The sequence below is a fragment of the Nocardioides sp. zg-DK7169 genome, assembly GCF_013155365.1.
Classification (GTDB): domain Bacteria; phylum Actinomycetota; class Actinomycetes; order Propionibacteriales; family Nocardioidaceae; genus Nocardioides.
In genome coordinates this window covers 1-54,624 of sequence record NZ_JABJRA010000008.1, presented here as the reverse complement: position 1 = coordinate 54,624, position 54,624 = coordinate 1, and the positions used below count along the sequence as shown (strand labels likewise).

The window sequence follows — 54,624 nt, the reverse complement described above, 5'->3', positions numbered from 1 at the left end:
CCCACGGCCGGTTCACCATCCCCACCCACCACGCAGCGATGCTGCGCGCTGCGCTCCTCGCCATCGCTGCTCCCAAGCACCAGCAGGCCGTCAACGGCGCCGGGGCCGTCGGCGCTGAGCGGCGGCCAGGTCCGGAGCGGATGGGGCAGGCGTTCTGCGAGTTCCTCGAGCGCTACCCCGCCGACCGGCTCCCCGACGCCGGCGGCGTCGCCGCCACGATCGTGGTCACGATGCCGCTGGAGTCCCTGCTCGGCGGGCTCCGCGCCGCCCACCTGCACACCGGCGAGACCATCTCCGCGTCGGAGGCCCGCCGCCTGGCGTGCCAGGCGGGAATCGTGCCGGCAGTCCTCGACGGCGAAGGCCGGCCGCTCGACGTCGGCCGCAAGCGCCGGTTCCACACCAAGACCCACCGGGTCGCCCTCGCGCTGCGCGACGGCGGCTGCACCGCCGAGGGCTGCGACTGGCCACCGGGCCTGTGCCACGCCCACCACGACGTCCCCTGGTCGCGCGGCGGAGGCACCAGCGTGGCCAGCGGCCGGCTCCTCTGCCCCCGCCACCACGCCCGCGCCCACGACCCCGCCTACGAGACCAAGCACCTCCCCGGCGGCAAGCTCACCTTCCACCGACGCTGCTAGACCGACCGGCCGTGCCTGACCGCGTGCGGCGGTCGTCCGCTGTCCTCACTGCCCTGCCGCCGCGGTGGGTCGAGGGATCGCGGGTGCGAGCGGTCCGGCATGTCCACGATGCGGTGGTATGACGCCCCGGCAACAACGCTGGGTCTGGTCGCCGAGCCTGGGATCGCCAGTACTGCGTGGATGCTCATCATCGGGGCCCGCGTGGTCGTGGCGCTGGCGTTGGCTGGCAGCCCAGTCGAAGCCGACGCGATCGAAGAGCCGGCGCGGGCTCGGCGGTGGTGACGGACCGGTGCGGACGCTGCCCAGGGCGAGGGGGAGAGCACCTGGGGAGGGAACGAAAAAGCCCCTGACCAACGTTTCCGCTGGTCAGGGGCTGTATCTGTACGCCATCAGGGACTCGAACCCCGAACCCGCTGATTAAGAGTCAGCTGCTCTGCCAATTGAGCTAATGGCGCCCGGTGAAGCGAGTAGAACACTACCAGCGGGTGGGCGTCGTGGGTAATCGGGAGGCCATGACCCGCGCCACACCGTGCTCAGCGGGTCTCCAGCACCGCCTGCGCGGCGTCGTGGCCCCCGAGGCCGGAGACCGCGCCGCCGCGTCGGGCGCCCGATCCGCACAGCAGCACCGGCTCCAGCTCGGTCTGCACGCCCCAGCGCTGGGCGGGGGTCTCCAGGCGCGCGCGGGACGGCGCCCAGGGCCAGTCGAGCGGGCCGTGGAAGATGTGCCCGCCCGGCATCGCGAGGTCGGCCTCGATCTCGTGGGGGACCTTGGCCTCGAGGCACAGGTCGCCGTTGCCGTCACGGGCGATGCAGGACTCGATGGGCTCGGCGAGGTGCTCGTCCAGCGAGGCGAGGGCGCGGGCGACCGCGGTCTCCTTGGCGCCTGGGTCGTCGGTGAAGAGGGTGCCCGGGGTGTGGAGGCCGAAGTAGGTCAGCGTCTGGGTGCCCGCGGGCGCGTCGTCGCCGAGGATCGAGGGGTCGCTCAGCGAGTGGCAGTACACCTCGCCCGGCAGCACCTCCGGGACCCGCCCGGCCGCCGCGTCGGCGTACGCCGCCTCGAGCCGGGAGTAGTCCTCCGAGAGGTGCAGGGTGCCGGCGAAGGCCACCGCCGGGTCGGCGCCGCTGCGCAGGCGCGGGAGCCGGTCGAGCAGCAGGTTCAGCTTCAGCTGCGAGCCCACGGGCTTGGTCGCCGCATCGGGCTCCTCGCCGAGCAGGATCCGCAGCACCCAGGGCGCCACGTTGGCCAGCACGTGCCGCGCGGCAACGGTACGCCGCGGGCCGCCGTCACCGTCCCAGGTGACCTCGGCGCCACCGTCGCCGCCGCGGATCGCGTGCACGCCGGCGGAGGTGATGATCTCCGCGCCGGCCTCGACCGCGGCCCGGGCCAGCGCGTCGGTGACCGCGCCCATCCCGCCCACGGGCACCCGCCACTCGCCGGTGCCGTTGCCGATCAGGTGGTAGAGGAAGCACCGGTTCTGCTCCAGCGAGTCCGCGCGCAGTGAGGCGAAGGTGCCGATCAGCGCGTCGGTGGCCACCACGCCGCGCACGGTGTCGTCGGCGAAGCGCGCCTCGATGGTCTCGCCGAGGGGTCGCTCGACCAGGTCGCGCCAGACGTTCGCCTCGACCTGCTCGCGCAGCGACCGCTCGGTGGGCAGCGGCTCCATGAGGGTGGGCGCCACCGCGGCGGCCAGGCCCTCGACGTCGGCGTAGAAGCGCTGCCACGCGGCGTACTCCTCCTCGCCGCCGGTGAGCGCGCGGAACGACTCGCGGGTCGCGGGTCCCTCCGGCCGCTCGACCAGCAGCCCGCCGTGCCGCCCGTCGCGCACCCAGGGGGTGTACGAGGCGGTGCTGCGCGAGGTCAGGGCGAGGTCGAGGCCGAGCTCGTCGACCAGCCGCGTGGGCATCAGCGAGACCAGGTAGGAGTAGCGCGAGAGGCGGGTGCTGCGCCCCGGGAACGCCTGCGCGGAGACCGCGGCGCCGCCGACGTGGTCGAGGCGCTCGAGCACCAGGACCGACAGTCCCGCGCGGGCCAGGTAGGCGGCCGAGACCAGGCCGTTGTGTCCGCCGCCGACGATCACGACGTCGTAGCGCTGCTGACGGGGAGGGTGCGCGTTGCTCACGCACAGCAACCTAGGCCACCGGCTCCCGGGCGGTCCTCCGCGCGGTCCGGGCGGGCTCCCCGGGCGCGCGGAAAACCCCGCGCGGGCCGGTGCCGGCGTGGTGGGATGTGCCCGGAACGAGACCGTCCGGGGAGGGGTGGAGGTGAAGGGGTCCGCGGGGGTCCGTGTCTCAGCGCTGCTGGTGCTGCTGGGCGTGCTGGGTTTCGCTGCCGTCGCGGCCGCCCCGGCAGACGGGCATGTGATCGGCATCTGGCCGACCGGTCTGGCCACCGTGCTGGTGCTCACCGCCGACCGCCGCTGGCGCACCCCGCTGCTGCTCGTGGTGCTCGCCTTCGCGATGACGACGATCTGGGCCGGCGGGCGTCCGCCCGACGTCGCGCTGGGCTTCTCCGCCGGCATCGCGCTCGAGACACTGGTGGCCGTGCGGATCCTCGGTGGCCGTGACCACCGGCCCATACGGATCGTTGGGGACGCAGACCTGGTCCGCTACCTGCTGGCCACGGGGGCGGCGGGACTGGTCGCCGGCGGCTCCGCGTTCCTGACCGCGGTGGTCACCGGGTGGGGGACCCCGTGGTTCGTCGGGCTGGCGATTGGCGTCGCGCACTGTGCCTCACAGCTGTGCGTGATCCCGATCTTCGCCCAGCTCCCGCTGCACGGCGCCGTGGCCCGTGCCCCGGAACGGGTGGTGCAGTGGCTGGTCGTGCTGGTGGTCGTGCCCGTCGTCTTCGTCCCCCGGGACTTCCCGAGCCTCACCTTCGTGGTGATCCCGCTGCTCGCCTAGGTGGCGCTGCGCAGCCACCCCCGCGAGGCGCTGGCGCAGATGTGCACGGTGCTGGGCTGCGCGATCTCGATGACCACCTTCGGGTTCGGTCCCTTCGCCGGCGCGCCCACGGCGTACGGCCTCGACCACGACGCCCGCGGGGTGCTGCTCGGTCTCTATGCCGCGACCTGCGCGCTGATCGTCGTCCCCCTCGTGCAGCGGGTGGGCGTCCACATCGCCACCTCGCGGTCCGCCCGCGTGGAGCGCGACCAGCTGCGCAACGTCGTGCGCAGCACCCCGGGCGTCGCCATCATCGGCACCGACCCCGAGTGCCGCGTGACGCTGTTCAACCCCGGCGCGGAGCGGTTGCTCGGCTACCGCGCCGAGGACCTGCTCGGGCGTTCGATGGGGGCCCTGTTCTCGGCCTCGTCGATCCGGCTCAAGGCCGAGGAGATGGGCGTGCCCGCCGACTTCGCCTCGGTCGGGACCGCGATCGCCGACCCGGCCGTCGGCCAGACCTGGCTGCGGCTGCGGCGCAGCGACGGCGAGGAGCGCGACCACATGCTCACGCTCTCGCGCATCACCGCCGACGACGGCACCACGCTCGGGTTCGTGAGCACCTCCGAGGACGTGACCGAGAGCCTGGTGGCCGAGAATGCGCTCAAGGAGGCCGTCGAGCGGCTGCGCGAGGTCGACGCGGTGAAGGACGCGTTCGTCTCGAGCGTCAGCCACGAGCTGCGCACCCCGATCACCAGCATCCAGGGCTACCTGGAGCTCCTCGAGGACGGGTCGTACGGCGACCTCGCGCCGGCCCAGCTCAACGCGGTGCGCCGGGTGGCCGGCAACAGCCAGCGCCTGCTCGGCCTGATCGACGACCTGCTCACCTTGTCGAAGATGCAGGAGGGTGCCTCGATCGTGGCGGTCGAGCGGGCCTTCGACCTGCGCCGGGCGGTGGAGACGGCGTACGCCCTGGTCACCCCGGTGCTCGAGCACCGCCACCTCTCGATGAGCCTGACGCTGCCGCCCGAGCCCGTGCCGTTCCTCGGCGACCGCGACATGGTGGAGCGACTGGTGGTCAACCTGGTCGGCAACGCCGTCAAGTTCACCCCCGACGAGGGGTCGGTCGACGTCGCCCTGGAGAACGACGGCGAGCAGACCCTGCTGCGGGTCTCCGACACCGGCATCGGGATCCCGCTGGGGGAGCAGCAGCACCTGTTCCAGCGCTTCTTCCGCTCCGAGCTGGCCCAGAAGCACGCCATCCAGGGCAGCGGGCTCGGGCTGTCGATCTCGCGGGCGGTGGTGGAGCGGCACGGCGGCACGATCGAGGTGGTCTCCGACACCGGCGCCGGCACGACGTTCCTGGTGCGGATGCCGGTCGTCGCCTGACCTCAGCGCGGGCCGCGGCTCTGGGCGGAGGAGCGCACGAGCGTGGCGACCACCGCGACGCTGAACACGATCAGGCCGCACACCATGCCACGGGCGACCTGCCCGAGGGCGTGCACGTCGCCGTACCCGACCGTGGCCATGGTGCTCAACGTGAAGTACAGCGCGTCCGTGCGGGTGCTGAGGCCCTCGAACTGCCGCGGCGCCAGCAGCTCGAGAAGGTAGAAGGCGAGCGAGAACGCCGCGACCAGCACCACGACCATCACGGTCAGGACGCCTGCGGTGCGCGCCTCGGAACCGGCCCGCACCCGGCGCAGCTCGAGCACCATCGCGGTCCCGACCAGCGCCAGGCCGGCGGCCGTCAGCAGGAGGCTCCCGGCGATGGCGGCGCCGGAGCTGTCCTCACCGAGCGGGACGGCGAAGTAGACCACCAGGACGCCGACCGAGGCCCACGCCGGGTGCCGCCACCGGTCCCGGTGGCCGGGCGCCGGCTCGCCGGGGGAGGAGTCCTCGGCCATGGTGACCTCCTCCTGCGGCGCCAGGACCCGCAGTGGCTGAGGGCGTGCGCGCGCCGTGCTCGCGTCGTCCCATCGTCGGACGCGGGCGGGAATGAGTCGAGCCCCCGACCTGTCCAGGTCGGGGGCTCGATCTCGTTGGGGTGAGTAACGGGACTTGAACCCGCGACATCTGCGACCACAACGCAGCGCTCTACCAGCTGAGCTATACCCACCATCAGCTCCGGCGAGGCCGGTAGCCGAGGACAAGTGTAGGGGAACTACTCGCCCGGTGTGGAATCGGGGGAGACGGTGGACGTCTCGGCGCCCGCGACGCCCGGCTGGGGGATGCCGGTGATCGACCCGCCGTGCTTCTCGGCCAGCTGCTTGGCGCTCTCGCTGTCGATGCCCGGGGAGGGCAGGAAGACGGCCTCGCGGTAGTAGCGCAGCTCCTCGATGCTCTCCTGGATGTCGGCCAGGGCGCGGTGGTTGCCCTGCTTGGCCGGGGCCTGGAAGTACGCGCGGGGGAACCAGCGGCGCGAGAGCTCCTTGATGGAGGAGACGTCGACGATGCGGTAGTGCAGGAACGACTCGAGCACGGGCAGGTCGCGGGCGAGGAACATCCGGTCGGTCGCCACCGTGTTGCCGGCGAGCGGGGGCCGGCTGCCGTCGGGGCAGTGCTCGCGGATGTAGGCGAGGGTGCGCTCCTCGGCCTCGGCGAGCGTCACGCCGTCGGCGAGCTCCTCGAGCAGCCCGGACTTCTCGTGCATGTCGCGCACGAAGTCGCCCATCTGGTCCAGCGCCTCCTGCGGGGGGCGGATCACGATGTCCACTCCCTCGCCGAGCACGTTGAGATCGAAGTCGGTCACCAGGGCCGCCACCTCGATCAGCGCGTCCGCGCCGGTGTCGAGGCCGGTCATCTCACAGTCGATCCACACGAGTCGGTCGTTCACGACGAGCCAGCCTAGGCCACACCACCCACCGGGCCCGCGCTCGCACGTGCGCCGGCGACGCCGGGCGACCCCGGTGCCCCGCCGCGGGAAGTTGGTCCCGTGGTTCGAGGGCCGAGGCCTCTCAGCAAGGACTCAGGGCGTCTGCCTACGGTGGTGCCGTGAGGGAGTGGGGCGGACTCGTCGTGCGCGTGGTGAGCGGTGCGGTGCTGCTCGTCGCCGGCGCCGTCAAGCTGCCCGACCCCGGCGCGAGCGTGCGCGCGGTGCGCGCCTACGACCTGCTGCCGGAGGCGGTGGTGCCCACCGTGGGCTACCTGCTGCCGGTCCTGGAGGTCGTGGTCGGCGCGCTGCTCGTCGTGGGGCTGCTGACCCGCGGTGCGGCTGCCGTGGCGGCGCTGCTCTACCTGGCGTTCGTGATCGGCATCGCGAGCGCCTGGGCGCGCGGGCTGACCATCGACTGCGGCTGCTTCGGCGGCGGCGGCCAGGATCCCGACGCGGCCTCGAAGTACCCCTGGGAGCTCGCGCGCGACGGCGTACTGCTGCTGGCCAGCCTGTGGCTTGTCCGGAGGCCGCGGACCCGGCTCGCGCTCGACAACCGGGTCTTCGCGCCGATCACCCTCACCACGATCCCCGTCGTCCAGCACAGAAATGAGAGCTGATGTCCAAGAAGAACACCTCGGGTGCCCCGCGTTCGCGGGCCGCAGCCGTCGTCGCCCAGCAGCAGGCGGAGGAGAGGCGCCGCCGTCTGTTCATGATCGGCGGTGTCGTCGTCGCGCTGCTCATGGTGATCGTGGCCGGGGTGCTGGTGCAGCAGGCGCGGGACACCTCCTCCGACGTCGACGCGCCCGTCGCGGGCGGCAGCTCGACCGGCGTCGAGGAGTTCGGACTGTCCTACGGCGACCCGTCGGCGCCGCACACCGTGGTCGTCTACGAGGACTTCCTGTGCCCCTACTGCGGGCTGCTCGAGAAGGCCACCCGTGACGACCTGGACCGGCTGGCCGAGGAGGGCAAGGTCTTCGTCGAGTACCGCCCGTTCAACCTGCTGAGCCGCATGGGCGACTACTCCGCGCGCGCCGCCAACGCCTTCCGCGTCGTGACGGAGGAGTCGGGCCCGGAGACCGCGAAGCGCTTCCACCAGATCCTCTTCGACAACCAGCCCGAGGAGGGCAAGGACTACCCCGACGACGACCAGCTGGTCGCCTGGGCGGTCGAGGCCGGCGCCGAGGAGGACGCGGTGCGTCCCGGCATCGAGGACCAGAGCCGGATGGACTGGGTCGAGGCCGCCACGAAGTCCGCCACCGACTCCGGGGTCCGCGGCACGCCGACGGTCCTGCTCGACGGTGAGGTCTTCCAGGCCAGCGGCAGCGTCGACGACCTGGCCGACGCGCTGGCCAAGGAGTTGGAGGGCTGAGCGCGCCGGCGCCACACTGCGTCGGATGAGCCCCCTGCGCGACTTCATCCGCGGCCTTCCGAAGGCGGAGCTGCACGTCCACCACGTCGGCTCCGCCTCGCCGCGCATCGTCAGTGAGCTGGCGGCGCGGCACCCGGGCACCGTGCCCAGCGATCTCGACGCGCTGCGGGAGTTCTTCGAGTTCCGCGACTTCGCGCACTTCATCGAGGTCTACCTGGCGGTGGTCGCCCTGGTGCGGACCCCGGAGGACATCCGCTACCTGACCTACGAGGTCGGTCGTGAGATGGCCGAGGCACAGGGGGTCCGCTACGCGGAGCTGACCTGCACGCCGTACACCTCGGTGCGCCCGCACGAGCCGGGCGTCGGGATGGCGATCGAGGCCTACACCGAGGCGATCGAGGACGCGCGGGTCTCGGTGGAGCGCGACTTCGGGCTGGTGCTGCGCTGGATCTACGACATCCCGGGGGAGTCCGGGCTGCCGGCCGCGGACGCCACGCTCGACTTCGCGCTGCGCCACCGTCCCGAGGCGCTCGTCGGCTTCGGGCTCGGCGGCCCGGAGATCGGCGTCCCGCGCCCGCAGTTCCAGCCGCACTTCGAGGCCGCCCGCGCCGCCGGGCTGCGCTCGGTGCCGCACGCGGGGGAGACCACCGGTCCGGAGACGGTGTGGGACGCCGTACGGCTGCTGGGGGCGGAGCGGATCGGGCACGGCACCTCCGCCGCGCAGGACCCCGCGCTGCTCGCGCACCTCGCCGAGCACGGGATCGCCCTCGAGGTCTGCCCGACCTCCAACGTCGCCACCCGCGCCGTCGCCTCGCTGGAGGAGCACCCGATCCGCGCCTTCCGGGACGCCGGTGTCGCGGTGACGGTGCACTCCGACGACCCGCCGATGTTCAACACCACGCTCAACCAGGAGTACGAGGTCGCCGCCTGCCTTCTCGACCTCGACGCCGCCGGGGTCGCCGACCTCGCCCGTGCGTCCGTGCACGCGTCGTTCGCCGAGGACGAGGTGCGCCGCCGGCTGCTCACGGAGATCGACGACTACGTCACGGGCGCCTGACGGGCCGTGTGGCGGGTGCGCATCGTGTAGTCCTTCTCCGGGCCGCGGCAGTCCCAGCGCACCGTCCACGCGGACCGGTCGGGGCCGACCTCGACCAGGCCGCGGTAGTCGTCGCGCCCGCACGGGTGGTGCACCTGCGCGCCGACCGACCACGGGTGGAAGTCGCGCCCGTCGCCGAACAGCACCCACCAGCCCTCCGCGCGGCGTACGACGGACAGGGTCCGGCTCACCGGCACCTCGCCCCCGGACCAGGTCATCGTCCCCGTCTCGCTCCACCGCACCCGGTCGTCGTCGACGCGGGTGAGCGTCGCGCTCCCGCGCACCGCCCGCTCCTCCCCGCCCCACCGGTCCTCGATCTCGCGGGTCAGGGTCCAGGTCCCGAGCAGGTCGAGCGGGGAGACGTCGCTGGTCACCCCGCCATTGTGCTCGGCCACTGGAACGTCGCGCGGTCGCGCCCGGTCGGTCGGTCGAGCCTGCCGCGCCTCGTTGGCTGCCAGAAGGGGGCCACGTCGCCGCGACGGCTCGCGCTGAACCGACTCGGGTCGCCTGGTTCAGACGCGCTGCGGCCGAACCCGAAGTCGTCGATCAGCTCGGCAGACGCTGGCCGGGACGGAGCTCGCCGGCGAGGATGCAGCGGCGCACGACGGCGGCCACCGCCTCGTAGGCAGGCACCTTCACCGAGTCAGTCATGGGGTCCCTTCATCTCGGGGAGAAGTCAACCACCCTGGCGGCCCCGGTGCGGCACAGCGCGCGGGCCGAGGCACTCACGCGGTCAGGTGGTGCACGTAGCACCACCGCCAGTCCTCGGCGGGCTCGGCCGACTGGATCACCGGGTGCTGGGTGTCGTGGAAGTGCTCGGTGGCGTGCCGGCGCGGCGAGGAGTCGCAGCATCCGACGTACCCGCACTCCAGGCAGCGGCGCAGCGAGACCCAGCGGGTGCCCTCGGCGACGCAGCTCGGGCACGCCGTCGCCGGCGGCTCGGCGACGGCCGGGCGACCGGTCAGGTCGTCGCAGAGCTCGCCGATCTGCCAGCGCCGCGCGGCGTACACGGCCGTCTCGTCGCGCTCCTGCTCGGCGTTGTCGAGCATCGACTCCTCGAGGTCGAGCATCGCGAGCACGTCGGCGACCACGTCGGCCGGGACCTGGCCGGCGCCGCGGATCTCGAGGATCCGACGGCGCTCGACGTCGAGCAGGTGGGTGCGGATCCGGTAGTAGAGCGCGGCCGGCGACTCCTGGCCGGCCTGGGTGCCAAGCCGCTCCCAGGCCGCGAAGTTGCGCTGGTCGAGGCCCTGGCGGATCAGGTCGACGACGCCGGCGGGATCGTCGTACTCCAGCGTCTCGAGCTCGTCGACGGCCGCCTTCGACGCCTGCTGGAGCAGGGTCGCGCGGGCGAGCGCGTCGTCGAGGGGGTCGGGGGAGGGGACACGGAGCCGGCGGGCGAACCACGGCAGCGAGAGGCCCTGCACGAGCAGGGTCCCCGCGACGACCGTGAACGCCGCCATCACCAGCACCTCGCGGTGCGGGGTGTCGGCGGGGATGACGAACGCCGCCGCGAGGGTGACGACCCCGCGCATGCCGGCCCATCCGAGCAGGAACATGAACGACCAGGGCGGCGCCTGGTGGCTGGGGTGGTCGTCGTGGGCGTGGACGTGGGGGAAGAGCACCCAGCGCGAGCCGAGGACCCAGACCAGCCGCAGCACGATGACCGCGGCGAGCGTCGCCAGGCACACCGCAACGATCCGGCCGGCGCCGACGCCGCTGTCGGCGAGGTCCTGCACCAGCCACTCGGCCTGGAGCCCGATCAGCAGGAAGACCGCGTTCTCGAGGACGAAGGCGATGGTGCGCCAGTTGACCCGCTCCGCGATCCGTGACTGGGCGGTCTGCAGGATCGGCGAGCGGTGGCCGAGCAGCAGGCCGGCCACGACGACCGCGACCACCCCGGAGGCGTGGATCTCCTCGGCGAGGACGTAGCTCGCGAACGGCACCACCAGCGACAGCGCCACGTCGACCACCGGCTCGGTGATCCGGCGCCGAAGCCACGCCGTGACCCAGTACGCCGCCAGACCCACCGCGACGCCGCCCGCGGCCGCGACGACGAAGTCGAGACCGACCGCCCACGGGTGGAGCGTGGCCGCCCCGATCGTGGCGATGGTCGTGCGCAGCAGCACCAGCGCGGTCGCGTCGTTGAACAGCGACTCGCCCTCGAGGACGGTGACGATCTTGCGCGGCAGGCCGATGTGGCGGCCGATCGCGGTCGCGGCCACGGCGTCAGGCGGCGCCACCACGGCGCCGAGGGCGAGCGCGACCGGCCAGGAGATCCCCGGGACGAGCGCATGCACCACCCAGCCCACCCCGGCCGCGGTGAAGATGACCAGCCCGACGGACTGCAGCACGATCGGCCGGCGGAAGGTGGTGAGGTCGACCAGCGAGGAGGACAGTGCAGCGGCGTACAGCAGCGGCGGCAGGAGCCCCAGCAGCACGACCTCGGGCTCGAGGTGCACCTGCGGCACGAACGGCAGGAACGACGCGGCGACACCCACGACGACCAGCAGCAGCGGCGCCGGGGCGCCGAGGCGCCGCGCGACGATGACGCCGCCGAGCACGCCCAGGGCCAGGGCGATGAGGAACACGGCGACGTCCATCGCTTCATTCTGCTGACCGTCGCGGACCGCGGCAGGGTCCTGCGACCCTGTCGCTGGTCGACCTCGGCGACCTCGGCGTTATGCCTGGCAGTCCGCCCGCAGCTTCTTGATGGCAGCCGGGTCGCCGGTGATCGTGTCGCCGCGCTTCGCGAAGAGCTCGTCCTCGTAGCTGGTGAACTCCATCGCCGGGTCGTCACAGGTCGCCCAGACGGCGGCGGCGTACGCCCCGCTCTCGTCCTCGCACCCCTCGTAGTCGTCGGGCAGCGTCGCGCCCTCCTCCCAGACCTGCGTGCAGGCGGGCGCCTCCTCGGCGACCCCGGTCTCGGGCGCGTTGGTGGCATAGCCGGGGCCGGACTCGGAGTTGGATTCCGGTTCGGTGCCGCACGCGGACATGGCGAGCAGCGCAGCGAGCGTGGCAGTCGTGGCAGCGAGTCGTCGTGTCATGCCTCGCATGCTAGGCGCGCGCACCACACGAGACCCGGTGGGCTTCTTCACCCGCAATGACCCGTGAAGAACGGGGTACCTGCCGGGTTGCACGAGCCCGACGTGGGACAGCGCAGGGCGCGCCCCACGCCTGTCACGTAGTTGCGGATGGCGCCCCCGGCAGGATTCGAACCTGCGACCGGCGGATTAGAAGGCCGCTGCTCTATCCAGCTGAGCTACGGAGGCGGGGGATCAGAACTACAGTCGGGAAAAACATGGGTACAACACCCGTGTAGTTCGACCGTTGTCCGATCCGACGTCAGTATGCCGTAGGGGAGGCGTCCGTGCGGTCTCGCGGTGTGGCTGTCACCGCAACGGCGCCAGGGGTTGCTTTCGTGCATCGGCAGTTCTGGACGTTGCAGGTGTGCCCGGATCCAAGCCCGGCGGCGACGGGGCGAACGCCACACTGGTTCCGCATTGCTGAGAGCGGTGGCGGCGTCGCTGGTCGACGTACCGCTCGTGCAGAAGCTGTTCGCGTCAGTTCTTCGAAGGGATGCCGAGGTCCCAGCCAACCGAGACTCGGTTGCTCCGCGCCCGGATCGCGGCGGTTAGACGCCCACAAGCGGCTACTAGAGACTTCCTTGCAGGATCGGTGTCTGGCCAGACTCGGTCCAGGTGTCCGGCGGAGGGCTCTCCTCGCGGCTGCCCACCGAGTGTTGGTGTGGCTCTCTTCCGGTCTGCAATCCGTCGGACACCGTGACGAGGCGTGGCTCGAAAGGGGACTGCCCAGCTCGTAGTAGCACTGCCCACCTCGCCGTCCCTACCGGTACGAGGATGAGCAGGAGCAGGTAATGACGAAGGTGTTCATCGGGGTCGATCCCCACAAGCTCTCGGCCACGATCGAGGTCGTCGACCGACACGAGAAGCTTCTCGGCACCGGCCGGTTCCGCACCGACCAGGCCGGCTACGCCGCGATGCGGACCTATACGAAGAACTGGCCCGAGCGGGTCTGGGCCGTCGAGGGAGCCAACGGGGCCGGTCGCCCCCTGGCTCAACGACTCCTCGAGGACGGCGAACATGTCGTGGACGTGCCGGCCAAGCTCGCCGCCCGGGTCCGGCTCTTCGATACCGGCCACAACCGCAAGACCGACGCCCGCGACGCCCACTCGATCGCGATCGTCGCGGTCCGCACCACCAGCCTGCGAGTCCTGCGTGCCGACGGTGAGCTCGAAGCTCTACGGATGCTCTGCGACCGCCGCGAGGAGCTCACCCGACTCCGGGTCCAGACCGTGAACCGGCTCCAACGCCTCCTCGCCGAGTTGGTGCCCGGACAGGCGAAGAAGGACCTCACCGCCCTGCAGGCCAAGGCAATCCTCGCCACCGTGCGCCCTCGCGACATCGCCGGGAAGACCCGCCGACGAATCGCTGCCGAGGAGCTCGCCGACCTGGTCGCGGTCGAGGCGAAGATGAAGAAGGCCACCGCCGAGCTCAAGATCCTGGTCAAAGCCCGCGGCTCCCGACTGATGAACCTGCACGGTGTCGGACCCGTCGTCGCCGCCCGGACCCTGGCCGACGTCGGCGACATCGCCCGGTTCGCCGACCGCAACCGGTTCGCGTCCTGGACCGGCACCGCGCCCCTGGATGCCTCCTCGGGCGAGCAGAACCGGCACCGGCTCTCACGAGCCGGGAACCGCCGAATGAACCACATGATCCACATCGCCGCGGTCAGCCAGATCCGACTCGACACCGAAGGACGCGCCTACTACCGGCGCAAGCTCGCCGCCGGCAAGACCAAGCTCGAAGCACTGCGCTGCCTCAAGCGCAGGATCTCGGATGCGATCTACCGCCAGATGCTCGCCGACGCCGACCGAGCCGCGTCCACCAGCGCAGCCGAGACCGTTGGCACGGGCCCGGGAGGGCACTGCGGGGCGACTCATGAATCCAGCGCGGTCGACCTGCCCCCGCACATCGACACTTCGGATCAGCCACTTCCCGGACCCGCGAAACCGACGCTACAACCGCATCAGCCCGCCCGGAAGACCCCTCACTCGAGGACACCCCAGACCACCGGTTGACAACAAAGGGGAGCCGGTATGACGCTGACGCAAGACGTGAACCAGAGTTTGGGGACCGGCCACACGCTCGGATCTGGCTGATGGTGCCAGGGGTCGTAGGCCGGCCTAGATAAGGTTGAGGTCGCTAAGCGTCGAAACAAGGTATCTAGCGTGAGTGTCCGCGGTATCGATGGCCAATTGGCCATGTCGAGGGCGCAGCCCTTTGGGCAAGGCGGACCGACCATGACCCGTCCCGACTTCGTTGCGAAGAGTGGCAAGTGCTAGTTCGATCGTGGCCATGCCTGCGAAGAGCTGGTCAATCGCCCTCGTTGCAGTGCCCGAGCCTCGCTCCAACTCTGCAAGCCGCTTGCGAACTGTCTTGCCGAGCTTGGGAAAGTCGCTGTCGGAGTAGCTGACTTGGAGCAACTCGCATGTGGCACGGTTGCACGCCTCGATCAGTTCCTTCGCGGCGCCTATCGCTTCGGAGATCTGCGCTCGTGTCCCGAGTTTCGCCATGCGGCGGACGTAGGCGTCAAGCGCGGCTCCCTCGATCAGGCGAGAGACCCGCAGCTCCGCGAACCTGCCGTCTGGTGGGCTGACTGTGGCCGCCAGCGACGTGGGAAGGCGCGTCAAGAGGGCTTCGAGGATCTTGACGCCTTCCTCGAACGGTCCGTTCACGGTGACCGCGACGTTCTCCGAGGCGGTCACCGGTCTTGCGGCGTCCGACTTCGCCGTGGACAACGGCACCGCCGGCGGCCTGTCCGGGTCGGGCACGACCTACACGGTCACCGTCACCCCGACCGGTGACGGTCCCGTCACCGTCGAGCTGCCCGCGGCTGTCGCGACCGACGCCGCGGGCAACACCAGCACCGCGGCCGACCGCATCACCCGGACCGCGGACCTGACTCGGCCCAGCGTGGACCTGTCTGCGCCGGCCGGGCCGGTGAACGGTCCGTTCACGGTGACCGCGACGTTCTCCGAGGCCGTCACCGGGCTCGGGGCCGGTGACTTCGAGGTCGTCAACGGCTCCGCTGCCGACCTGGACGGATCTGGCGATACCTACACGGTCACCGTCACCCCGACGAGCGATGGTCCCGTCACCGTCGAGCTGCCCGCGGGTGTCGCGACCGACGCGGCGGGCAACACCAGCACCGCGGCCGACCCGTTGACCCGCACGGCGATCTGGATCGACAACGTCGCGCCGACCGCCCGGGACGACGACTACGCGCTGACCCAGGACCAGGTGCTCCGGGCCCCGGCGCCCGGCGTGCTCGGCAACGACTCCGATCCCGACGGCGACGTCCTCACCGCGACCCTCGCCCGCGACGCGGTCCACGGGACCGTGACCTTGGCCGCCAGTGGGGCGTTCACCTACACGCCCGCCGCGGGCTACTCCGGGCGCGACTCCTTCACCTACACCGCGCATGACCCCGCCGGCCGGACCAGCACGGCCACGGTGACGCTCACCGTCGCCAAGGCCCAGCCCCCGACCCGGTGCACGATCGTGGGCACACCCGGGGACGACGTCCTGCGCGGCACGCCTGGCGACGACGTGATCTGCGGCCGAGGCGGCAACGACACCATCTACGGCGGTGAGGGGAACGACGTCCTTCGAGGGGGAGCCGGCGATGACCGCCTCTACGGTGGGCCCGGTCGCGACGTCCTCCGCGGCGACCTGCGCGGGGACGCCGGCGCCGACCGCTTGTTCGGCGGCGCCGGAGACGACGTCCTCCGCGGCGGTGGCGGAAACGACGTCCTTCGCGGCGGGCGCGGCCATGACCACCTCCACGGTGGGCCCGGTCGCGACGTTCTCCGCGGCGAAGCCGGCAACGACGTCCTCCGTGGCGGTCCCGGCCGTGACCGTCTCTACGGTGGGCCCGGTCGCGACGTCCTGCGCGGCGGCGCCGGCAACGACATCCTCCGAGATGGGCCGGACCCCGACCGGCTCACGCGGGCCGGTTCCCCGGCGCGGCGCGACGGCGGCTGAGCCGGGAGCGGAGCATCCGTCGTCGGACATGCAGAAGTAGGTCCGGTGCCGGGTTGACCTGCGCAAACGGGTCCACAGGTCGGGTTCTGCATGTCCGGCCGCGGCCGGACCCCTTGGACGTCCTGACTCCTGGGCCCAGGAGTGGTGAGACCCCTCGAGGCGCCGGCGATCGCCGGATCCGACCTGGGCGGCCGAAACTGGGGGATATTCGCCCACAGCGGGGGCCACTCGCCCTCGGCACTCCGTACGGTCGCCACCCACGCCCCGACAGGGGTCGCAGGGACGGAGGGCGCAGATGTTCGGTCGCCGGGTCGTGCTCCTCGTCGTGCTGGCCATGCTCGCCGGCGTGCTTGCTCTGGGTGGTCCAGCACAGGCCGAGTCGCGACCCACGCTGGGCCCGCCATCGGCGTTCGATGCCCCCATCGGTCAACGCGGGGGCGCCATGAACCCCGCTGCCAGCTGTGGCGACGGCGTCGAGCCCGCTCGCATGCGGTGGTCGATGAAGAACGTCAAGACCGGACGGAAGGTTCGTTTCGGCTGGTTCGACGGCTACCCGGGGATGCGGTTTCCGCGCCTGAAGGTCGGCACGTACGCCTCGTTCGCCGTGGTGAAGTGCGGCAGCAGCAGGACCGCACGCAGAGACCGTTTCACCATCCACCAGAAGACGCGCAGATCCACGATCTCCCGAGCCGAGTTCACGCGGATCAAGGACGGGATGACGCTGCGGCAGGTGCGGGCCATCGTCGGCAACCGGGGAGTGTGGCCCTTCACCTACGACGGGACCACGAGCCGGACCTTCCACCAGATGCGGTTCTGGGCGTGGTCGATCATCAGGTTCAAGAACGGCCGCGTCGTCGACACGTGGTGGAACGTCGGACACGACTAGTCGCCCGCGCCCGGCGGGCGGTCCACCGCCGAGGGTGGCTGTCTACGTCGGGATCCCTGCCAGTTCGGTCCGGGTCCGCCGCGTTGCCGGTCTGCATGACCTGTTGCTCTCCCGCGCGGCGCGGGACGGAACGACACGCGCGGGTCACTCGCCCCACCGCAGGTGGTAGGCCACCAACGGCTGCATCGCCGCCAGCAGGTCGCGGCCGCGCGGAGTGAGTCGGTAGCGCACGGAGACCGGCGTCGTCGCGATCACCTCGCGCTCGACCAGGTCGTGTGCCTCCAGCTCGCGCAGTCGGGCGGTGAGCAGGCGCGCCGAGAGCCCGTCGACCGCCGCCTCGATCTCCCCGAACCGCGACGCGCCGCGGCCGAGGGCGAGCATGATCGCGCCGGTCCAGCGGCGGCCGACGAACTCCAGGCCCGCCGTGGCCTCCCGGCAGGTGGCATCGTCGATTCGGTCCTGGCGCTGCGGGATCGGGCTCGTGGTCACTTACTCAGGGTAACTCACTTACCCCTGGTTGATCCAGGTCGTCCGGCGGCGGATGCTGGGCGCATGCCCGACTACGGTCACCCCCTGCGTTTCGGATCCTTCATCACGCCGACCGCCGCGTCGCCCCAGCGGCCGGTCGAGCTCGCGGTCCTCAGTGAGGAGCTGGGCCTCGACCTGGCGACGTTCCAGGACCACCCCTACCAGCCGTCGTTCCTCGACACCTGGACGCTGATGTCGTACGCCGCGGCGCGCACCGAGCGGATCCGGCTCAGCGGCAACGTGCTGAACCTGCCGCTGCGCCAGCCCGCCGTGCTCGCCAAGTCGGTCGCCAGCCTCGACCTGCTCTCCGGGGGCCGGGTCGCGCTGGGACTGGGTGCCGGGGGGTTCTGGGACGCGATCGAGGCGTACGGCGGGACCCGGCTGACCCCCGGTGAGTCGGTCGACGCGCTGGCCGAGGCGCTGCGCATCATCCGCGGCGTCTGGGACACCGCAGACCGCTCGGTCCTCGCGGTGGACGGCTCCCACCACCGGGTCCGCGGTGCCAAACGCGGTCCGGCGCCCGCCCACGACGTGCCGATCTGGCTCGGGGCGCTCAAGCCGCGGATGCTGCGCCTGATCGGCCGCGCGGGCGACGGCTGGCTGCCGTCGATGCCCTACCTCCAGCCCGGCGACCTCGCCCGCGGCATGGGGGTGATCGACGAGGCCGCCCGCGACGCCGGTCGCGACCCCGCCGAGATCGTGCGGCTGCTCAACATCAGTCCCGAGACCGGCGCCGACGAGCTGGTGCGCCTCGCCGTCGAGGACGGCGTCAGCACGTTCATCGCGATGGGTGACGACGAGGGCGGGCTGCGCCGCTTCGCCGCCCTGACCGGCGAGGTGCGCGAGCGCGTCGCCGAGGCCCGCGCGAGCTCCGGGGTGCGCGAGCGCGTCCGGGTCCGGCGCGCCTCGGCCTTGGCCCGCCGGCTCCCCGGCATCGGGTACGACGACCTGCCGCCCGAGCTGGCCGAGCGTGCGGTCGAGCCGGGCGACCCGGCGTACGCGCGCTACACCTCCAGCTACCTGCGCGGCGGTGCCCCCGGCCTGGTGATCCGGCCGCGCAGCGTCGCCGAGGTGCAGAGCGCCGTCGCCGTCGCCCGCGAGCACCGCGAGCTGCCGCTCGGCGTGCTCAGTGCCGGGCACGGCATCTCCGGTCGCTCGCTGAACCACGGCGGACTGGTCATCGACGTCAGTGCGCTCGACACCATCGAGGTCCTCGACTCCGGCACGGGCCGGGTCCGGCTCGGACCCGGTGCCCGATGGGTCGACGTGGCGCGCGTGCTGGCACCGCACGGGCTCGCGATCAGCAGCGGCGACTACGGCGGGGTGGGCGTCGGCGGGCTCGCGACCGCCGGCGGCGTCGGCTGGTTCGCCCGCAGCCAGGGGCTCACCATCGACCACCTGACAGCGGTCGAGATGGTGCTGGCCGACGGTCGGGTCGTGCGCGCCGGCGCCGAGCAGGAGCGCGACCTGTTCTGGGGCGTGCGGGGCGCAGGGGCAAACTTCGGCGTCGTCACCTCCTTCGAGCTCACCGCCGCCCGGGTCGGCACCATCGCGTTCGCCCAGCTCGCCTTCGACGCCAGCGACACGGCCGGCTTCCTGGAGCGGTGGGGCCGGGAGCTGGAGGCGGCGGACCGCAGCGTCACCGGGCAGGTGATCCTCGGCGCGCGGCGCGACGGCGCGCGGGTCGCCCAGGCGATGCTGGTCGTCGACTCCGCGGACCCCGACACCGTCATCGCGCGCCTCCAGCCGATCGCCGAGATCGCGCCGCTGCTGCAGCAGCAGGTCGTGCTCACGACGTACGACCAGGTGATGGGGCTGTTCAGCAGCGACGACCCGCAGCGCGGCCGCGGCGAGCCGCACTCCCACTCGGGCCTGGCCGACCACCTCTCGCCTGCGCTCGCAGCGGAGGTCGCGGACCTGCTCGACGCGGGCACGTCGTACTTCTTCTCGATCCGCGCGGTCGGCGGCGCGGTCGCCGACGTCCCGAGCACGGCCACGGCGTACGCCGGGCGCAGCGCGGCGTTCTCGCTCTCCGGCTTCGGCGCCGGCCCGAGGTTCGACGCGGCCTGGGAGCGACTGGTCCCGCACCTGTCCGGCAGCTACCTCAGCTTCGAGACCGGCACCGGGCCGCGGTGGCTCGAGCGGGCCTTCCCGCCGGCCCACCTCGCCCGGCTGCGCGAGCTCAAGCGCCGCTACGACCCCACGGGCCTGTTCCGCGACAACTTCTTCGTCGACCCGGCGACCGACGCCGTGGACGGGCCGGCCGCCTGAGGCGTCCCGGCCCCGCCGGGCCCGACCCGTCGCCTGGGTGACGGCGTCCAGCAGCTCGGCGAGGTCGCGCGCCGAGGACAGCGTGCGCGCGGCGGGGTGGCCGGCGAGGAGCGCGAGGATCGGGGCGAAGCCGCCAGCCGGTGAGGATCCGCGCGGAGGCCTTCACGTCGTCCTCGGTGTAGTGGCCACGGCCCACCGTGTGCAGCTGAGCAGCTCGCGCCGAGGTTCTCGTTGGCGCCATCCGGGTGGGCGCGGGCGGGCGGTGCGTGCTGGTCGTCGGCGGGGTGCGCAGCGGTGAGCAGGTCGGGCACGGGTCGCTCTCGGGGGACCTGGGTCGGGTAGGCGACGATCGACCCCCGTCGATGACCGTCGCGGCCGATTCGCCCTGCACCCGGACCCGGTGGCGCCGCCGGGTCGGTCGGCGCCTGCGCGCCGACGCTCGAGCCGCACGGGTTGTGGAGATCTCTGGCGCAGGTCACAGTGGGAGGACGTGCGGGGGCCGACTCGGGAGTAGGGCAACTGTGGTGAGGATCCGACGACTGACCGCCATGACCGCGGCGTGCGCGATGGCGGCGGCCACGCTCTCGACCGTCACCGACGCCGCCCGGGCGCCGGCGTCCGCGGACCCGCCGACGGGCGGCACCACGATCGTGTCGGAGACCTTCACCGGCACCTCGGTGGCGGACCCGGCGTGGACGGTCCAGGGCGACACCTGCCTGACCGGGGCGAGTGCCCGGCCTCCGGCAGGATCCGCCCAGATCCCGACCTGCGTGACCCACCGGTCCGGCCCCGTGCCGGGCCTCGGCGTGACCCCCGGCTACCTGCAGCTCACCGACACGACCACCCAGCGAGCCGGCAGCGTGCTCTACAACAGCCCGATCCCGGCCACCGCCGGGGTGACCATCACCTTCGACCAGTTCCAGTACGGCGGCACCGGCGCCGACGGCATCGGCTTCTTCCTCGTCGACGGCTCCACCGACCTGACCGAGACCGGTGCGCCGGGCGGCAGCCTGGGCTACGCCCAGCGCATCATCGACGACGTCACGGAGCCCGGCGTCACCGGCGGCGTGCTCGGCGTCGGGCTGGACGCGTACGGCAACTACTACGACGACGGCGAGGGGCGGGGCCGCGGCTGCCCCGAGGGTGATCGCTCGCCCTCGACCGCAGAGGGCGCCGTGGCGCCGAACGTGATCACCGTGCGCGGACCCGGGGACGGCGACACCGGGTACTGCTACCTGGCCTCGACCACCCCGGAGAACCCGGCCGACCCCGACGATCCCGGCACGACGCTCAACGGCGGCAACGGGACCCTGCGCGCCCGCACCCTCGCAGCGTCCTGGCGCCAGGTGAACATCACGGTCACCCCGGCGCCCGACCCGCGGGTCGTCGTCCAGGTCCGCTACGACCCCAGCAACCCCGCCAGCCCGTGGGTCACCGAGCTCGACATCCCGGCGCCGGCCGACCTGCCGAGCACCTACAAGTTCGGGCTCTCCGGCTCCACTGGAGGCCAGACCGACGTCCACCTGATCCGCAACGCGCTCGTCCGGTCGGTCAACCCGCTCGCGCAGCTGCAGCTGGAGAAGCAGGTCGACCGCAGCGCCGGGACGCTGCCGGCGGTCATCACCGCGGGGACAGTGATCCCCTACCAGTACACCGTCACCAACGCCGGGCAGGAGACCCTGTCGACGCTGTCGATCACCGACGACACCATCACCGGCCCGATCACCTGCGACAACACCACCTTGGTCCCGGCGCCAGCGGCGGGGTCGACCACCGTCTGCCGCGGCACCTACACCGTCACCGCCGCCGACGTCGAGGCCGGGGAGGTCGTCAACGTCGCGACGGCCACCGCACAGAATCCGGCGGGGGACCCGGTCACCTCCCCCGAGGCGACGGTCACCGTGCCGCTCGTCTCGAGCCTCGACCTGGACAAGGAGGTGCAGACACCGGGACCGTACGAGGCGGGGCAGGAGGTCGAGTACCTCTACACCGTGACGAACACCGGCGGATCCACCGTCACCAACATCGCCGTCACCGACGACCGCGTCTCCTCCGGGGCGCTCGTGTGCGAGGCCAACGTGCTCGCGCCCGGGGCCTCGACCACGTGCACAGGCACCTACACCGTCGACACCAGGCAGGCCGACCCGTCGGGGAGCATCGTCAACACCGCCGTCGCGACGGGGGAGACACCCGCGGGTCAGGACGTCGAGTCGCCCGAGGCCCAGGCCAGCATCGGGGTCAACACCGACATCGCGGTCACCAAGACCATCGACGACCCCGAGCCGGCGGTCGGCGACACGGTCACCTTCACCGTCACCGCGACCAACAACGGCCCGGCGCTCGCCACCGACGTCGTCATCACCGACCTGCTGCCCGAGGGGCGCCTGACGCTGCTGAGCTCGAGCACCGCCGGCCCTCAGCCGTCGACGTACGCCGCCGGCACCGGCGCCTGGTCGATCCCGAACCTGGCCGTCGACAATGCCGTGACCCTCACGATCACCGCTCGGGTCGACACCAACGGGGTGGTCTCCAACACCGCGAGCCTGACCAGCCTGGACCAGCTGGACACGAACGCCGACAACAACAGCGCCACCGTGACCTTGAACCCCGCGTCCCTCGACCTGGCGGTGACCAAGGAGGTCATCGGGTCCGCGCTGGTCGCGGCGGGGGAGCCGGTCACGTTCCGGGTCACCGTCACCAACCTCGGGCCGCGTCCCGGCACCGGCATCACCGTGACCGAGGAGCTGCCCCCGGGGCTGACCTACCGGCCCGGGGACTCCGGCGGCACCGGCACCTACGACCCGGCCAGCGGCATCTGGACGATCGGCGCCCTCGCCGTCGGGGCATCCGCGTCGTACGACTTCGTCCTCGGCACCACCGCCCCGGGCACCTTCACCAACGCCGTCAGCATCGCCAGCGTGTCACCGGTCGACATCAACAGCGCCAACGACTCCGCGTCAGCGAGCGTCGACGTGCGCACCCCCATCGCCGACCTCGCCATCGTGAAGGGTGTCTCCGACGAGGAGACCGTCGTCGGCGACACCGTCACCTACACGGTCACCGTCCTCAACCGGGGACCCGACACCGTGCGCGACGTCTTCGTCACCGACACCGGCCCGGAGGGGATCACGATCCTCGACAGCACCCCCTCGCAGGGCACCGTCGACCTCCCTGGCGGGCGCTGGGAGGTCGGCACGCTGGCCTCCGGGGCGAGCGCCACGCTGGCCATCACCGCGCGGGTCGACACCGAGGGGACCAAGGTCAACGTCGTCACGGTGGCGGCGCCCCTGTTGGACGATCCCACCCCGGCCGACAACGAGTCCTCGGCCACGGTCACCACCCTGGGGCCCGCGGTCGACGTCGCCGTCACCAAGGACGTCGCCCGTCCCGATGGTGACGAGGACGTCTCGGCCGTCCCGCTGGACCAGGACGTGGTGTTCACGGTCACCGCGACCAACAACGCCGTCGCCGGGGCACCCCCGACGGCGGCCACCAACATCGTCTTCGACGACGTCCTGGAGGAGGGACTGACCTACGTCTCGTCCACGGGCGACGGCACCTTCGACCCCGAGACCGGCTCGTGGAGCATCGACTCGCTGGCCGTCGGGGCGAGCGCGACCCTCACGATCCGGGCCACCGGCACCGTCGTCGGGCAGCGCAGCAACACCGTCGGCCTCAGCACCCTCGACCAGCGCGACGTCGACGAGACCAACAACTCCGCCTCGGCCACCGCGACGTTCGTGGAGCTGGCCGACCTCGCGATCACCAAGACCGTCGACCAGCCGGTGGCCCAGCCGGGGGACACGGTCGTCTACACGATCACGATCACCAACAACGGCCCCAACGCCACCGACGACACCGTCACCGAGGACCCCGCGCTCATCCAGGCCAACATCACGGGGCACACCACCGACAACGGGACCTTCGACGAGGAGAACCGCGTCTGGACCATCCCGCGGCTCGAGGCGGGGGCGACCGCGACGCTGGAGGTGTCCGTGCTCATCGGGCCCAACGCCTTGGGGAACTACCGCAACCTCGTCGCGATCCAGGAGTCCCGGGTCGAGGACCCGGACCCGAGCAACAACACCGCCAACGCCGAGCTGTTCGTCCCGGCCGCGGACATCGCCGTCGAGAAGACCGTCGACGACCCCACGGCCCTCGTCGGCGAGACCGTCACCTTCACCGTCGGCGTCCGCAACCTCGGTCCGGACACGGCCGAGGCGGTCACCGTGGACGACCTCCTGCCCGCAGGCCTCACCTACGTCAGCAGCACCGCGACGGTGGGGGACTACGACCCGGACACAGGGGTGTGGACCATCGGCGACCTCGACCCGGCCGACCTGCCGGCGACCGAGCCCCAGGCCGAGCTGCAGATCGTGGCCCGCGTCGCGCAGACCGGTGCGCTCACCAACACCGCGGACTCCGACCGGTCCGACGGATTTCCCTACGACCCCGACCTGACCAACAACTCCGACTCCGCCACCATCAACGGCTCGGAGGACCCCGCGCTCACGATCGTGAAGACCGCGCGGCCCCGTACCGTCTCCGCAGCCGGGCAGCGGGTGACCTACCGGTTCCGCATCACCAACACCGGAGACGTCACCCTCAGCGCCGTCGCGGTCGTGGAGGGCCGCTTCACCGGCTCCGGCAACCTGCCGACGCCGACCTGCCCGCCGGGCGCGGCAAACCTCGCTCCCGGGGCGAGCGTCACCTGCACGAGCGTGTACGTCGTCCGCGCGGCCGACCTGTCCGCACGTCGGCTGCGCAACACTGCGCGGGCCTCCGGCACCGACCCCCTCGGCGAGCCCACCTCCTCCGGCCCGGACAGCGCGGTGGTCACGATCAACCCGCCCGCCGAGCCGGAGATCGCGACCCGGACCTCCGACCAGCGGGTCACGCCCGGGGAGGCCTTCCACGACCGGGTCCGCGTGACCCGGCTCGCGCGCGGCACCTCCGTGCCGGCGACCGCCCGCCTCTACGGGCCGTTCACGTCGCGGGCGGCCGCGACCTGCGGGCCGGGCAAGCTGGTGCGCACGGTCCGGTGGCGCGCGAGCGCCGGCTGGAGCCGCACCGCGTCGGTGCGGATCAACGAGCCCGGCGTCTACACCTGGCGGGTGTCCACGCGGGCCACGGCTGCCAACGCCGCCGCGACCAGCCGCTGCGGACTGGCCTCCGAGACGACGACGGTCGCGAAGCCGTCGTACCCCGTCCCGGCGGTCAACGGCGGGTTCTCCGGCGTCCTTCCGGGCCTCGGCGCCGAGCGGCGGGCGCCGACGGTGGTGCGGGGACCGGGCTTCGGCCTGGACGCCACCGTCATCCCCACCACGATCGCCCGCGGGGAGATGAGGCTGCCCGGCGACGTCGACGTCACCAGCTGGCTGCGCAAGTCTGCGGGGTACGGCGACACGATCGGCACCTCGGTCATCGCCGGGCACGTCTCGGACCGCAGCGACCGGCCGGGCGCCATGTGGGGCCTGCGCCGCGCCCAGCGCGGCCAGCCGGTCACGGTGAGGAGCGGCGGGACGACGCACCGCTACCGGGTGACCAGCACCGCGACGTACCAGCGGACCCGGAAGCTCCCCGCTCGGTACTTCGGGACCACCGGCGCCCACCGGCTCGTGCTGATCAGCTGCACCGACCGGGTCGTCTACCCCAACGGGCGCTTCCACTACACGAAGTACAAGGTGGTCGTCGCCGAGCCGGTGCGAGGCACGAAGCGCTGACGCCGGCCGCGAGCGCGCTACCTGGGCCAGGACGATGGCGGGAGCAGAGGAGCAGGCCGTTCGCCAGGTCGGTCCTTCCTCCCGCTGGCTCGGGCTGAAGAGCCGGGTGGCGTGGCCGAGGTCGAGGGGGGACCGAACGGCCACCCAGCACCGCCGGCACCAGACCTGCGGTGCAGGCCAGTCGACGACATTTCGGGGCGCTCGAGCCACGCCTGGGGAAACGCGCGGCGGCGTGCACGACGCCGTCGGAGGGCCTACTTCCCGCTGTAGACGGGGAACGCCCTGTGCTCGCCGTAGTCGAGCGCCTGCATGCCGCGCAGCGTCGCCATGTCGAGGGCGGAGATGGTGAAGTCCACCTCGGCGTTGCTGCGCATGTGCTCGGGGTTGGCCGTCTTGGGCAGCGACACCGTGCCCAGCTGGAGCGTGTAGCGGATGCACAGCTGCGGGACGCTGACGTCGTACCGCCCTGCGATCTCGGCGATCTCCGGGTGCTGCAGGAGCGCTCCGTGCGCGATGGGCGAGTAGGCCTCCACGAGGACGTTCTCGTCGGCGCAGTAGGCCAGCAGGTCGCCTGGGGTGTTCCCCGCGTGGACGAGCAGCTGGTTGACCTGCGGGGCGACGGTGCAGGAGCCGAGGATGTTGTCGAGGTCGTGCTCCAGGAAGTTCGAGACGCCGATGGCGCGCACCTTGCCCGCCTGGTGTGCCTCCTCCAGTGCTCGCCACGCCTCGCGGTTGCCCTCGGCGTAGTCGCCGCCGCGGAAGTCGGCCCACGGCTGCGGACTGTGGATCAGCATCAGGTCGATGTGGTCGAGCCCGAGGGCGGACAGGGAGCCGTCGATCGCCGCGAGGGCGCCGTCGTGGTCCTTGATCTCGGCGGCCAGCTTGGTCGACACGAAGAGGTCGTCGCGGTCGAGGCCGCAGGTGCGCACGCCCTCACCGACGCCGCGCTCGTTGCCGTACGCCTGGGCCGTGTCGATGTTGCGGTAGCCGATCTCGACGGCGTCGCGCACCGCCTGGGCGGTGTCGCCGTCGTCGATGAACCACGTGCCCAGTCCCAGCTTGGGGATCTGCACGCCGTTCGACAGGGCATATGTCTCGTTCAGGATCATGGGGCTCTCCTCGCTGGTCCTCTCGGCGGCCGGGTCCAACTGGGCTCGAGGTGTCGCCGTCCTCCCAGCATGGCCGGGCGCTCCACGCCGAGGGCCTGAGGCCGGGTCCAGGACGGGGCGGTGGGACGTCGTCGGACATGCAGAAGTACCCCGGTCGGATCGTTGACCTGGGGAAACTGGCCCGACGAGGGGGTTCTGCATGTCCGAGCACGGTCGAGCACGGCTCGGCCAGGCATGCGACAGCGACCACGGGGACACCGAGGCTCCGTGTCCGATGAGCAGGGGTGCCCGAAGCGGATGACCTACGGGCCGTGCGGCGGCGTCCGCGACGACGCCTCCTGCGAGCTCGACCAGCGACCGTGCCCCTTCGCGCAGCCCCGGGCCGAGGTGGTGCGCTGGACCGAGCCGACCGCACCGCTCCCCACCGGCCCGTCCAGCCGGCTGCTCGACGCGGCCCGTTCCGGCCCCGTCGTGCTGAGCGACCTCACCACTCGGGCGTACGACGCCGCGGGCCTGGCCGCTGTCGTCGACGTGTTGCGCGGCTCGTGCGACGCGGTGCTGGTGGGCGAGCACCAGAACCGTCCTGACTTCCCGCCGGCGCTCATGGCCATGCTGGTCGCGCAGGCGGGAGGGACGCCCTGGATGACCCTCACCTGCCGGGACCGCAACCGGGTGGTGCTGGAGCAGGAGCTCGCCGGGCTCGCCCTGGCCGGCGCCGACGGCGTGCTGTGCGTGACCGGGGACGTGCGTGCGCCCGGGGTGCGCCCCGGGGTCACCCAGGTCTTCGACCTCGACGGCACCCGACTGGCTGCGCGGGCGCGCGAGTGCGGCCACGCCGTTGCGGTGCCCGAGGCGCCGGCCGCCGTACCCCGTGCGCTGCGCCCGGCCCGGCTGCTGCAGAAGCAACGTGCCGGGGCGCACCTCGCGGTCCTCAACCACGTCGCCACTCCGGGTGAGGTGGCCGACTTCGTCACGGCCGCCCGGGCGCTGGGGGTGGGCATCCCGGCGATCGCCGCTGTCGCCGTCTACACCGACGAGCGCTCGGCCCGCGTCCTGCAGCGCTTCCCGGGGCTGCACCTCGAGGACGCCCGGGTCGAGGCGGTGCTCGAGGCCCGTGACGTGCGCGAGGCCGGGATCGAGGCGGCGGTGGCCGAGGCCCGGGCGCTGCTGGCCATCGAGGGGGTCGTCGGGGTGAACCTGTCCGGCCTCGGCTCCGGTGCGGGCGAGCTCGCCGGGGCGCGTGTGAAGGCAGAGATCGGCGACCGGATCCGGGAGGGACGATGAGCGAGCGCGACCCGATGGTCGACGAGTTCGACACGGTGGCGGCATGGACCGCGGACGCGGTCGCCGTGTTGGGCCCCGACCACGCCCTGCCCGCCGCCTGCCGCGGCAGCGGCAGCCCCGGTGCCCTGGACTGGCTGGCCGAGGCGATGGGGGTCAGCGCCGGCACCCACCTGCTCGATTCCGGCGCGGGGGTCGGTGGGCCCGCGGCGTACCTCGCCCGCACCCGCGGTGCTCGGCCGGTGCTCGCGGAGCCGATGGTGGGCGCCTGCCGAGCGGCCCGGCGGCTGTTCGGGAGCCCGGTGGTGGCGGCCGACGGGGCACGACTGCCGTTCGGCGCCGGCACCTTCGACTCCGCGTGGTCGCTGGGCGTGCTGTGCACCCTGGAGGACAAGCGCAGCTACCTGCGCGAGCTGGCGCGCGTCGTGCGCGACGGGGGAGCGGTCGGCCTGCTGGTCTACACGCGCACCGTCGAGGAGCTTCCCGACCAGCCGGAGGGGAACTGGTTCCCGAGCCGGGCCGAGCTGGTCGCGGACCTCGAGGCCTGCGCGCTGAGCGTCCTCGACGAGGTGCCCCTGGCCGACGTGCCCGGCACACCCGAGGACTGGCAACGGGCCGCGGACGCGGTCGAGGCGGAGGTCGAGCGGGTCCACGGCGAGGACCCGCGGTGGGCCCGGGCCGCCGAGCAGGAGGAGACTATCGGCTCGCTCATCGAGGACGGCCTCGTCGTCGGCGTGCTGGTCGGCTGTCGCCGCGAGGCGCGCGCCGGCGCCACAGCCACGGACTGAGCCCCCGGCGTCGTCGCCGAGGACGCCGACCCGCGGGGGCTCGGGGGAGTGGGTACCTGCGGGCATGCTGAAGCGCGTGCTGGTCGAGGGTGTCGTCTCGGGTGCGGCCGGGATGGTCGCGATGACGGTCGGGGAGGTGGTGGAGCAACGGCTCACCGGACGACCGGACTCCCATGTCCCGGCCCGGGTGCTGGAACGGGTGCTCGGTGTCCAGGACCACCAGGGGTCCTCGCTGCGAGCCATGAACCTGGCGATGCACTTCGGCCAGGGGATCGCCCTGGGGCCACTGCGGTCCCTGATGGCGCACGTCGGGCTCCGCGGGCCGGTGGCGTCGGCGAAGTTCACCGTCGTGCGGTTGACCAACGACCAGATCCTGGAGAACGCGACCGGCGTGGGCGCGCCGCCCCAGACGTGGCCGCGCGCGGAGCTGGCCGTCGACCTCCTGCACAAGGCGGTGTACGGGTACGCCACCGGACTGGTCGCCGACGCGCTCGCGGCTCGACGGGGGCCGGGGCCCGGGCAGCGCCATGCCGCCGTCGCCCCCGGGCGTCGTGCCGGGGTCGGCCCGTTGCCGCGGCGCACGGCGACGGCGCGCTAGCTCGGGTAACGCGAGCCGGTCCGCACCAAGCGCTGAGGAGGACCTCGGCGGGCCTCAGATGAAGACCGCCCGCTCGCCGAGCAGGCTCGCGGTGCTCTCGGGGAGGTCGGCGTAGAGGGCCAGCTCGTTGATGCTCGTGAAGCGCCCCAGCTGCTCGCGGGCATGGGCGACGCGCTCCGCCTCCTCGGGGGAGAGGCCGGTGAGCGGGGTGAGGCGATCCGCCGGGATGGCGTTCAGGTCCAGCAGGCCGCCGTCGTCCACGCGCCGCGGCAGGTCGGGGCGCCCGATGGCCATGCTGCGGGCGAGGGAGGGGTCGTTGGTCGCGAGCTGCCGGTACTGCTCGCGCAGCCGGCGCCGCGCGAGCTCCTCGGCGACGCCGGGCAGCTCGGCGCCGACGCCGGCGTTGCGCACCAGCACCGCGACCGTGATCGAGACGGCCAGGTTGATGAACAGCAGCACCCCGCCGAGGTCGCCGAGGAAGCCGGTGGGTGTGCCGTCCTCCTCGGTGTTCCCGGCGGTCAGCATCAGCCCGGTGATCATCAGGGCCGCCAGACCCCCTGCGAGGGCGCGCATCCTGCGCCGGAAGGCCACGTCGAGCGGGCGCTGCGTCGCCGCCCACAGCGGCGGCACGAAGCCGGCGAAGCCGCACGACCCGGCCGCCACCGCGACCAGCGCCGTGCCGGCATTGGTGGATCGCAGTGCCGGGTGGGGGATCGGCGACAGGGAGGGGCGGACGGCGGGACCCGATGCGGGGAGCCACAGCTGCCACCCGGGCGGGGCGGGGCCCCACGCCGGGTCGGGACGCCAGCCCGCGGGCGGCGTCCAGCCCGCCGGCGGCTGCGGCCAGTTCGGCGGCGGGTTGTAGCGCATGCTCATCCGAGATCCCCCCTCGCTCAACGGGTTCGCAGTCTAGACATCCGGGGCCGCGGCGTCAGCGCCTCTCGAGGACCGGCTCCGGAGCCGCGGGCAGCTCGCGCTTGTGCCGGGTGCGCCGGTACGCCGTCTCGATCACCTCGGCGACCTCCTCGCCGACGTCCTCGCCGCTCAGGTAGGCGTCGATCTGGGCGTAGGTGATCCCGTAGGCCTCCTCGTCCGGGAGGCCGGGGCGGTCGTCCTCGAGGTCGGCGGTCGGCGTCTTCTCGACCAGCTCCGCGGGGGCCTCGAGCGCCGTGCCGACCTGGCGCACCTGCGCCTTGGTCAGCCCGGTGAGCGGGGCGACGTCGCAGGCCCCGTCTCCGTGCTTGGTGAAGAAGCCCATCACCGCCTCGGCTGCCTGGTCGGTGCCGACCACGAGCGAGGAGGCGTGCGCGCCGACGGCGTACTGGGCGATCATCCGGGCCCGGGCCTTGGTGTTGCCGCGGTTGAAGTCCTCTGCCGCGCGGGTCACGGGCGGCAGCACCCCCTCGATGCCCGCCGAGACCGCGGCCTGCATCGCGTCGACCGAGGCGCCGATGTCGACGGTCACCGTGCGGTCGGGGGAGATGAACCGCAGCGCCGCCTGGGCGTCGTCCTCGTCGCGCTGGGAGTGGTACGGCAGCCGCACCGCGGTGAAGGTGCCGCCGGCGCGCCGGCACGCCTCCTGCGCGAGCTTCCCCGCCACGGTCGAGTCGACCCCGCCGCTGATCCCGAGCACGTAGCCGGCGGCCCCGGACCCCCTCAGGTAGTCGGCCAGGAACTCGATGCGTCGCTCCGCCTCGGCATGCGGGTCGATGGACCCGGCCACGCGAAGGGTCTCGATGATCTCCTGCTGCAGGGCGCTCATTGCTGCTCCTCCTGGTGCTCGGTGCCGGGTGCGGGGCTGGGCGGGTCGGTGTCGTCGTCGGTGCGCACGAGGGTCCCCGTGTCGAGGTCGCCCTCGTAGCGCCGGCCGCGGTAGGGCCGCAGGATCGGCGGGTGCAGGGTCGTCGCGCCGCCGGCGCGCAGCAGCGCGCTGGGCGCCCCACCGGACGGCCCGGAGGGCCGCTTGTCGTCGAGCTCCTCGACGAAGCCCGGGGACTTGGTCACCTTGCGGTGGAAGTTCGGCGCTGGGAGCCGGGTGTCCCAGACGATGTCGTAGACCCGGCGCAGGTCGCCGCGGGTGAAGGTCGGCTCGCAGAACGCCGTCGCCAGCGTCGTGTACTCCAGCTTCGACGCGGCCCGCTCGAGGGCGTCGGCCAGGATCCGCGCGTGGTCGAAGGCCAGCGGGATCCCCTCCTCGACCAGGTCGCGCACCGCCCAGAACCGGGCGTCCTCCGCGTCCGAGCCGAACCGCGGGGTCTCGAGGTCGGGGACCAGCGCGAGGTAGGCCACCGAGATGATCCGCGCCCGGGGGTCGCGGTGCGGGTCGCCGTAGGTCTGCAGCTGCTCGAGGTGGCCACGGGGGCTGGTCATCCCCGTCTCCTCCTGCAGCTCGCGCAGCGCCGCGTCGTACAGCGTCTCGTCGGGCTCCACGAAGCCGCCGGGCAGCGCCCACCGGCCGTGGTAGGGGAAGCCCTTGCGCTTGACCAGCGGCAGGCACAGCTCACCGTTGCGGATGGTGAGCACGATGATGTCGACCGTGGTGAAGGTGCTGGGGTACGACGAGGGGTCGTAGGAGCGCAGGTAGTCGGCCTCCTCCTCGCTCTCGGGGACGTACGCGGGCAGCCGGTCGGTCGGGGACATCGGGTTCCTCAGGTGTGGGGGACTGGATCGGGGCGGACCTGGGTGCATGGTGCCCAGGTCCGGGGTCGGTCAGCGGGGCAGACCCAGACCGGTGCGGATCTCCTCGGCGCCGGCGGCGCGCATCTCGGCGCGGGCGGCCGCGCCGAGCTCGGCGGTCACGGGCACGGTCAGGTCGACCAGCAGCCGGGTGCGCAGGCCCTCGCGCAGCGCGTCGAGCACCGTCTCCTTGACGCAGTGGCTCTCCGCGATGCCGCACACGTCGACGGTGTCCACGCCGCGCTCGCGCAGCGCCTGCGCGAGCGGGGTGCCGGTCTGGTCGGTGCCGTCGAAGCCCGAGTACGCCGCGGCGTGGGCGCCCTTGAGGACCGTGAGGTCCGCGCCGCCGGCGGCCGCCAGGGCCTCCGCGGTCTCCGGGTGGATCTCGGCGTTGGCGGTGCCGGCGACGCCGTGCGCGGGCCAGCTGTCGACGAAGTCGGGGGAGTCGGAGAAGTGGTCGCCCGGGTCGACGTGGTGGTCCTGGGTGGTGACCAGGACGTCGTAGTCGCCGCGGTGCGCGCGGAGGAAGGCCGCGACGCCGGCGGCGACGGCGTTGCCGCCCTCGACGGGCAGCTCGCCGCCCTCGCAGAAGGTGGGCTGGACGTCGACGAGGATCAGTGCGGTGCTCATGGGGAGAGTCCTTCCGGGGGGTCAGGCGCCGAGGGCGGCGGGGCCGTCGGCGAGGTCCAGGGCGGTGGCGTCGAGCTCGGCCAGGGCCCGGCGGTGCAGGGCGCGGCTCTGCTCGAGGGTCGGGCGGTGCAGGCGTACGCCGTCGGCGAAGGCGAGCACCTGGAGGTCGCGGCCGGGGCGCTGGCCTCGGGCCGGGGTGGCACGGAGGGCGTCCTCGGGCAGGACCTCCTCCGCGATCGCGACGCCCCGGTCGTCCAGCAGCCGGCGGGCGACCTTGCGGCCCCCGACGGAGGCCTTGCCGGCGGCGTTCTTCGCGACCGGGCGCAGGTCGCGGTCGGTCTCGTCGGGGGAGATGGCGACCAGCTTGTAGACCATCGAGGCCGTCGGGTGCCCGGAGCCGGTCACCAGGCGGGTGCCGACGCCGAGGACGTCGACGGGGGCGTCGGCGAGGTCGGCGATGCGGTACTCGTCGAGGTCGCCGGTGACGACGACCTTGGCGCCGCTCGCGCCCAGCTCGTCGAGCAGGCGGCGGGCCCGGGCCGCCTCGGCGCCGAGGTCGCCGGAGTCGATGCGCACCCCGCCGAGCCCGGTGCCGGCGGCGGCGACCGCGTTGCGGATGCCCTGCTCGATGTCGTAGGTGTCCACCAGCAGGGTGGTCGAGCTGCCGAGCGTGGCGACCTGGGCGGCGAACGCCTCGGCCTCGCTGTCGTGGGCGAGGGTGAAGGAGTGGGCGCTGGTGCCGACCGCGGGCACGCCGTGGCGGTAGCAGGCCTGCAGGTTGCTGGTCGCGTCGAACCCGGCGACGTACGCCGCGCGGGCCGCGGCCACGGCCGCCGCCTCGTGGGTGCGGCGCGAGCCCATCTCCAGCAGCGTGCGACCACCGGCCGCGGCGACCATGCGCGAGGCGGCGGAGGCGATCGCCACGTCGTGGTTGAGGATCGACAGGACGAGGGTCTCGAGCACCACGCACTCGCCGAAGGTGCCCTCGACGCGCAGGACCGGCGAGCCGCCGAAGTAGAGCTCGCCCTCGGGGTAGGCGTGGATGGTGCCGCGGAAGCGGAAGTCCGAGAGCCAGCGGGCGGTCGGGATGTCGATGACCCCGCGCTCGAGCAGCGAGAGGACCTGGTCGGGGGCGAAGGTGAACGCCTCGACCGCCTCCAGGATCCGATCCAGCCCGGCGACCACGCCGTACCGGCGGCCGCGCGGCAGGTGGCGGGCGAACGCCTCGAAGACGCTGTAGCGCTGCGCCGTGCCGTCGGCGATGGCCGCCCGCAGCATCGTGAGCTCGTACTGGTCGGTGAGCAGCGCCGTGCTGGCGGCGAGGACGTCAGGGGTGCGGCGTCCGGCGGCGGTCGTGGCGGCGGTCTTGGCAGCGATCGTGGTGGTCATCGTGGCCTCCCGGAAGGATTGGTGTCACGATGACAATAACCTGGATCATGTCGAAGTGACAATAACCTCCGGGCGCTGCTTTCTGTGACCTGGGTCACGGCACGTCGCGGGCGCAGGAGTGCCCACTCCGACCGGAGTGGTCGACCTCGGCGGGTCGGGCGGAGGCGGGGGTCAGCGGCGCACGCGGAAGGTGACCCCGTGACTGCTTGGGCCCAGCAGGACAGGTCTAGTCGGGGAGCGGGGCCGGCGGGGAGGAGACGGCGGGGGCGGTCTGCCAGTTGCGGAAGACGAACCGGTGCACCGACTTCAGCCCGACGAACACCATCGCGTAGCGGACCGGCTTGAGCCAGCCCCGCGCGCGCACCGTCGTCGTCCGCGTGATCGCGGTGCCGGTCGGTCGCGGGCTCAGGGTGAACTCGTCGCTCAGGTGGTCGAGGTAGCGCGCGAAGCCGAGACTGGTGGACTCCATGTGGAAGCGCAGCCGCTGGGGCGGCTCCCACACGGTGATGCGCTGGTGGACGGTGCCCTGCTCCGAGCGGCACTCGCGCTCCGCGCCGACGGCGCCCTCGCCCGAGGGCAGCGCGCACTCGTGCGGACGGGGCGTGCCGAGGAAGAAGACAGGGCACAGCGGGCGCAGCTCGAGCCGCGAGTCGCACAGCAGGGCCCAGGCCCGGTCGGGTGGCAGCGGGACCACCCGCGTGGTGGTGACCTTCATGGTGTCGCCCCGTCCGCGCCGTCGATGTCGTGGGCCGAGCCTACGTGCGCCCGGCCCGGGTGTCCGCCCGACGGTGCACCGGCGCGCGGCCGGGCGACGATCGGATCCGCTCCTAGCGCACCCTGACCCGCTTGCTCAGCTGGAGCGAGCGCGACGAGCTGCCCACGGAGACCGTGTAGTTGCCGCGGGCGGTGACCCAGCGGTCGCGACCGGCCTTCCACGACTGCAGCGCCCGCTTGTCCAGGCGCACCCGCACGGTCTTGCTGGCCCCCGCCTCGAGCTTGATGCGCGTGAACCCGGCGAGGGCGCGCTTCGGGGACTGCGCGCCGGGCAGCTTGCCGGTGTAGACCTGCGCGACCTCGGTGCCGTCACGGGACCCGACGTTGCGGACCTGGAAGCGGGCGACCACCGCGGCGCTCGGCCCGCGGCCGGTGCTGCGCAGCTGGAGCTTGGAGTAGCGGTAGCGGGTGTAGGACAGCCCGTGGCCGAAGGGGAACAGGGGCTTGATGCCGGCCCGGTCGTAGCCCTTGTAGCCGACGAAGACGCCCTCCTCGTAGCGGTCGGTGGGCCGGATGATGGCGAGGTGGCGGAACGGGTTCTCCGCGCCGATCCGGTTCACCTGCGCCTCGGTGGCCGGGAAGGTCACCGGGAGCCGGCCCGACGGGTTGACGTCGCCGAAGAGGGTGCGTGCGACCGTGCGGCCCTGCACCTGCCCGCCGTACCAGAGCTGGAGCACGGCCGGCACGTCGGCGAGCCACGGCATCAGCACCGGTCCGCTCGTCGCGACCACCACGATGGTGCGCGGGTTGGCCGCGGCGACGGCACGGACCAGGCGGTCCTGGTCCTGCGGGAGCGTGAGGGTGCCGCGGTCGGACCCCTCACTGGTGTAGTCGCGGACCACGACGACCGCGACGTCGGAGTCCTCCGCGAGGTCGACGGCGGTCTGCATCCGGGGTGCGAGCGTGCCCTCGGGCAGCGTCCAGCCGAACCGGATCATCGGGCCGGCCTGGTCGTTGAGCCCGCCGTTGAACTGGTTCGGCGCGTCCGCGACGTAGTCGATGCGGACGGCGACGTCCTGGCCCTCGGTCAGGGAGACCGAGACGCTCTGGGTGCCGTACGTCGTGCCGGCGTCGTCGATGACCTCCTCGCCGTCGAGGAAGAGCCGCGCGCTGCCGAGGTGGCTCAGCGACAGCTGGTAGGTGCCGGCCGCGGGGGCGGTGAGGGTCCCGGTCCAGCGCGCCGACATCCCGCGGGTGAGGTTCAGCGGCGAGCCGATCCCGGTGACCCGCGAGGTGCTGCTGAAGTCGGCGCCGATGCCGGAGCGGAGGTTGACCTGGGTGTCGACCCGGGTGCTGAAGGGGGCACCTGCGGACTCCGGGTTCAACCAGTACTGCCCGCGCAGCCCGTTGCCCGAGCCGGTGTCGGGGGTGAGCGAGTCGGAGGCGACCGGGGCCGGGCCGGGCATGGTGTCGCCGAGGCCGGCCGAGTCGACCCCCGCGGCGTAGGAGACGTCGACGCCCTCGGCCCGGTCGGTGAGACCCTCCACGATCGTGGTCAGCTCGGCCGGGTTGGCCACGGCCCCCGCGCCGCCGCCGGCGATGTAGTGGTCGGCGTCCGCGCCGATGACCGCCAGCGAGCCGAGGCGTCCCGCGGCCAGCGGGAGGGCGGAGCCGGAGTTCTTCAGCAGCACCGCGCTGGCGTCGCCGACGTGGGCCGCGACGGCGTTGTGCTGGCCCAGCACCTCCTGGTCGAGCGCCGCCTGCCCAGGGGCCGGGACGGTGAACGCGCCGGGCGGCGGGTTGTCGTACACGCCCGACTCGATCATCGTGTAGAGCACCCGGAACGCCGCGTCGGTCACCCGCGCACCCGGGACCACGCCGTTGCGGACGGCCTCGACCAGCGCGGCGCCGGCGTAGGTCTCGGTCGGCCCGGACACGTCGAGGCCGGCCTCGTAGTCGCCGAAGCCGTGCCCCGCGTCGAAGTCGGAGGTGACGTAGCCGTCCAGGCCGAAGCGGCCCTTGAGGGTGTCACGGAGCAACGAGCGGTTGCTGCACGCGAAGACGCCGTTGACCCGGTTGAACGAGCACATGACCGCGCCCGGCTGGGCGCCCTTCACCACCATCTCCCAAGGCCGCGCGTAGACCTCGTTGAGCGTCCGCTCGCTCACCCGGGCGCTGACGTGGCCGCGCCGGGTCTCCTGGTTGTTGAGGTTGTAGTGCTTCGGGATCGCCCAGACGTCGTTGGTCTCCTCGCCGTTGACCTGCGCGGTCGTCAGGCTGCCGCTGAGCAGCGGGTCCTCGCCGTACGACTCCCACATGCGGCCGTTGAACGGCGTCTTGAGCAGGTCCATCGTCGGGCCGGCCAAGCTGTTGAAGCCCAGCTCGTAGGCCTCCTCGCCGATCGCGCGGCCGTAGGAGCGGGCCATCGCGGGGCTGAACGTCGAGGCCAGCGCGATCCCGGTGGGCATCGCCGTGGTGTCCACGGTGCCGGTGACGCCGCAGCAGCCGTCGATGCTCCGGATCGGGGGTACGCCGAGCTCGGGGACGCCGGTGCCGGAGTTCTGGTCGATCGTGGCGACCTTCTGCTCCAGGCTCATCTGGCGCACCAGTGCCCGCGCCCGTCTCGCGGCCGGCAGCGACCGGTCGAGCCAGGTGTCCGGCTCCGCGGTCCGTGGCTGCGCGCCCGCGGCGCCGGGCGGCGCCGCCGGGGCGGCGGAGGTCGTGACCGAGAAGGTCGTGGCCACCAGCACCGAGGCGATCGCCGGCGCGAGCAACCGCCGCCGGAGTGAGGACGGGGACGTCGACTTCCACGCGACCATGGCGGCACCCTTTGCTTGCTCGTCGGCTTGACGCTCGTCCCGACGGCCGGGACGCGCGGCACGTCTCTCCACGTTCCGCCGCCGCGCGGGGGGAGGCGCCACCCCTAGGGGCGGGGACCGGCGTACCGCGGGCAGACATACCCAAGATGGGGGATGACACGGAGGCGGCAGCTCTCCGCTTGTCCGCACCCCGCAGAGTGGGGCCGTGGAGATCCTTCCGGACATCGTCGCCCCCGACCCGGTGGTGGTCTTCTGCGGCCTGGCCGGCGCCGAGTCGACGAAGCTGCGCGACCACTACTACGAGTCGCCGGGCAACAGCTTCTGGGAGTCGCTGCACCTCAGCGGCCTCTCGCCGCGTCGGCTGCGCCCCGAGGAGGACCACCTGGTGGCGGAGCTGGGCTACGGGCTCACCGACCTGGCGGGGCACTGGGACCCCAGGTGGGTGGAGATCGACGACCTCGTCGCCAAGATGGAGAAGTGGCAGCCGGAGTGGCTGGCGTTCACCAGCAAGGGCGTGGCCCACGAGGCGTCGCGGGCGCTGGGCCGCCGCGGTCGCCCGCACCTCGGCGTCCAGGACTGGTACGTCGGCCCGGCCCAGGTCTTCGTGCTCCCGGGCACCAGCGGGGCCAACCAGCGCCGCGACTACGACGGGCGCCCGAACCGGCTGTCGTGGTGGCGCGACCTGGCGGCGCTGACCGGTCGCGCGGGTGGGGCGGGCCTCCGGTGACGCCCCGTCGGCCGGGCGTGCTGGTTGGTGTGACGCCATGCCAGGGCCGGCGGGTGATGGTCGTGGTGTCCGGCCTGCCGGCGAGTGGGAAGACGACCGTCGGCCGCACGCTGAGCGAGGCCCTGTCGGTGCCGCTCATCGACAAGGACGACATCCTCGAGGCGCTCTTCGACACCCTGGGTTGCGAGGACCGCGCGCAGCGGCACAGGCTCAGCAGGGCGAGCGACGAGATCCTCTTCAGGGTCGCTGCGTCAGCCGGTTCCGCGGTCCTGGTGAACTGGTGGGACCACGACACCGCCCCGCACCGGCTCCGGTCGATCAGCGACTCCGTCGTCGAGGTCTTCTGCGACTGTCCCGTCGAGGTGGCGGCCGCCCGGTTCGCGGCTCGGCAACGCCATCCCGGTCACCTCGACGGGCTCCGGACACCGGCCGAGCACGACGAAGGCATCCGTCGACTGCGCGAGTCCTACCGTGGCCCGCTCCGGATCGACGACTCCCTCATCACCGTCGACACGGACGGACCGGTCGACGCCGACCTGCTGCTCACCGAGGTGCGTGCCGCCATGGGGCTTGCGCAACGCTCCGCGCCCGCGGCGGGGTGAGACAGGCCGGCGTCGTACGGTCGATGCATGCGGCCGCGGCTGGGCATCGACGTCGACGCGCCGGGCGAGCGCGCGTGGGAGCAGCTGGTCGACGTGCGCTGCTGGCCGCGCTGGGGGCCCACGGTGCGCGACGCCCGCCTCGACGACGGCACGTACCTGTTGTCGGCGGGCGCCACCGGCTCGGTGCAGACGGCGCCCGGTGTCTGGCTGCCGTTCCGGGTGGAGCGCTGGCGCGAGGACGAGAGCGTCAGGTCCTGGTCGTGGCGGGTCGCCGGGGTGCCGGCCACCGAGCACACGGTGATCGCCCGCGGGCCGTCGCGGTGTCGCGTCGAGATGGGTGTGCCCTGGTGGGGCCCGCCCTACCTCGTGGTCGTCGCGGTCGCGCTGCGGCGGATCCGGCGCCTCGTCACGTGACCGCGCCGACGGTCTCGGGGGAGAAGCCCGGGAACACCTGGGCGGAGGACGCGCCCAGCCGGCGAGTCACCACCTCGGCGAGCACGCTGCGGTAGTCGGTGGTCACCGCCAGGTCGTCGTCGGTGGCGCTGCCCAGCGGCGTCCAGGTGCCGTGGTAGCCGCCCCTCACGCCGGCCCCGAGGAGCAGCATCACGTTGCCGTGGCCGTGGTCGAGGCCGAAGGAGGCGTTCTCGCGGGTGCGCCGGCCGAACTCCGAGATCGTCACCACCGTCACCCGGTCCGCTGCCCGGCCGAGGTCGGTGAAGAACGCCGCGAGGGCGCCGGCGAGCTCCTTGGTCATCGCCTGCATCGAGCCCCACTGCAGCGTCCCGAGCCCGGAGTGGTGGTCCCAGTCGCCGTGGTCGACGGTGATCACCTCCGCGCCCACGTCGCCGCGGATGGTGCGCGCCGCCGACGCGAGGGCCGCGCCGAGGTCGCCCTGCGGGTAGGAGGCGCCGTTCGCCGGCTTCGCGCTGGTCGCCTGCACGGGCCGGAGGTCGTCGATGGCGGTGAACGCCGTGCGCGCGGCGGTGCCGAGGGGACCCGAGACGCCCGACCACATGGTCCGCATCGAGGCGGGGCGGCGGTGGTGGGTGTCCCACTTGTCGTGCCCGGCGAGCCTGACCGCGTCGACGTCGGAGAGGGCCATCGTGGGCACCGGGCCGACCAACGACGTCGGCGGCACGGTCGAGCCGACCTGGACCGCGCGCAGCGGGTGCCGCTGGGCGTCGCGCCCGACCAGCCTGTTCAGCCAGCCGACCCGTGCGGCCGATCCGGGGTCGGCGTCCTCCACCGCCTCCATCGCGGAGAAGTGGGAGCGGTTCGGGACCGCCAGGCCGGTGGCGTGCACCGCGGCCATCCGTCCGCTGCGCCACAGCGGCAGCAGCGGCGCCAGCGCCGGGTGCAGGCCGAAGAACCCGTCGCGGACCAGCAGCTGGTGCGCGGGGATCGCGATCCGCGGCCGGGCCGTGTAGTACGCCGGGTCGCCGTGCGGCACCACCAGGCTCATGCCGTCGACGGCGCCGCGCAGCGAGAGCACCACCAGCACCGACGACCCCCGCCGCGGCGCGGCGTACGACGTCTCGACGAAGGCGGTCCCGAAGACGGCGCTGGTGCTCAGCGCGGCTCCGCCGAGGGCGGCGGTGCGCAGGAACCCGCGGCGCGAGAGCCCGGCGTACTCCTCGCAGGTCGCGGGGGCCGCGGGGCGATCGGTCATCGTCGTCACCTGGTCATGTGGGCGGGGGAGTCGAGGAACACCGTGAGGAGGCGGTGCAGGTTCCACCTCACCATCGGGTGGGTGCGGGTGATCCGCTCCGCGGGGCGGCACCCGGTCGCCTGGCACGCGACGGTGAGCACCCGGCGGCTGGCCGGGCGCCCGGTGAGCGTGCGCGAGAGGTGCTCGACGAGCCGGTCGAAGCGGACCGTGGGCCGCTTCTTGGTGACCGGCAGCCACGAGGCAGGCGCGCGGTACGCCGCGTCCCGCTTGGGCCACCAGCCGCCGCACATCGAGTAGTGCACGTCCAGGGAGGCCAGGAACCGCGGTGCGGTCGCCCAGGCCGACGCCTGGTCGGGGAGCCCGTCGGGGCGCGGCCAGGCGAACGGGTAGCTGCCGACGCGGCCGCACTGCCACAGGATCGCGTTGGCGGCGGACTCGGCGTGCCGCGGCCGGGTGACCTTGACCCCGAGCGCGCGGTAGGTCGCCACGACGTCGTCGGACGGGGTCCGGACCTTGGCGCCGCGCGCGGCCCTGAACTCCGCGGAGGCGAGGAGGGCGCGCAGCACCGGCGCGATCGCGGTGTCGTGGGCGAGGTAGACCTTCGCGAGCCGGCCGACCAGGGCGGCGGGCGGGGTGTCGGAGACGAACCGGGTCGCGAGCTTGCGGGCCACCCGCTCGGCGGTGCGGGGGTGCCGGGCCAGGTAGTCGAGGTAGCGGGCCGTGGTGGCCCGGCCGTCGGAGGAGGCGTTCGCGTCGGTGAAGCCGAGCACCTTCACCCGGCCGACGGAGTGGGAGGCAGGGTCGTAGGAGACCCGCCAGGTGTTCCAGGTGTCCACGCGGTAGCCGGTCAGGATCCGCGCGGAGTCCTTGACGTCGTCCTCGGTGTAGGCGCCGACACCCACGGTGTGCAGCTCGAGCAGCTCGCGGCCGAGGTTCTCGTTGGGCGCCTTCGCGGTGGACGCCGCGTTGTCGAGGTAGACCCCCATCGCGGGATGGGTGATCGCGCACTTCAAGAGCTCGGAGAAGCGGCCCAGGGCGCGCTCGCGCAGCTGCCGACCGTAGTCGGCGCGGAACAGCGCGGACCCGGACCCCTCGGTGGTGACGTGGAAGTGGTGCTCCCACAGCTCGGTCATCACCTCGCGGACCTGCTGGGGGGAGCGGATGCGGCGCACGAGCGCCCAGCGCTGGTAGTTGGCGTCGGCCTGCCACAGCGTCTCGACACCGGCGTTGTGGCGGCGCCACAGCTCGGCCGTGGAGGCGTTGACCGAGGACCACCAGGTGCCCGAGGAGCGGGTGAAGGCGTCGTCGGGCCCGGCCTTCAGCTGCGCGTCGAACCAGCGCGCGAACCCGCCGGCCCGCTCGATCTCGCGCCCCAGCGCCGGCGTCCAGCCGTAGGTGAAGCGGCTCAGCGCGTGCAGGGTCGCGGCCGACGGCACGGCGGGCTGGGCGAGCCTGCGCGGGGCGCGCGGGCGGGACGTCGTACCGGTCCGCCCCGAGGGCGCAGCGGGCACCTGGCTCACGTCCCCACGCCCCCGTCCCGCCGCTGATCCCTCCCCGGACCACGCGGGCACATGGTCCCACAGCGGACCGGGCCAGGTCCGCGGCTCGGCGCAACCCGGGCGACGCCCGCGGGTCGCCCTCAGCCGGCCCGGACCACCCGCGCCGCACGCTCGCGGTCGTGCGCCGGGGCCCGTCCGCCGGTCGCCGGCCAGACAACGAGCGCGGCCACGAGGAGCAGCACACCGCCGGCCGCCCCGGTCCACGGCGTGGTGTCGTGGGAGGAGTAGGCGACCACCAGCGGCGCGAGGAGGTACTGCGGGACCGGGGTGGCGAGGCAGAGCACGGCCGCCAGGACGCCGCGAGCCACCGGCTGGGACCGGGGGACCAGCTCGGGGTCGGGCGCGAGCGCGGACGTCCCGACGACCAGCACCACGGCGAGCGGCGACAGCAGCACCCAGGACGCCACCGCGACTGCCAGGAGCGGCTCGACGAGCCGCTCCGCGGGCAGCTCCGGGGACCACGTGCCCGCCGCGACCAGCGCCAGGGTCCCGCCCAGCAGCGCGCCGGACGCCACCGCGAGCCGGGGCCGCATGCCCAGCAGCCACGGGAGCAGTGCGACGGGCACGGCCAGGGCGGCGTACGACAGCGACGCGAGCTGCTCGACCGCCCGGGTGGGGTCGTAGCGGTCGTCCTGGACGAGCAGGCAGGCGCGGGAGTCGAAGGCGCCCGGCCGGCAGGCGGGCCACCACCGCTCGCGCGCCCCGGCGAGCGTGAGGACGCCGGAGGCCCCGAGCAGCAGCGAGACGAGGGCACGCGACCAGAACCGCTCCATGGCCACAGGCTGCCGTACGCCCGGGCGCCGGGCGCCGCGAACGGCCGCAGGGGTCCCCCAATTGCGGGACGGGATCACCGGGGGATCCGCGGGGTACCGTCCGTGCGCCCGCCGACCCCCTCGCGAACGGAGCCGTCCGATGGCCCGCACCATCGCCACCACCACCCACGTCGACCGCGACGGGCTCCTGGAGTTCGTCCGTCCCCGCCACCGGATGCTGCTGATCACCTCGCGCGCGGACGGCAGCCCGCAGGCCTCGCCGGTCACCGGCGGCGTCGACGACTCCGGGCGGCTGGTGGTCTCCAGCTATCCCGAGCGCGCCAAGACCCGCAACGCCCGCCGCCGGCCGGAGGTCAGCGTGGTCGTGGTCTCCGAGGAGTGGGACGGTCCGTGGGTGCAGGTCACCGGGACCTGCGAGGTGCTCGACGCCAGCGCGGGGGAGGAGGCGCTGGACGCCTTCGTGGAGTACTTCCGCAACATCGCCGGCGAGCACTCCGACTGGGAGGAGTACCGCCGCGCCATGGTCGAGCAGGGGAAGTCGCTGCTGCGGATCACGCCCACGTCGTGGGGTCCGGTGGCGACCGGGGGGTTCCCGCCCGACCGGGCCTGAGGGCTGGGCGCGGGTGGGGCATGGCCGCCCCGCGGTCGGGATAGTCCGCCACAGGAGTGTCGTGGAACCGGACGTCGACGACACCTGTGTGGCGGACTATCCCGTCCGGGCGGCTCACATCTCGAAGACCAGCCGGGCCGGCGCGCGGCCCTCGAGCACCTCGTCGATCGCGCTGTTGACGTCCTCCAGCGAGCGGGTCTCGGCGATCACGCGGGTCCGGCCGAGGGCGTGCAGGTCGAAGACCTCGGCGAGGTCCTGGCGGGTCCCCACGATCGAGCCGATCACGCTGATCCCCTTGAGCACGGTGGGGAAGAGCGGCAGCTTCATCGGGCCGTCCTGCTCGGGCGGAAGGCCCACGCAGACCAGGCGGCCGCCGCGGCGCAGCGAGGCGAAGGCCTGCTCGAAGACCGACGGGATCACCGCGAGCACGATCGCGACGTCAGCGCCGCCGAGTGCCTCGATGGCGCTGACGGGGTCCTCGGTGGCGGCGTTGACGGTGTGGTCGGCGCCGAGGTCGCGCGCGAGCCCCAGCTTCTCGTCCGACACGTCGACGGCGATCACCTCGCCGCCGACCAGATGGGCGTACTGCAGGGCGAGGTGGCCCAAGCCGCCGATGCCGAAGATCGCCACCTTCTCGGCCGGCCGGATGTGGGCGACCTTCACGGCCTTGTACGTCGTGACGCCGGCGCAGGTCAGCGGGGCGGCGTCGAGCGGGTCGACGCCGTCGGGCACCCGGACGGCGTAGTTCGCGTCGGCCACGGCGTAGTCGGCGAAGCTGCCGTCGATGGAGTAGCCGGTGTTCTGCTGGCGCACGCACAGCGTCTCCCAGCCGCTCACGCAGTGGTCGCAGTGCCCGCAGGCGTGGCCCAGCCAGGGCAGCGCGACCCGGTCGCCGACCTCGTGCGCGGTGACGCCAGGGCCGGTGGCCTCGACGATGCCGACGCCCTCGTGGCCGGGCACGAACGGCGGGCTCGGCTTGACCGGCCAGTCGCCGTGGGCGGCGTGGATGTCGGTGTGACACAGGCCGCTGGTCTCGATGCGGACCAGGACCTGGCCGGGCCCGGGTGTGGGGACCGGACGGTCCTGCAGCTGCAGGGGCTCGGTGAAGCTGGTGACGACGGCGGCGCGCATGAGTGCCTCCTCGAGGGACGGGTGCTGCGAGCGTGCGCCGCCGTCCGCGGCCGGGGGCAGGGCTGAAGGTCACCGCACGGGGGACCAACAGGCCCGCCCGGGCGCGGCCGGGCGGTGGTCAGCGGCCGAGGAGCCGGCTCAGCCAGCCGCCCTGCCGCTCCTCGCGGGGGTGGCCGGGGCACCACTGGGAGGCGGGCACCATGGCCTTGACCTGGCCGATGTGCTGGCCGCAACCGGCCCAGGTGGTCTTCGAGCAGGTGCGGCAGGTGGTGGGACGGCACATGGGTGGAGCTCCGATCGTTCGGGGTGGGGGGACTCCCGGGAGGGAGCCGAGGGATGGGGGAAGAGGGGTCAGAGGAGCGCCGGGACGGCGCGGGCGGCGGTGTAGACCGCGACCGTGAGCACCAGCACCGTGAAGGCGGTCTGCAGGCGGGCGGTGTCCAGGCGCGAGGCCAGACGGGCCCCGGCCACGGCGGTGAGTGCCGAGGCCGCCGTCAGCACCAGCACCACCGGCCAGTCCGGGCTGACACCGGTGCCGGCGCGGACGGCGAGGGCGGTCGCGCTGGTGATGGTGATGACGACCAGCGAGGTGCCCGCGGCGTACCGCATCGGCAGGGCGAGGGCCAGGAGCAGCGCCGGGACGACGAGGAACCCGCCGCCGACGCCGAGGAACCCGGTCAGCGCGCCGACGACCGTGGCCGTGAGGAGCACCTTGAGCGCCCGTGGGCACTGGCAGGCGAAGGTCGGGTGGAAGGTGATGATCGGGTCGTCGAGCGCGGGGCGGGCGGCATGGGTCCCGCCGCGGCCGTGACGCAGCTGGCGGGTGGCCATGACGCCGCCCACCACCAGCATCAGCAGGCCGAAGGCGGCGAGCAGGACGTCCTCCGAGACCCGGGTCGAGGCCTGGGCGCCGAGGACGGCGCCCAGGGTCGCGACCAGGCCGAAGACCACGCCGCGACCCAGCAGCACGTGGCCGGCGCGGTGCGCCGTCACGGCCCCGGCCAGCGAGGTCACGCCGACGACGACCAGCGACCCGGTGGTCGCCTGGGCGGGCGACTGCCCGAGCAGGTAGACCAGCACCGGTACGGCGAGGATCGACCCGCCGCCGCCGAGCGCGCCGAGGGACAGGCCGATGAGCGCGCCCGCGGCGACGGCGAGGGCCAGCGACATGTCAGCCGCTCACCTCGGCACGCGCGGGGTCGTCCGCGGCCACCATGGGCAGGCCGGCGGCCGCCGCGTTGTCGAACATGTCGTCCACGGCGACCGGAGTGCGCCCGGCGGCGGCGAGCAGGGAGGCGGCGACGGCAGCGCGGTAGCCGCCGGCGCAGTGCACCCAGACCTCCCCGTCGGGGACCTCGTCGAGTCGTCGCGGGAGCTCGTGGATGGCGACGTTGACCGCCCCCTCGATCGCGGACTTGCGGTGCTCGTCGGCGCGGCGGACGTCGAGCACGACGACCGGGCGGTGGTGACGGACCTGGGCGAGGTCGGCGAAGGTGCCGGTCGGGAAGCCGGCGAGCTCGCCGTCGGTCCAGTCCTGCGGGCCCCCGGTGGCCTGCGCGGCCGGCCGCTCGATGCCGATGCGGACCAGCTCGCGCTGGGCGGCGGCGACGTCCTCGGGGGTCTCGCCGAGCAGGGTGATCGGCGTGCCCCACTCGACCAGCCAGCCGAGGTAGGTCGAGAACGGGCCGTCGAGGCCGAAGTTGAGGGTGCCCGGGACGTGGCCCGCGGCGAAGGCCGTGCGGTGGCGCAGGTCCACGAGCCACTCGCCGCCCTCGAGGCGGCGGCGCAGCTCGTCGGCGTCGGCCTGCTGCACGGGGGAGAGGTCGGGGGCGTCCGGGCCGGCGGCGTTCGCGGGCCCCATGTGGGCGTAGTACGCCGGCCACGCGCCGAGGCCGGCGACCAGGTCGCGCACGTAGGTCTCCTCGTCCTCGGTGAGGACCGGGTTCGTGCGCCGCTCCTCCCCGATGGTCGAGGAGGTGGCGTCGGACTGGGTCGCGGAGCAGAACGACCCGAAGCCGTGGGTCGGGTAGACCTCCGCGTCGGCGGGGAGCTCCTCGGCGAGACGGTGCGCCGAGGCGTGCTGGTGGCGCGCGAGGGTGTCGGTGTGCTCCGGGCCCAGCAGGTCGGGGCGCCCGGTCGCGCCGTACAGCAGCGAGCCGCCGGTGAACACGGCGTACGCCTGCTCGGCCGCGTCGGGACCGGCGCCGTCGCGCACGGAGAGGGCGTAGGAGAGGTGGGTGAAGGTGTGCCCGGGCGTCGCCAGCGCGCGCACCCGCAGCCGCGGCCCGACCTCGACGACCTCGTCGTCGGTGATCGGCGTGCGCTCGAAGGCGACCTCGTCGGCGGCGTTGACCAGGTAGGCGGCGCCGGTGGCGCGGGCGAGGGCGAGGCCGCCGGTGACGTAGTCGTTGTGGATGTGGGTCTCGAAGACGTGGGTCAGGCGGACCCCGTCCTCCTCGAGGAGGGCCAGCACCCGGTCGATGTCGCGCTGCGGGTCGATCACGAACGCAACCTCGCCGTCGTGGACCAGGTAGCTGCGGTCGCCGAGAGAGGCGGTCTCCAGCGTGCGGACCGTGATGCCCGCGGTGGTGTCGGTGCTCATCGGTGGGTCACTTCTCCAGGGGGCGGCCGGAGCGTGCCCAGGCGCTGGTGCCGCCGGCGACGTTCACGGCGTCGAAGCCGGCTCCGGTGAGGACGTCGGTCATGGCGCTGCTGCGGTTGCCCGAGGCGCACACGACGTGGACGGGGCGGGTGCCGTCGAGCTCGTCGAGCCGGCCGGTCAGGCGTCCCATCGGGATGTTCACGGCTCCGGGCACGTGCCCCTCGCGGTACTCGGCGACCTCGCGGACGTCGACGAGGCAGGCGCCCTCCTCGAGGGCGGAGGCGAGCTGCTCGATGGTGGTCTCACGCATGGAGGCGATCCTTTCCGGGCCGCGCTGGCCCTTCTCGATGAACCCCCCAGGGGGTTACGAGACCCACGGTAACAGAACCCCCAGGGGGGTTGTACAGTTCAGGGCACCCCCACGAAGGAGAACGATCGATGGACCTGGACCCCACCGAGACCAAGGCGATCATCACGCGGATGAAGCGCGCGAACGGCCACCTGGCGAGCGTCATCCGGATGATGGAGGAGGGCTCGGACTGCGAGTCGGTCCTCACCCAGCTCGCCGCGGTGAACAAGGCCCTGTCCCGGGCCGGCTACGCCATCGTGGCCACCGGCCTGCAGCAGTGCCTCGCCGACAGCGACGAGGGCCTGGACGGCGTGGACGTGAAGAAGATGGAGAAGCTCTTCCTCGCCCTCGCCTGAGCGGGACCACGCCCTGCCCCGGGTGGGCGGCGTCACTATGCTGCGCCGCGTGAGCGCACCCGACGTCGTCCTGTCCGGCCTGGCCTTCCCCGAGTGCCCGCGGTGGTACGGCGGGGCGCTGTGGGTCACCGACGTGGCCGCCGGCCAGGTGCTGCGGTGGGTCCCGGGGGCCGACTCCGCCGAGGTCGTCTGCGAGGTCGAGGGCCACCCCGCCGGCACCGGGTTCCTGCCCGACGGTCGGCTGCTGGTCGCGGCCGGCGACCGCCGCCAGGTCCTGCGGCGCGAGCACGACGGCAGCCTCGTCGTGCACGCCGACCTCTCCCACCTCGCGACCGCCCAGCTCAACGACATGCACGTCACCCCCGACGGGCGCGCCTACGTCGGCAACTACGGCGACGACAGCGCCCCGCCCGCCCCGCCGCACCCGGCGGTGCTGGCGCTGGTCATGCCCGACGGGCAGGTGCGCGCCGCGGCCGACCAGATGCTGTTCGCCAACGGCATCGCCACCACGGCCGACGGACGCACCCTCGTGGTCGCCGAGACCCGCGCGACGCCGGGGCGCCTGACCCGCTTCCGGGTCGAGGAGGACGGCTCGCTCGGGGAGCGCCAGGTGCTCGCCGAGCTGGAGCCCGGCGTGCTCCCCGACGGGATCGCCCTCGACGGCGACTCCGTCTGGGTCGCCTCGCCCTTCAGCGACCAGGTGCTGCGCGTCGACCTCGCCGACGGCACGCTGCGCGAGGTGCTCGCCGTCCCCACGCCGTACGCCGTGGCGCTGGGCGGCCACGACGGGCGCGACCTCTTCGTGTGCACCGCCCCGACCTGGGTGCCTGCCGACGCGCTGGCGCTGCGCGGCGGCCAGGTGCTGCGGGTGCGGGTGGGCGACTAGCCCGGCCGGTCGCCCGTCGCCGGCGGCCGGGCCACCTGCGCGGCGAGGTGGGCCGGGGCGCGCAGGCAGTAGGACTCGGTGAGCAGCTCGGCGAGCTCGTCCCAGTCGGTGTCGTCGTCGAGCAGCAGGCCCACGACGTCCCCGCCCCACCCGGCCCGGAAGTACGGCGGCCCGAGGTGCTGGAAGGCCATCACCTCGTCGGGCTCGGCGCGGAAGGTGATGCGGAACAGCCCGTCCTCGCCGCCGAAGACGTGCGCCACCGTCGTCGTGCCGACCCGCCAGCGCACGCCCACCCAGGCGGGCTCGCTCGCGCACTGGGGGAGCGCGGACAGGACGGCGTCGATGCGGCGCACCCACTCCTCGGGCACCTGCGGACGCGCTGTCATGGCGCCATTGTGGCCTCCGGCGCCGACATCGACCGGGCGCGGCACGGCGGACCGGAGAGGATCCCCCCATCGTGTGGCGCGGGCCACTAGGGTGACCGCCGTCGGAGGTGCACGGGGCGCGTCCGACGCGAGGGGGGAACGGCGATGAGCGAGGTGGGCAGGTCCCAGGCGGGCAGCTCGACACTGACCGAGGCGCGGGAGATGCCGGAGGACGTCGAGGAGCTCCAGCGCCGCCTGAAGCGGGTGCGCCGCCGGCTCAAGACCGTCGAGTCCGAGCTTCGCTCCACGACCTCGGAGCTGCGTCGCGTGCGCGGCCGGCTCAGCGAGGCGCGCCACGACCTCCCCGAGGACGTCGAGCGGACGATCCGGCAGGTCACCGAGGAGAAGCTGTCGTTCCTGGGCGAGCACCACCTGCGCAACCTGGCCACGGTGGTGCGCGACATCGAGGCGGCCGGCATCCCCGGCGTCCTGCTCGAGACCGGTACGGCGCGCGGCGGGTCGGCGATCGTGATCGCGGCAGCCAAGGCGGCCGAGCGCCCGCTGAAGGTCTACGACGTCTTCGACACCATCCCGCCGCCCGGCGAGCAGGACGGCGAGGACGTCCACGAGCGCTACCGCACGATCGCGGCCGGCGAGGCGCGCGGGCTCGACGGCGAGGTCTACTACGGCTACCGCGAGGACCTGCACGGCGAGGTCCGCGAGTCCTTCGCGCGGCTCGGGTGCCCGGTCGAGGAGCACGCCGTCGACCTGGTCAAGGGCCTCTTCGAGGACACCGTCCGCCCCGACGGCCCGGTCGCGTTCGCCCACCTCGACGGCGACTGGTACGACTCCACGATGGTCTGCCTGGAGCGGATCGTGCCCCGCCTGTCGGTGGGCGGCCGGCTGGTGATCGACGACTACTACAACTGGTCGGGCTGCCAGCGTGCCGTGCACGACTACTTCGAGGGCCGCGAGGGCTTCGAGCTCCTCCAGCGCGCCAAGCTGCACGTCGTCCGCCTCGCGCCCTGAGGCTCGCGTGCCGGACTAGTCGTCCAGACCGCTGAGCGGCGCTCGAAGTACCGGAAATCGGGGACGGCGCACGGTCTGGGGAGCGACGGAACGGACGTCGTCGCTTGAGTCGGGCTCCGACATCCGTGCCGAGCTGCTTCGCCTGCGCTGGCGCGGGCGACCACAGGAGCCGGCAATGAACCCCACCCTGACCCGACTGGGCAACCGAGCCAAGCGCGAGGTCATCCACCGCTTCCCCCCGGCGACCTGGTACACCGAGGCGCGCCGGGCGGCGCGCACCGAGCGGCACCGTCCGCTGCTGCCCCCGCTGGAGTCGGCGCAGCGCGCCCAGCTGCGCATGATGCAGGAGAACGGGTTCGTCGCCGGGCACTGGGACCGCCTGGGCCTGCCCGGCACCGAGGAGCTGAAGGGCCTGCTGCTCCAGCTCGCCGGGGTGCTGGGCGACCGCGACCCCGGTGGGGCGCACTCCGTGCTGCTCGGGCGCGACGAGACCCTCGAGGACCTGCGGCTGTGGCGCTGGGGCCTGCAGCCCGAGGTGCTGGACCTGGTCGAGAACCACCTCGGGGTGCCGGTCCGCTACTTCGGGCCCCTGGTGCACCGCGAGGTGGCGGACGGGCGGATGGTCGACACCCGCCAGTGGCACCGCGACATCGAGGACCACCGGATGCTGAAGATCCTGGTCTGGCTCAACGACGTCGACGAGGACGGCGGACCGTTCACCTTCGTCCCGCGCCGTACCTCCGACGCGGCGGCCCGCGAGCTGCGCTACGTCGGGGGGTTCGTGCCCGACCCGCGTTTCGGCGAGGTGGTGCCGCCCTCGACGTGGCAGCGGCTGACCGGCCCCCAGTGGACCGCCGGGATGCCCGACACCGCGCGGATCTTCCACCGAGCTGCGCCCCCGGTGGCCCGGGACCGGTACTCGGTGACGTTCACCTGGATGACGCGCCGTCCGCTCGCGACCGTCCCCGCCGCGCCGTGGCGTCCCGACCAGGTGCGCCGCTGCGTCGCGGACCTCGACGCCCGCCAGCGCGCGTCGCTTCCGCCCTCGATGGCCCTGCGCTGAGCCCGGGCCCGGCTCAGGTGAGGATGCCGTAGTCGCGGATCTTGCGGTAGATCGTCGCCCGCGACATCCCCAGCGACCCCGCGGCGGCGGCCTTGTCCCCGCCGTGCAGGTCGAGGGCCTCGATGATCGCGTCGCGCTCCAGGGTCTCCATCCGCGACAGGCTGCGCCGGGTGGTGGCGCGGCACTCGGCGGGCAGGTCCCCCAGGTCCACCGTCCCGGACCGCCGGGTGCGCGCCATGGTCTGCAGCGTCTGGCGCAGCTGGGCGATGTTGCCCGGCCACGGCAGTCGGGTCAGCTGGTTCATCGCGGGCTTGGACAGGTGGAGGTCGCCGGCCCCGGCCCGGCGAAGCAGCAGGCGCGCGAGTGCCGGCAGGTCCTCGAGGTGGTGGCGCAGTGGCGGCACGGTGACCGTGCGCGGGAAGAAGTGCAGCAGGTGCAGGCGGACCTCGGTGATCTCCCGGAGCTCCCGGTCGTCGCGGTCCTCCCGGTCCTGGTGGTGCTCGGGGACCGTCATCGCGACCCAGGGGTCGCGCGCCACCGAGCTGTCCTGGACCCGCTGGAGCACGTCGGCGAGGTCGTCGAGGCGGTCGTCGGGGAGGCGGTGGGCGTGGCGGATCACCACGTCGTCGCCGTCGTCGAGGGCGGCGGCGACCTGCTCGACGGGGTCCGCCCCGCCGGGGGTGGTCTCGACGACGCGCAGGTGCCGCTGCGGGCAGGCGTAGTCGTGAGCGGCGGTGATCAGGGCGAGCTTGCCGACGCCGCTCTCTCCCTGGAGCACCACCCATTCCGAGCGCGTGACGGCGGTGAGGACCTCGCGCGCCACGTGGCGCCACGGCGCGCTGGTGCCGGCCAGCCCGGGCAGCCCCGGCGTCCGGGCACCGACCGCCTTCGGCGTGCGCTGCTCCCGGATCTGCACGATGCCGCCCGCGAGCGCGTCCCCGACGTACGCCGGCTGGTAGGCCAGGCGGGCGGTGATGCCGCTGGGCAGGTCGGCGAGGATCGTGTACGGGTCCGGGCGGCCCACCGCCTCCCGCGTCTGGGTGAGCAGGGCGGCCTGGTCGGCGGCGTCGAAGTGCTGCTGGGCCAGCGCGTTCATCATGAAGACCTTCTCGCCGACCGCGACGACCGGTCCGCCGGAGTGCCGGCAGGCGGCGTAGTAGCGGCTGAGCAGCGCCCCGTCGAGGTCGTTGGCCTCCTCCAGGATCCGCTCCTGGATCCGGCGGGCGGTGAGCTTGGCGAAGGACAGCAGCAGCGGGTTGGAGTTCGCCGCCTTGGTGGTGATGTCGACGACCCCGAGCGTGCGGCCGGTGACCGGGTGGGTGATCAGCGCGCCGGCGCACGAGAACGGCCGCAACGAGCCGGTGTAGTGCTCCTCGCCGTCGACCAGGATCGCTCCGCCCGTCTCCAGCGCGGTGCCGATGCCGTTCGTGCCGACCTCGGTCTCGGCGTAGCGGAACCCCGGCGCGAGGAGCACGGAGTCCAGGGCGTGCAGCAGCGCCGGGTCGCCGCCGCCGCGGTGCAGCACCACGCCCTGGGGGTCGGTGAGGATCAGGCAGACCGGCTCGTCGGCCAGCTCGGTGGAGAGCGAGGCGAGGAGCGGTCGGGCCGCCCGCACGAGGACCGACTCCGGGTCGCCGGGGTCGACGTACGACGGCTGCGGACGCTCCTCGTCCACGTGGGAGGCGCGCGAGCGCTGCCACGAGATGCGGATGGAGGGGCGGACGGGGATCACGAGACGCACGTTAGTGCGCCCTCATGTGACGTACGTCTCACAATGAGACAGATACCCATCTTCGGCAGCGGTTTCATCGGTGGCCTCCCCGCCCGACCTTGTCCGATCCGGCCCGACCAGTTCTGGCCCGATCAAGGAGGCACCATGAGCAGACAGAGCCTGACCAAGGCGCACGCGAAGATCAGCGAGCTGACCTGGGAGCCGACCTTCGCCTCTCCGGCCACCCGCTTCGGCACGGACTACACGTTCGAGAAGGCGCCCAAGAAGGACCCGCTGAAGCAGATCATGCGCTCCTACTTCCCGATGGAGGAGGAGAAGGACAACCGGGTCTACGGCGCGATGGACGGCGCGATCCGCGGCAACATGTTCCGCCAGGTGCAGCAGCGCTGGCTGGAGTGGCAGAAGCTGTTCCTCTCGATCATCCCGTTCCCGGAGATCTCCGCGGCGCGCGCGATGCCGATGGCGATCGACGCGGTGCCCAACCCCGAGATCCACAACGGTCTCGCGGTGCAGATGATCGACGAGGTCCGTCACTCGACGATCCAGATGAACCTCAAGAAGCTGTACATGAACAACTACATCGACCCCGCCGGGTTCGACATGACGGAGAAGGCGTTCGCCAACAACTACGCCGGCACCATCGGGCGCCAGTTCGGCGAGGGGTTCATCACCGGTGACGCGATCACCGCCGCCAACGTCTACCTCACGGTGGTGGCCGAGACGGCGTTCACCAACACACTGTTCGTGGCGATGCCCGACGAGGCCGCGGCCAACGGCGACTACCTGCTGCCGACGGTCTTCCACTCGGTGCAGTCCGACGAGTCGCGCCACATCTCCAACGGCTACTCGATCCTGCTGATGGCGCTGGCCGACGAGCGCAACCGGCCGCTGCTCGAGCGCGACCTGCGCTACGCCTGGTGGAACAACCACTGCGTCGTGGACGCCGCGATCGGCACCTTCATCGAGTACGGCACCAAGGACCGGCGCAAGGACCGCGAGAGCTACGCGGAGATGTGGCGCCGCTGGATCTACGACGACTACTACCGCAGCTACCTGCTCCCGCTGGAGAAGTACGGCCTCACGATCCCGCACGACCTGGTCGAGGAGGCGTGGAACCGCATCGTCAACAAGGGCTACGTGCACGAGGTCGCCCGGTTCTTCGCCACCGGTTGGCCGGTGAACTACTGGCGCATCGACGCGATGACCGACACCGACTTCGAGTGGTTCGAGGAGAAGTACCCCGGCTGGTACTCCAAGTACGGCCGCTGGTGGGAGGCCTACAACCGGCTCGCCTACCCGGGCCGCAACAAGCCGATCGCCTTCGAGGACGTGGGCTACACCTACCCGCACCGCTGCTGGACCTGCATGGTGCCGGCCCTCATCCACGAGGACATGGTGACCGAGAAGGTCGACGGCCAGTGGCGGACCTACTGCTCGGAGACCTGCTACTGGACCGACGCGGTGGCGTTCCGTCCCGAGTACGAGGGCCGCCCGACGCCCAACATGGGCCGGCTCACCGGGTTCCGCGAGTGGGAGACGCTGCACCACGACAAGGACCTGGCGGACATCATCTCCGACCTGGGCTACGTGCGTGACGACGGCCGGACGCTGATCCCGCAGCCGCACCTCGACCTCGACGACCCCAAGAAGATGTGGACCCTCGACGACGTCCGCGGCATCACGTTCCAGAGCCCCAACGTGCTGCTGAACCAGATGTCGGACGCCGAGCGCGAGGCGCACCTCGCCGAGTACCGCCGCAACGGCACCCACGCCGTCACCTGACGGCGGGTGCGGCGCGATCGCGTCGGTCGAGCCGGCCGAGACCCCCTCCCGGCCCGCGCGA

The 54,624-nt window shown here is 73.1% G+C and carries 51 protein-coding genes and 3 tRNA genes; 23 read left to right on the top strand and 31 right to left on the bottom strand.

Annotated elements, in window-relative coordinates; genetic code table 11:
* Positions 1 to 635: HNH endonuclease signature motif containing protein (locus HOQ23_RS13825; RefSeq protein ID WP_172215195.1), on the top strand; the 635-nt coding region annotated here is incomplete at its 5' end.
* 382 nt (positions 636 to 1,017) lie between these two features.
* On the opposite strand, the gene HOQ23_RS13820 is transcribed toward HOQ23_RS13825, so the two are convergent.
* Positions 1,018 to 1,090, bottom strand: a tRNA-Lys gene (locus HOQ23_RS13820).
* 78 nt (positions 1,091 to 1,168) lie between these two features.
* Positions 1,169 to 2,755, bottom strand: coding sequence for an NAD(P)/FAD-dependent oxidoreductase (locus tag HOQ23_RS13815; RefSeq protein WP_172215194.1), 1,587 nt, complete (start codon positions 2,753 to 2,755; stop codon positions 1,169 to 1,171).
* A gap of 142 nt (positions 2,756 to 2,897) precedes the next feature.
* Between HOQ23_RS13815 and HOQ23_RS13810 the strand changes: the two genes are divergently transcribed.
* Complete coding sequence (locus tag HOQ23_RS13810; RefSeq protein WP_172215193.1) at positions 2,898 to 3,536, top strand: hypothetical protein; 639 nt, start codon at positions 2,898 to 2,900, stop codon at positions 3,534 to 3,536.
* Complete coding sequence (locus HOQ23_RS13805; RefSeq protein WP_172215192.1) at positions 3,537 to 4,901, top strand: PAS domain-containing sensor histidine kinase; 1,365 nt, start codon at positions 3,537 to 3,539, stop codon at positions 4,899 to 4,901.
* Between the two features lie 2 nt (positions 4,902 to 4,903).
* On the opposite strand, the gene HOQ23_RS20575 is transcribed toward HOQ23_RS13805, so the two are convergent.
* The 3 genes from HOQ23_RS20575 to orn form a co-directional block, all read right to left on the bottom strand.
* The gene (locus HOQ23_RS20575) at positions 4,904 to 5,416 is read right to left on the bottom strand and encodes a potassium channel family protein (RefSeq protein WP_216654228.1); all 513 of its coding nucleotides are present in this window, start codon (positions 5,414 to 5,416) and stop codon (positions 4,904 to 4,906) included.
* A gap of 136 nt (positions 5,417 to 5,552) precedes the next feature.
* Positions 5,553 to 5,628: transfer RNA gene (locus HOQ23_RS13795), tRNA-His, on the bottom strand.
* Between the two features lie 45 nt (positions 5,629 to 5,673).
* Positions 5,674 to 6,345, bottom strand: coding sequence for an oligoribonuclease (gene orn / locus HOQ23_RS13790; RefSeq protein WP_172215191.1), 672 nt, complete (start codon positions 6,343 to 6,345; stop codon positions 5,674 to 5,676).
* Between the two features lie 158 nt (positions 6,346 to 6,503).
* On the opposite strand from orn, the gene HOQ23_RS13785 reads away from it, so the two are divergent.
* The 3 genes from HOQ23_RS13785 to HOQ23_RS13775 are packed head-to-tail and all read left to right on the top strand — an operon-like array spanning position 6,504 to position 8,810.
* On the top strand, positions 6,504 to 7,001 hold the full coding sequence (locus HOQ23_RS13785) for a MauE/DoxX family redox-associated membrane protein (protein ID WP_172215190.1): 498 nt from the start codon (positions 6,504 to 6,506) through the stop codon (positions 6,999 to 7,001).
* Entirely contained in the window at positions 7,001 to 7,753 is a 753-nt protein-coding gene (locus tag HOQ23_RS13780) for a DsbA family protein (RefSeq protein WP_172215189.1), read from the top strand. The genes HOQ23_RS13785 and HOQ23_RS13780 overlap by 1 nt, the downstream gene beginning before the upstream one ends.
* A gap of 25 nt (positions 7,754 to 7,778) precedes the next feature.
* Complete coding sequence (locus HOQ23_RS13775; RefSeq protein ID WP_172215188.1) at positions 7,779 to 8,810, top strand: adenosine deaminase; 1,032 nt, start codon at positions 7,779 to 7,781, stop codon at positions 8,808 to 8,810.
* On the opposite strand, the gene HOQ23_RS13770 is transcribed toward HOQ23_RS13775, so the two are convergent.
* The 5 genes from HOQ23_RS13770 to HOQ23_RS13750 all read right to left on the bottom strand — a co-directional run bounded on the left by HOQ23_RS13770 (position 8,792) and on the right by HOQ23_RS13750 (position 12,121).
* On the bottom strand, positions 8,792 to 9,223 hold the full coding sequence (locus tag HOQ23_RS13770) for a DUF6314 family protein (RefSeq protein WP_172215187.1): 432 nt from the start codon (positions 9,221 to 9,223) through the stop codon (positions 8,792 to 8,794). The two genes, HOQ23_RS13775 and HOQ23_RS13770, sit on opposite strands and share 19 nt — an antisense overlap.
* 172 nt (positions 9,224 to 9,395) lie before the next feature.
* Entirely contained in the window at positions 9,396 to 9,500 is a 105-nt protein-coding gene (locus HOQ23_RS13765) for a GntR family transcriptional regulator (protein WP_172215186.1), read from the bottom strand.
* A gap of 74 nt (positions 9,501 to 9,574) precedes the next feature.
* Positions 9,575 to 11,452 carry a Na+/H+ antiporter gene (locus HOQ23_RS13760; RefSeq protein ID WP_172215185.1) on the bottom strand — a complete coding sequence of 626 codons (1,878 nt, stop codon included), beginning with the start codon at positions 11,450 to 11,452 and terminating at the stop codon, positions 9,575 to 9,577.
* A gap of 78 nt (positions 11,453 to 11,530) precedes the next feature.
* Positions 11,531 to 11,896, bottom strand: coding sequence for a hypothetical protein (locus tag HOQ23_RS13755; protein WP_172215184.1), 366 nt, complete (start codon positions 11,894 to 11,896; stop codon positions 11,531 to 11,533).
* A 148-nt stretch (positions 11,897 to 12,044) separates the two neighbouring features.
* Positions 12,045 to 12,121: transfer RNA gene (locus tag HOQ23_RS13750), tRNA-Arg, on the bottom strand.
* A 614-nt stretch (positions 12,122 to 12,735) separates the two neighbouring features.
* Between HOQ23_RS13750 and HOQ23_RS13745 the strand changes: the two genes are divergently transcribed.
* The gene (locus HOQ23_RS13745) at positions 12,736 to 13,950 is read left to right on the top strand and encodes an IS110 family transposase (protein WP_216654227.1); all 1,215 of its coding nucleotides are present in this window, start codon (positions 12,736 to 12,738) and stop codon (positions 13,948 to 13,950) included.
* A 105-nt stretch (positions 13,951 to 14,055) separates the two neighbouring features.
* Here the strand turns inward: HOQ23_RS13745 and HOQ23_RS13740 are convergent, their stop codons facing one another.
* Entirely contained in the window at positions 14,056 to 14,637 is a 582-nt protein-coding gene (locus HOQ23_RS13740) for an abortive infection family protein (protein WP_172215182.1), read from the bottom strand.
* Here HOQ23_RS13740 and HOQ23_RS13735 point away from each other — a divergent pair.
* Entirely contained in the window at positions 14,609 to 15,916 is a 1,308-nt protein-coding gene (locus tag HOQ23_RS13735; RefSeq protein ID WP_172215181.1) for an Ig-like domain-containing protein, read from the top strand. The genes HOQ23_RS13740 and HOQ23_RS13735 overlap by 29 nt on opposite strands.
* A 295-nt stretch (positions 15,917 to 16,211) precedes the next feature.
* Entirely contained in the window at positions 16,212 to 16,802 is a 591-nt protein-coding gene (locus HOQ23_RS13730) for a hypothetical protein (RefSeq protein WP_172215180.1), read from the top strand.
* Positions 16,803 to 16,946: 144 nt separating this feature from the next.
* Here the strand turns inward: HOQ23_RS13730 and HOQ23_RS13725 are convergent, their stop codons facing one another.
* Complete coding sequence (locus HOQ23_RS13725) at positions 16,947 to 17,291, bottom strand: helix-turn-helix domain-containing protein (RefSeq protein ID WP_216654226.1); 345 nt, start codon at positions 17,289 to 17,291, stop codon at positions 16,947 to 16,949.
* A gap of 63 nt (positions 17,292 to 17,354) precedes the next feature.
* Here HOQ23_RS13725 and HOQ23_RS13720 point away from each other — a divergent pair, with 63 nt between their 5' ends.
* Positions 17,355 to 19,601 (top strand): LLM class flavin-dependent oxidoreductase, encoded by a 2,247-nt coding sequence (locus HOQ23_RS13720; RefSeq protein ID WP_172215179.1) that lies wholly within the window; start codon positions 17,355 to 17,357, stop codon positions 19,599 to 19,601.
* On the opposite strand, the gene HOQ23_RS21605 is transcribed toward HOQ23_RS13720, so the two are convergent.
* Complete coding sequence (locus HOQ23_RS21605) at positions 19,513 to 19,842, bottom strand: DUF1800 family protein (RefSeq protein ID WP_367650495.1); 330 nt, start codon at positions 19,840 to 19,842, stop codon at positions 19,513 to 19,515. The genes HOQ23_RS13720 and HOQ23_RS21605 overlap by 89 nt on opposite strands.
* 283 nt (positions 19,843 to 20,125) lie before the next feature.
* Here HOQ23_RS21605 and HOQ23_RS13710 point away from each other — a divergent pair, with 283 nt between their 5' ends.
* The gene (locus HOQ23_RS13710; protein ID WP_172215177.1) at positions 20,126 to 25,324 is read left to right on the top strand and encodes a sortase; all 5,199 of its coding nucleotides are present in this window, start codon (positions 20,126 to 20,128) and stop codon (positions 25,322 to 25,324) included.
* A gap of 254 nt (positions 25,325 to 25,578) precedes the next feature.
* Here the strand turns inward: HOQ23_RS13710 and HOQ23_RS13705 are convergent, their stop codons facing one another.
* On the bottom strand, positions 25,579 to 26,433 hold the full coding sequence (locus HOQ23_RS13705) for an aldo/keto reductase (protein WP_172215176.1): 855 nt from the start codon (positions 26,431 to 26,433) through the stop codon (positions 25,579 to 25,581).
* A 267-nt stretch (positions 26,434 to 26,700) separates the two neighbouring features.
* Between HOQ23_RS13705 and HOQ23_RS21275 the strand changes: the two genes are divergently transcribed.
* From HOQ23_RS21275 to HOQ23_RS13690, 3 genes are all read left to right on the top strand, one after another.
* Complete coding sequence (locus HOQ23_RS21275) at positions 26,701 to 27,717, top strand: methylenetetrahydrofolate reductase C-terminal domain-containing protein (RefSeq protein ID WP_216654225.1); 1,017 nt, start codon at positions 26,701 to 26,703, stop codon at positions 27,715 to 27,717.
* Positions 27,714 to 28,502, top strand: coding sequence for a class I SAM-dependent methyltransferase (locus HOQ23_RS13695; RefSeq protein ID WP_216654224.1), 789 nt, complete (start codon positions 27,714 to 27,716; stop codon positions 28,500 to 28,502). Before HOQ23_RS21275 ends, HOQ23_RS13695 begins: the two co-directional genes overlap by 4 nt.
* 64 nt (positions 28,503 to 28,566) lie before the next feature.
* Positions 28,567 to 29,100 carry a hypothetical protein gene (locus tag HOQ23_RS13690; protein WP_172215174.1) on the top strand — a complete coding sequence of 178 codons (534 nt, stop codon included), beginning with the start codon at positions 28,567 to 28,569 and terminating at the stop codon, positions 29,098 to 29,100.
* 54 nt (positions 29,101 to 29,154) lie between these two features.
* Here the strand turns inward: HOQ23_RS13690 and HOQ23_RS13685 are convergent, their stop codons facing one another.
* The 7 genes from HOQ23_RS13685 to HOQ23_RS13655 all read right to left on the bottom strand — a co-directional run bounded on the left by HOQ23_RS13685 (position 29,155) and on the right by HOQ23_RS13655 (position 37,328).
* On the bottom strand, positions 29,155 to 29,976 hold the full coding sequence (locus HOQ23_RS13685; RefSeq protein ID WP_172215173.1) for a helix-hairpin-helix domain-containing protein: 822 nt from the start codon (positions 29,974 to 29,976) through the stop codon (positions 29,155 to 29,157).
* Between the two features lie 55 nt (positions 29,977 to 30,031).
* Positions 30,032 to 30,862: an ammonia-dependent NAD(+) synthetase gene (gene nadE / locus HOQ23_RS13680; RefSeq protein WP_172215172.1), complete on the bottom strand. Its 831-nt coding sequence runs from the start codon at positions 30,860 to 30,862 to the stop codon at positions 30,032 to 30,034.
* Positions 30,859 to 31,740, bottom strand: a complete 882-nt coding sequence (locus HOQ23_RS13675; RefSeq protein WP_172215171.1) for an NUDIX domain-containing protein — start codon at positions 31,738 to 31,740, stop codon at positions 30,859 to 30,861. The genes nadE and HOQ23_RS13675 overlap by 4 nt, the downstream gene beginning before the upstream one ends.
* 69 nt (positions 31,741 to 31,809) lie before the next feature.
* Entirely contained in the window at positions 31,810 to 32,406 is a 597-nt protein-coding gene (locus HOQ23_RS13670) for an isochorismatase family protein (protein WP_172215170.1), read from the bottom strand.
* 21 nt (positions 32,407 to 32,427) lie between these two features.
* Positions 32,428 to 33,795 (bottom strand): nicotinate phosphoribosyltransferase, encoded by a 1,368-nt coding sequence (locus HOQ23_RS13665; RefSeq protein WP_172215169.1) that lies wholly within the window; start codon positions 33,793 to 33,795, stop codon positions 32,428 to 32,430.
* Positions 33,796 to 34,021: 226 nt separating this feature from the next.
* A complete protein-coding gene (locus HOQ23_RS13660; RefSeq protein ID WP_172215168.1) occupies positions 34,022 to 34,510 on the bottom strand; it encodes an SRPBCC family protein in 489 nt (162 codons plus the stop codon).
* Between the two features lie 112 nt (positions 34,511 to 34,622).
* A complete protein-coding gene (locus HOQ23_RS13655) occupies positions 34,623 to 37,328 on the bottom strand; it encodes a glycoside hydrolase family 3 protein (RefSeq protein ID WP_172215167.1) in 2,706 nt (901 codons plus the stop codon).
* Between the two features lie 205 nt (positions 37,329 to 37,533).
* On the opposite strand from HOQ23_RS13655, the gene HOQ23_RS13650 reads away from it, so the two are divergent.
* The 3 genes from HOQ23_RS13650 to HOQ23_RS13640 all read left to right on the top strand — a co-directional run bounded on the left by HOQ23_RS13650 (position 37,534) and on the right by HOQ23_RS13640 (position 39,071).
* Entirely contained in the window at positions 37,534 to 38,055 is a 522-nt protein-coding gene (locus HOQ23_RS13650; RefSeq protein ID WP_172215166.1) for a mismatch-specific DNA-glycosylase, read from the top strand.
* A 65-nt stretch (positions 38,056 to 38,120) separates the two neighbouring features.
* Positions 38,121 to 38,657, top strand: coding sequence for an AAA family ATPase (locus HOQ23_RS13645; protein ID WP_172215165.1), 537 nt, complete (start codon positions 38,121 to 38,123; stop codon positions 38,655 to 38,657).
* Between the two features lie 27 nt (positions 38,658 to 38,684).
* Positions 38,685 to 39,071, top strand: coding sequence for an SRPBCC family protein (locus HOQ23_RS13640; protein ID WP_172215164.1), 387 nt, complete (start codon positions 38,685 to 38,687; stop codon positions 39,069 to 39,071).
* On the opposite strand, the gene HOQ23_RS13635 is transcribed toward HOQ23_RS13640, so the two are convergent.
* The 3 genes from HOQ23_RS13635 to HOQ23_RS13625 all read right to left on the bottom strand — a co-directional run bounded on the left by HOQ23_RS13635 (position 39,064) and on the right by HOQ23_RS13625 (position 42,658).
* Positions 39,064 to 40,326 (bottom strand): DUF1501 domain-containing protein, encoded by a 1,263-nt coding sequence (locus tag HOQ23_RS13635; protein WP_172215163.1) that lies wholly within the window; start codon positions 40,324 to 40,326, stop codon positions 39,064 to 39,066. The genes HOQ23_RS13640 and HOQ23_RS13635 overlap by 8 nt on opposite strands.
* A 5-nt stretch (positions 40,327 to 40,331) precedes the next feature.
* The gene (locus tag HOQ23_RS13630; RefSeq protein WP_172215162.1) at positions 40,332 to 41,846 is read right to left on the bottom strand and encodes a DUF1800 domain-containing protein; all 1,515 of its coding nucleotides are present in this window, start codon (positions 41,844 to 41,846) and stop codon (positions 40,332 to 40,334) included.
* 119 nt (positions 41,847 to 41,965) lie between these two features.
* Entirely contained in the window at positions 41,966 to 42,658 is a 693-nt protein-coding gene (locus tag HOQ23_RS13625; RefSeq protein ID WP_172215161.1) for a hypothetical protein, read from the bottom strand.
* Positions 42,659 to 42,797: 139 nt separating this feature from the next.
* Here HOQ23_RS13625 and HOQ23_RS13620 point away from each other — a divergent pair, with 139 nt between their 5' ends.
* The gene (locus HOQ23_RS13620) at positions 42,798 to 43,268 is read left to right on the top strand and encodes a PPOX class F420-dependent oxidoreductase (protein WP_172215160.1); all 471 of its coding nucleotides are present in this window, start codon (positions 42,798 to 42,800) and stop codon (positions 43,266 to 43,268) included.
* Between the two features lie 114 nt (positions 43,269 to 43,382).
* Here HOQ23_RS13620 and adhP read toward each other — a convergent pair whose 3' ends face one another.
* The 5 genes from adhP to HOQ23_RS13595 all read right to left on the bottom strand — a co-directional run bounded on the left by adhP (position 43,383) and on the right by HOQ23_RS13595 (position 47,311).
* A complete protein-coding gene (adhP, locus tag HOQ23_RS13615) occupies positions 43,383 to 44,399 on the bottom strand; it encodes an alcohol dehydrogenase AdhP (protein ID WP_172215159.1) in 1,017 nt (338 codons plus the stop codon).
* 118 nt (positions 44,400 to 44,517) lie between these two features.
* Entirely contained in the window at positions 44,518 to 44,682 is a 165-nt protein-coding gene (locus HOQ23_RS13610) for a hypothetical protein (protein WP_172215158.1), read from the bottom strand.
* A 68-nt stretch (positions 44,683 to 44,750) separates the two neighbouring features.
* Positions 44,751 to 45,569, bottom strand: coding sequence for a sulfite exporter TauE/SafE family protein (locus tag HOQ23_RS13605; protein WP_172215157.1), 819 nt, complete (start codon positions 45,567 to 45,569; stop codon positions 44,751 to 44,753).
* A 1-nt stretch (position 45,570) separates the two neighbouring features.
* On the bottom strand, positions 45,571 to 47,001 hold the full coding sequence (locus tag HOQ23_RS13600; protein WP_172215156.1) for a rhodanese-like domain-containing protein: 1,431 nt from the start codon (positions 46,999 to 47,001) through the stop codon (positions 45,571 to 45,573).
* Between the two features lie 7 nt (positions 47,002 to 47,008).
* Positions 47,009 to 47,311 carry a rhodanese-like domain-containing protein gene (locus HOQ23_RS13595; RefSeq protein ID WP_172215155.1) on the bottom strand — a complete coding sequence of 101 codons (303 nt, stop codon included), beginning with the start codon at positions 47,309 to 47,311 and terminating at the stop codon, positions 47,009 to 47,011.
* A 128-nt stretch (positions 47,312 to 47,439) separates the two neighbouring features.
* Here HOQ23_RS13595 and HOQ23_RS13590 point away from each other — a divergent pair, with 128 nt between their 5' ends.
* Together HOQ23_RS13590 and HOQ23_RS13585 are read left to right on the top strand one after the other, a co-directional pair.
* Positions 47,440 to 47,706 (top strand): metal-sensitive transcriptional regulator, encoded by a 267-nt coding sequence (locus HOQ23_RS13590; RefSeq protein ID WP_172215154.1) that lies wholly within the window; start codon positions 47,440 to 47,442, stop codon positions 47,704 to 47,706.
* 49 nt (positions 47,707 to 47,755) lie between these two features.
* Positions 47,756 to 48,592 carry an SMP-30/gluconolactonase/LRE family protein gene (locus HOQ23_RS13585; RefSeq protein WP_216654223.1) on the top strand — a complete coding sequence of 279 codons (837 nt, stop codon included), beginning with the start codon at positions 47,756 to 47,758 and terminating at the stop codon, positions 48,590 to 48,592.
* On the opposite strand, the gene HOQ23_RS13580 is transcribed toward HOQ23_RS13585, so the two are convergent.
* Positions 48,589 to 48,978, bottom strand: a complete 390-nt coding sequence (locus tag HOQ23_RS13580) for an MmcQ/YjbR family DNA-binding protein (protein ID WP_172215153.1) — start codon at positions 48,976 to 48,978, stop codon at positions 48,589 to 48,591. The two genes, HOQ23_RS13585 and HOQ23_RS13580, sit on opposite strands and share 4 nt — an antisense overlap.
* Before the next feature lie 144 nt (positions 48,979 to 49,122).
* On the opposite strand from HOQ23_RS13580, the gene HOQ23_RS13575 reads away from it, so the two are divergent.
* Together HOQ23_RS13575 and HOQ23_RS13570 are read left to right on the top strand one after the other, a co-directional pair.
* Positions 49,123 to 49,986 carry a TylF/MycF/NovP-related O-methyltransferase gene (locus HOQ23_RS13575; protein ID WP_172215152.1) on the top strand — a complete coding sequence of 288 codons (864 nt, stop codon included), beginning with the start codon at positions 49,123 to 49,125 and terminating at the stop codon, positions 49,984 to 49,986.
* A gap of 175 nt (positions 49,987 to 50,161) precedes the next feature.
* Positions 50,162 to 51,049: a hypothetical protein gene (locus HOQ23_RS13570; RefSeq protein ID WP_172215151.1), complete on the top strand. Its 888-nt coding sequence runs from the start codon at positions 50,162 to 50,164 to the stop codon at positions 51,047 to 51,049.
* A gap of 13 nt (positions 51,050 to 51,062) precedes the next feature.
* On the opposite strand, the gene HOQ23_RS21600 is transcribed toward HOQ23_RS13570, so the two are convergent.
* Positions 51,063 to 52,781, bottom strand: a complete 1,719-nt coding sequence (locus HOQ23_RS21600; RefSeq protein WP_216654222.1) for a helix-turn-helix domain-containing protein — start codon at positions 52,779 to 52,781, stop codon at positions 51,063 to 51,065.
* A 144-nt stretch (positions 52,782 to 52,925) separates the two neighbouring features.
* Here HOQ23_RS21600 and HOQ23_RS13560 point away from each other — a divergent pair, with 144 nt between their 5' ends.
* Positions 52,926 to 54,563, top strand: coding sequence for a methane monooxygenase (locus HOQ23_RS13560; protein WP_172215149.1), 1,638 nt, complete (start codon positions 52,926 to 52,928; stop codon positions 54,561 to 54,563).
* The last annotated feature ends 61 nt before the right edge of the window (positions 54,564 to 54,624 follow it).

Bases quoted from the DNA above. Each gene is read 5' to 3' on its own strand.
- HOQ23_RS20575 (WP_216654228.1), bottom strand. From the start codon at position 5,416: ATGGCCGAGGACTCCTCCCCCGGCGAGCCGGCGCCCGGCCACCGGGAC.
- HOQ23_RS21605 (WP_367650495.1), bottom strand. From the start codon at position 19,842: ATGGCGCCAACGAGAACCTCGGCGCGAGCTGCTCAGCTGCACACGGTG.
- HOQ23_RS13675 (WP_172215171.1), bottom strand. From the start codon at position 31,740: ATGTCCCCGACCGACCGGCTGCCCGCGTACGTCCCCGAGAGCGAGGAG.
- HOQ23_RS13695 (WP_216654224.1), top strand. From the start codon at position 27,714: ATGAGCGAGCGCGACCCGATGGTCGACGAGTTCGACACGGTGGCGGCA.
- HOQ23_RS13620 (WP_172215160.1), top strand. From the start codon at position 42,798: ATGGCCCGCACCATCGCCACCACCACCCACGTCGACCGCGACGGGCTC.
- HOQ23_RS13665 (WP_172215169.1), bottom strand. From the start codon at position 33,795: ATGACCACCACGATCGCTGCCAAGACCGCCGCCACGACCGCCGCCGGA.
- HOQ23_RS13720 (WP_172215179.1), top strand. From the start codon at position 17,355: ATGCCCGACTACGGTCACCCCCTGCGTTTCGGATCCTTCATCACGCCG.
- HOQ23_RS13760 (WP_172215185.1), bottom strand. From the start codon at position 11,452: ATGGACGTCGCCGTGTTCCTCATCGCCCTGGCCCTGGGCGTGCTCGGC.
- HOQ23_RS13730 (WP_172215180.1), top strand. From the start codon at position 16,212: ATGTTCGGTCGCCGGGTCGTGCTCCTCGTCGTGCTGGCCATGCTCGCC.
- HOQ23_RS13625 (WP_172215161.1), bottom strand. From the start codon at position 42,658: ATGGAGCGGTTCTGGTCGCGTGCCCTCGTCTCGCTGCTGCTCGGGGCC.
- HOQ23_RS13580 (WP_172215153.1), bottom strand. From the start codon at position 48,978: ATGACAGCGCGTCCGCAGGTGCCCGAGGAGTGGGTGCGCCGCATCGAC.
- HOQ23_RS13610 (WP_172215158.1), bottom strand. From the start codon at position 44,682: ATGTGCCGTCCCACCACCTGCCGCACCTGCTCGAAGACCACCTGGGCC.
- HOQ23_RS13660 (WP_172215168.1), bottom strand. From the start codon at position 34,510: ATGAAGGTCACCACCACGCGGGTGGTCCCGCTGCCACCCGACCGGGCC.
- HOQ23_RS13595 (WP_172215155.1), bottom strand. From the start codon at position 47,311: ATGCGTGAGACCACCATCGAGCAGCTCGCCTCCGCCCTCGAGGAGGGC.
- HOQ23_RS13670 (WP_172215170.1), bottom strand. From the start codon at position 32,406: ATGAGCACCGCACTGATCCTCGTCGACGTCCAGCCCACCTTCTGCGAG.
- HOQ23_RS13600 (WP_172215156.1), bottom strand. From the start codon at position 47,001: ATGAGCACCGACACCACCGCGGGCATCACGGTCCGCACGCTGGAGACC.
- HOQ23_RS13775 (WP_172215188.1), top strand. From the start codon at position 7,779: ATGAGCCCCCTGCGCGACTTCATCCGCGGCCTTCCGAAGGCGGAGCTG.
- HOQ23_RS13635 (WP_172215163.1), bottom strand. From the start codon at position 40,326: ATGACCGATCGCCCCGCGGCCCCCGCGACCTGCGAGGAGTACGCCGGG.
- HOQ23_RS13780 (WP_172215189.1), top strand. From the start codon at position 7,001: ATGTCCAAGAAGAACACCTCGGGTGCCCCGCGTTCGCGGGCCGCAGCC.
- HOQ23_RS13640 (WP_172215164.1), top strand. From the start codon at position 38,685: ATGCGGCCGCGGCTGGGCATCGACGTCGACGCGCCGGGCGAGCGCGCG.
- adhP (WP_172215159.1), bottom strand. From the start codon at position 44,399: ATGCGCGCCGCCGTCGTCACCAGCTTCACCGAGCCCCTGCAGCTGCAG.
- nadE (WP_172215172.1), bottom strand. From the start codon at position 30,862: ATGAGCGCCCTGCAGCAGGAGATCATCGAGACCCTTCGCGTGGCCGGG.
- HOQ23_RS13655 (WP_172215167.1), bottom strand. From the start codon at position 37,328: ATGGTCGCGTGGAAGTCGACGTCCCCGTCCTCACTCCGGCGGCGGTTG.
- HOQ23_RS13570 (WP_172215151.1), top strand. From the start codon at position 50,162: ATGAACCCCACCCTGACCCGACTGGGCAACCGAGCCAAGCGCGAGGTC.
- HOQ23_RS13575 (WP_172215152.1), top strand. From the start codon at position 49,123: ATGAGCGAGGTGGGCAGGTCCCAGGCGGGCAGCTCGACACTGACCGAG.
- HOQ23_RS13605 (WP_172215157.1), bottom strand. From the start codon at position 45,569: ATGTCGCTGGCCCTCGCCGTCGCCGCGGGCGCGCTCATCGGCCTGTCC.
- HOQ23_RS13560 (WP_172215149.1), top strand. From the start codon at position 52,926: ATGAGCAGACAGAGCCTGACCAAGGCGCACGCGAAGATCAGCGAGCTG.
- HOQ23_RS13590 (WP_172215154.1), top strand. From the start codon at position 47,440: ATGGACCTGGACCCCACCGAGACCAAGGCGATCATCACGCGGATGAAG.
- HOQ23_RS13765 (WP_172215186.1), bottom strand. From the start codon at position 9,500: ATGACTGACTCGGTGAAGGTGCCTGCCTACGAGGCGGTGGCCGCCGTC.
- HOQ23_RS13690 (WP_172215174.1), top strand. From the start codon at position 28,567: ATGCTGAAGCGCGTGCTGGTCGAGGGTGTCGTCTCGGGTGCGGCCGGG.
- HOQ23_RS13685 (WP_172215173.1), bottom strand. From the start codon at position 29,976: ATGAGCATGCGCTACAACCCGCCGCCGAACTGGCCGCAGCCGCCGGCG.
- HOQ23_RS13705 (WP_172215176.1), bottom strand. From the start codon at position 26,433: ATGATCCTGAACGAGACATATGCCCTGTCGAACGGCGTGCAGATCCCC.
- HOQ23_RS13755 (WP_172215184.1), bottom strand. From the start codon at position 11,896: ATGACACGACGACTCGCTGCCACGACTGCCACGCTCGCTGCGCTGCTC.